57 protein-coding genes and 1 pseudogene (2 of these 58 cut by a window edge) are annotated in these 57,671 nt (G+C 37.6%); 39 read left to right on the top strand and 19 right to left on the bottom strand.

What is annotated here, in order from left to right:
- The 4 genes from I8T81_RS10365 to I8T81_RS10350 form a co-directional block, all read right to left on the bottom strand.
- Positions 1-101, bottom strand: the 5' portion of a protein-coding gene (locus I8T81_RS10365) for a DUF1634 domain-containing protein (protein ID WP_134261654.1). 181 nt of this gene lie to the left of the window's left edge; the window shows 101 of its 282 coding nt (coding positions 1-101); the start codon lies at positions 99-101; its stop codon lies beyond the left edge, outside the window.
- Positions 98-1,654: a PepSY-associated TM helix domain-containing protein gene (locus tag I8T81_RS10360; RefSeq protein WP_198071080.1), complete on the bottom strand. Its 1,557-nt coding sequence runs from the start codon at positions 1,652-1,654 to the stop codon at positions 98-100. Before I8T81_RS10360 ends, I8T81_RS10365 begins: the two co-directional genes overlap by 4 nt.
- Positions 1,647-1,946, bottom strand: coding sequence for a hypothetical protein (locus I8T81_RS10355; RefSeq protein WP_004701866.1), 300 nt, complete (start codon positions 1,944-1,946; stop codon positions 1,647-1,649). Before I8T81_RS10355 ends, I8T81_RS10360 begins: the two co-directional genes overlap by 8 nt.
- Positions 1,947-2,007: 61 nt before the next feature.
- Complete coding sequence (locus I8T81_RS10350; RefSeq protein ID WP_198072764.1) at positions 2,008-4,143, bottom strand: TonB-dependent siderophore receptor; 2,136 nt, start codon at positions 4,141-4,143, stop codon at positions 2,008-2,010.
- A gap of 221 nt (positions 4,144-4,364) precedes the next feature.
- On the opposite strand from I8T81_RS10350, the gene lpxB reads away from it, so the two are divergent.
- Entirely contained in the window at positions 4,365-5,540 is a 1,176-nt protein-coding gene (lpxB, locus tag I8T81_RS10345; protein ID WP_198071078.1) for a lipid-A-disaccharide synthase, read from the top strand.
- Here lpxB and I8T81_RS10340 read toward each other — a convergent pair.
- Entirely contained in the window at positions 5,537-6,184 is a 648-nt protein-coding gene (locus I8T81_RS10340; protein ID WP_134261656.1) for a CerR family C-terminal domain-containing protein, read from the bottom strand. The two genes, lpxB and I8T81_RS10340, sit on opposite strands and share 4 nt — an antisense overlap.
- Before the next feature lie 118 nt (positions 6,185-6,302).
- Here I8T81_RS10340 and I8T81_RS10335 point away from each other — a divergent pair, with 118 nt between their 5' ends.
- Genes I8T81_RS10335 through I8T81_RS10320 form a run of 4 tightly spaced genes read left to right on the top strand, consistent with a single transcriptional unit; the run spans position 6,303 to position 11,336 of the window.
- Positions 6,303-7,322, top strand: coding sequence for an HlyD family efflux transporter periplasmic adaptor subunit (locus I8T81_RS10335; protein WP_198071077.1), 1,020 nt, complete (start codon positions 6,303-6,305; stop codon positions 7,320-7,322).
- The gene (locus I8T81_RS10330; protein WP_198071075.1) at positions 7,315-9,078 is read left to right on the top strand and encodes an ATP-binding cassette domain-containing protein; all 1,764 of its coding nucleotides are present in this window, start codon (positions 7,315-7,317) and stop codon (positions 9,076-9,078) included. Before I8T81_RS10335 ends, I8T81_RS10330 begins: the two co-directional genes overlap by 8 nt.
- Positions 9,079-9,088: 10 nt before the next feature.
- Positions 9,089-10,213 (top strand): ABC transporter permease, encoded by a 1,125-nt coding sequence (locus I8T81_RS10325; protein WP_198071074.1) that lies wholly within the window; start codon positions 9,089-9,091, stop codon positions 10,211-10,213.
- 4 nt (positions 10,214-10,217) lie between these two features.
- Entirely contained in the window at positions 10,218-11,336 is a 1,119-nt protein-coding gene (locus tag I8T81_RS10320) for an ABC transporter permease (RefSeq protein WP_198071072.1), read from the top strand.
- Positions 11,337-11,371: 35 nt separating this feature from the next.
- On the opposite strand, the gene I8T81_RS10315 is transcribed toward I8T81_RS10320, so the two are convergent.
- A complete protein-coding gene (locus I8T81_RS10315; protein ID WP_198072763.1) occupies positions 11,372-12,241 on the bottom strand; it encodes a DUF2797 domain-containing protein in 870 nt (289 codons plus the stop codon).
- 39 nt (positions 12,242-12,280) lie between these two features.
- On the opposite strand from I8T81_RS10315, the gene I8T81_RS10310 reads away from it, so the two are divergent.
- Both I8T81_RS10310 and I8T81_RS10305 read left to right on the top strand, forming a co-directional pair.
- Positions 12,281-12,742 (top strand): DUF6231 family protein, encoded by a 462-nt coding sequence (locus I8T81_RS10310; RefSeq protein WP_198071070.1) that lies wholly within the window; start codon positions 12,281-12,283, stop codon positions 12,740-12,742.
- A gap of 99 nt (positions 12,743-12,841) precedes the next feature.
- The gene (locus tag I8T81_RS10305) at positions 12,842-13,432 is read left to right on the top strand and encodes a YidB family protein (protein ID WP_198071069.1); all 591 of its coding nucleotides are present in this window, start codon (positions 12,842-12,844) and stop codon (positions 13,430-13,432) included.
- A 107-nt stretch (positions 13,433-13,539) separates the two neighbouring features.
- Here I8T81_RS10305 and I8T81_RS10300 read toward each other — a convergent pair whose 3' ends face one another.
- The 3 genes from I8T81_RS10300 to I8T81_RS10290 form a co-directional block, all read right to left on the bottom strand.
- The gene (locus I8T81_RS10300; RefSeq protein ID WP_004701846.1) at positions 13,540-14,601 is read right to left on the bottom strand and encodes a porin; all 1,062 of its coding nucleotides are present in this window, start codon (positions 14,599-14,601) and stop codon (positions 13,540-13,542) included.
- A gap of 254 nt (positions 14,602-14,855) precedes the next feature.
- Complete coding sequence (locus tag I8T81_RS10295; protein ID WP_000312749.1) at positions 14,856-15,269, bottom strand: HIT family protein; 414 nt, start codon at positions 15,267-15,269, stop codon at positions 14,856-14,858.
- An 18-nt stretch (positions 15,270-15,287) separates the two neighbouring features.
- Complete coding sequence (locus I8T81_RS10290) at positions 15,288-15,557, bottom strand: YARHG domain-containing protein (RefSeq protein WP_004701840.1); 270 nt, start codon at positions 15,555-15,557, stop codon at positions 15,288-15,290.
- Between the two features lie 263 nt (positions 15,558-15,820).
- Between I8T81_RS10290 and I8T81_RS19050 the strand changes: the two are divergent.
- The 5 genes and pseudogenes from I8T81_RS19050 to I8T81_RS10270 all read left to right on the top strand — a co-directional run bounded on the left by I8T81_RS19050 (position 15,821) and on the right by I8T81_RS10270 (position 18,619).
- Positions 15,821-16,064 (top strand): annotated as a pseudogene (locus I8T81_RS19050) (hypothetical protein).
- Between the two features lie 128 nt (positions 16,065-16,192).
- Complete coding sequence (locus I8T81_RS10285; RefSeq protein WP_019459061.1) at positions 16,193-16,393, top strand: hypothetical protein; 201 nt, start codon at positions 16,193-16,195, stop codon at positions 16,391-16,393.
- A 501-nt stretch (positions 16,394-16,894) separates the two neighbouring features.
- Entirely contained in the window at positions 16,895-17,119 is a 225-nt protein-coding gene (locus I8T81_RS10280) for a hypothetical protein (RefSeq protein WP_198071068.1), read from the top strand.
- A 178-nt stretch (positions 17,120-17,297) separates the two neighbouring features.
- On the top strand, positions 17,298-17,672 hold the full coding sequence (locus I8T81_RS10275) for a cell envelope integrity protein TolA (protein ID WP_004701833.1): 375 nt from the start codon (positions 17,298-17,300) through the stop codon (positions 17,670-17,672).
- Between the two features lie 179 nt (positions 17,673-17,851).
- Complete coding sequence (locus I8T81_RS10270; protein ID WP_077165368.1) at positions 17,852-18,619, top strand: class I SAM-dependent methyltransferase; 768 nt, start codon at positions 17,852-17,854, stop codon at positions 18,617-18,619.
- A gap of 118 nt (positions 18,620-18,737) precedes the next feature.
- Here I8T81_RS10270 and I8T81_RS10265 read toward each other — a convergent pair whose 3' ends face one another.
- Positions 18,738-19,823 carry an alpha/beta fold hydrolase gene (locus tag I8T81_RS10265; protein ID WP_198071066.1) on the bottom strand — a complete coding sequence of 362 codons (1,086 nt, stop codon included), beginning with the start codon at positions 19,821-19,823 and terminating at the stop codon, positions 18,738-18,740.
- Positions 19,824-19,956: 133 nt separating this feature from the next.
- Between I8T81_RS10265 and I8T81_RS10260 the strand changes: the two genes are divergently transcribed.
- From I8T81_RS10260 to I8T81_RS10230, 7 genes are all read left to right on the top strand, one after another.
- The gene (locus tag I8T81_RS10260) at positions 19,957-21,144 is read left to right on the top strand and encodes an O-succinylhomoserine sulfhydrylase (RefSeq protein ID WP_025465269.1); all 1,188 of its coding nucleotides are present in this window, start codon (positions 19,957-19,959) and stop codon (positions 21,142-21,144) included.
- A gap of 177 nt (positions 21,145-21,321) precedes the next feature.
- Positions 21,322-21,558, top strand: coding sequence for a hypothetical protein (locus I8T81_RS10255; RefSeq protein WP_198071065.1), 237 nt, complete (start codon positions 21,322-21,324; stop codon positions 21,556-21,558).
- 257 nt (positions 21,559-21,815) lie between these two features.
- Entirely contained in the window at positions 21,816-22,145 is a 330-nt protein-coding gene (locus tag I8T81_RS10250) for a YbaB/EbfC family nucleoid-associated protein (protein ID WP_198071064.1), read from the top strand.
- 9 nt (positions 22,146-22,154) lie between these two features.
- Positions 22,155-22,751 carry a recombination mediator RecR gene (recR, locus tag I8T81_RS10245; RefSeq protein WP_004701819.1) on the top strand — a complete coding sequence of 199 codons (597 nt, stop codon included), beginning with the start codon at positions 22,155-22,157 and terminating at the stop codon, positions 22,749-22,751.
- A gap of 303 nt (positions 22,752-23,054) precedes the next feature.
- Complete coding sequence (locus I8T81_RS10240) at positions 23,055-24,179, top strand: ribonuclease D (RefSeq protein ID WP_198071062.1); 1,125 nt, start codon at positions 23,055-23,057, stop codon at positions 24,177-24,179.
- Between the two features lie 498 nt (positions 24,180-24,677).
- Positions 24,678-24,944 (top strand): hypothetical protein, encoded by a 267-nt coding sequence (locus I8T81_RS10235; protein ID WP_004701816.1) that lies wholly within the window; start codon positions 24,678-24,680, stop codon positions 24,942-24,944.
- A gap of 131 nt (positions 24,945-25,075) precedes the next feature.
- On the top strand, positions 25,076-25,411 hold the full coding sequence (locus tag I8T81_RS10230; RefSeq protein WP_077165423.1) for a hypothetical protein: 336 nt from the start codon (positions 25,076-25,078) through the stop codon (positions 25,409-25,411).
- A gap of 73 nt (positions 25,412-25,484) precedes the next feature.
- Here the strand turns inward: I8T81_RS10230 and I8T81_RS10225 are convergent, their stop codons facing one another.
- A complete protein-coding gene (locus I8T81_RS10225; protein WP_000086293.1) occupies positions 25,485-25,649 on the bottom strand; it encodes a hypothetical protein in 165 nt (54 codons plus the stop codon).
- Between the two features lie 480 nt (positions 25,650-26,129).
- Between I8T81_RS10225 and I8T81_RS10220 the strand changes: the two genes are divergently transcribed.
- From I8T81_RS10220 to aroC, 7 genes are all read left to right on the top strand, one after another.
- Complete coding sequence (locus tag I8T81_RS10220) at positions 26,130-26,390, top strand: YcgL domain-containing protein (protein ID WP_240061235.1); 261 nt, start codon at positions 26,130-26,132, stop codon at positions 26,388-26,390.
- A complete protein-coding gene (locus I8T81_RS10215; RefSeq protein WP_019459071.1) occupies positions 26,383-26,769 on the top strand; it encodes a hypothetical protein in 387 nt (128 codons plus the stop codon). Before I8T81_RS10220 ends, I8T81_RS10215 begins: the two co-directional genes overlap by 8 nt.
- 29 nt (positions 26,770-26,798) lie before the next feature.
- A complete protein-coding gene (locus I8T81_RS10210) occupies positions 26,799-27,650 on the top strand; it encodes an AAA family ATPase (protein ID WP_004701808.1) in 852 nt (283 codons plus the stop codon).
- Between the two features lie 15 nt (positions 27,651-27,665).
- Positions 27,666-28,853, top strand: coding sequence for a vWA domain-containing protein (locus I8T81_RS10205; protein ID WP_000498059.1), 1,188 nt, complete (start codon positions 27,666-27,668; stop codon positions 28,851-28,853).
- A gap of 37 nt (positions 28,854-28,890) precedes the next feature.
- The gene (trpB, locus tag I8T81_RS10200) at positions 28,891-30,096 is read left to right on the top strand and encodes a tryptophan synthase subunit beta (protein ID WP_198071061.1); all 1,206 of its coding nucleotides are present in this window, start codon (positions 28,891-28,893) and stop codon (positions 30,094-30,096) included.
- 237 nt (positions 30,097-30,333) lie between these two features.
- Positions 30,334-31,338, top strand: a complete 1,005-nt coding sequence (prmB, locus tag I8T81_RS10195; protein WP_019459074.1) for a 50S ribosomal protein L3 N(5)-glutamine methyltransferase — start codon at positions 30,334-30,336, stop codon at positions 31,336-31,338.
- 12 nt (positions 31,339-31,350) lie between these two features.
- Positions 31,351-32,442, top strand: a complete 1,092-nt coding sequence (gene aroC, locus I8T81_RS10190) for a chorismate synthase (protein WP_198071059.1) — start codon at positions 31,351-31,353, stop codon at positions 32,440-32,442.
- Positions 32,443-32,542: 100 nt separating this feature from the next.
- Here the strand turns inward: aroC and I8T81_RS10185 are convergent, their stop codons facing one another.
- Positions 32,543-33,772 carry a GGDEF domain-containing protein gene (locus I8T81_RS10185; RefSeq protein ID WP_019459075.1) on the bottom strand — a complete coding sequence of 410 codons (1,230 nt, stop codon included), beginning with the start codon at positions 33,770-33,772 and terminating at the stop codon, positions 32,543-32,545.
- 321 nt (positions 33,773-34,093) lie between these two features.
- Here I8T81_RS10185 and I8T81_RS10180 point away from each other — a divergent pair, with 321 nt between their 5' ends.
- A complete protein-coding gene (locus I8T81_RS10180) occupies positions 34,094-34,846 on the top strand; it encodes a TenA family transcriptional regulator (protein WP_019459076.1) in 753 nt (250 codons plus the stop codon).
- 48 nt (positions 34,847-34,894) lie between these two features.
- Here the strand turns inward: I8T81_RS10180 and I8T81_RS10175 are convergent, their stop codons facing one another.
- Together I8T81_RS10175 and lipA are read right to left on the bottom strand one after the other, a co-directional pair.
- Entirely contained in the window at positions 34,895-36,034 is a 1,140-nt protein-coding gene (locus I8T81_RS10175) for a helix-turn-helix domain-containing protein (protein WP_198071058.1), read from the bottom strand.
- Positions 36,035-36,190: 156 nt separating this feature from the next.
- Positions 36,191-37,177, bottom strand: coding sequence for a lipoyl synthase (lipA, locus tag I8T81_RS10170; RefSeq protein WP_198071057.1), 987 nt, complete (start codon positions 37,175-37,177; stop codon positions 36,191-36,193).
- A gap of 364 nt (positions 37,178-37,541) precedes the next feature.
- Between lipA and I8T81_RS10165 the strand changes: the two genes are divergently transcribed.
- Genes I8T81_RS10165 through I8T81_RS10140 form a run of 6 tightly spaced genes read left to right on the top strand, consistent with a single transcriptional unit; the run spans position 37,542 to position 44,388 of the window.
- Positions 37,542-38,504 carry a thiamine pyrophosphate-dependent dehydrogenase E1 component subunit alpha gene (locus tag I8T81_RS10165; RefSeq protein ID WP_001177519.1) on the top strand — a complete coding sequence of 321 codons (963 nt, stop codon included), beginning with the start codon at positions 37,542-37,544 and terminating at the stop codon, positions 38,502-38,504.
- A 13-nt stretch (positions 38,505-38,517) separates the two neighbouring features.
- The gene (locus I8T81_RS10160; RefSeq protein ID WP_191106449.1) at positions 38,518-39,537 is read left to right on the top strand and encodes an alpha-ketoacid dehydrogenase subunit beta; all 1,020 of its coding nucleotides are present in this window, start codon (positions 38,518-38,520) and stop codon (positions 39,535-39,537) included.
- A 1-nt stretch (position 39,538) separates the two neighbouring features.
- Positions 39,539-41,074, top strand: a complete 1,536-nt coding sequence (locus tag I8T81_RS10155) for a 2-oxo acid dehydrogenase subunit E2 (RefSeq protein ID WP_198071055.1) — start codon at positions 39,539-39,541, stop codon at positions 41,072-41,074.
- Positions 41,075-41,084: 10 nt separating this feature from the next.
- Positions 41,085-42,488 (top strand): dihydrolipoyl dehydrogenase, encoded by a 1,404-nt coding sequence (gene lpdA / locus I8T81_RS10150; RefSeq protein WP_198071054.1) that lies wholly within the window; start codon positions 41,085-41,087, stop codon positions 42,486-42,488.
- Between the two features lie 26 nt (positions 42,489-42,514).
- The gene (locus tag I8T81_RS10145; RefSeq protein ID WP_198071053.1) at positions 42,515-43,300 is read left to right on the top strand and encodes an acetoin reductase; all 786 of its coding nucleotides are present in this window, start codon (positions 42,515-42,517) and stop codon (positions 43,298-43,300) included.
- Between the two features lie 29 nt (positions 43,301-43,329).
- Positions 43,330-44,388, top strand: a complete 1,059-nt coding sequence (locus tag I8T81_RS10140) for a 2,3-butanediol dehydrogenase (protein ID WP_198071051.1) — start codon at positions 43,330-43,332, stop codon at positions 44,386-44,388.
- Between the two features lie 47 nt (positions 44,389-44,435).
- On the opposite strand, the gene I8T81_RS10135 is transcribed toward I8T81_RS10140, so the two are convergent.
- Together I8T81_RS10135 and I8T81_RS10130 are read right to left on the bottom strand one after the other, a co-directional pair.
- Positions 44,436-45,347 carry a bestrophin family protein gene (locus I8T81_RS10135; protein ID WP_019459084.1) on the bottom strand — a complete coding sequence of 304 codons (912 nt, stop codon included), beginning with the start codon at positions 45,345-45,347 and terminating at the stop codon, positions 44,436-44,438.
- Positions 45,348-45,417: 70 nt separating this feature from the next.
- Complete coding sequence (locus I8T81_RS10130) at positions 45,418-46,689, bottom strand: sigma-54 interaction domain-containing protein (RefSeq protein WP_198071050.1); 1,272 nt, start codon at positions 46,687-46,689, stop codon at positions 45,418-45,420.
- Positions 46,690-46,880: 191 nt separating this feature from the next.
- Here I8T81_RS10130 and I8T81_RS10125 point away from each other — a divergent pair, with 191 nt between their 5' ends.
- From I8T81_RS10125 to I8T81_RS10110, 4 genes are all read left to right on the top strand, one after another.
- On the top strand, positions 46,881-47,576 hold the full coding sequence (locus tag I8T81_RS10125) for an MBL fold metallo-hydrolase (protein WP_198071049.1): 696 nt from the start codon (positions 46,881-46,883) through the stop codon (positions 47,574-47,576).
- 9 nt (positions 47,577-47,585) lie between these two features.
- Positions 47,586-49,241: a bifunctional protein tyrosine phosphatase family protein/NAD(P)/FAD-dependent oxidoreductase gene (locus I8T81_RS10120; RefSeq protein ID WP_198071048.1), complete on the top strand. Its 1,656-nt coding sequence runs from the start codon at positions 47,586-47,588 to the stop codon at positions 49,239-49,241.
- Positions 49,242-49,421: 180 nt separating this feature from the next.
- Positions 49,422-50,213, top strand: coding sequence for a sulfite exporter TauE/SafE family protein (locus I8T81_RS10115; RefSeq protein WP_198071047.1), 792 nt, complete (start codon positions 49,422-49,424; stop codon positions 50,211-50,213).
- Positions 50,214-50,322: 109 nt separating this feature from the next.
- A complete protein-coding gene (locus tag I8T81_RS10110; RefSeq protein WP_198071046.1) occupies positions 50,323-51,327 on the top strand; it encodes a homoserine dehydrogenase in 1,005 nt (334 codons plus the stop codon).
- 29 nt (positions 51,328-51,356) lie between these two features.
- On the opposite strand, the gene I8T81_RS10105 is transcribed toward I8T81_RS10110, so the two are convergent.
- Positions 51,357-52,274, bottom strand: coding sequence for a DMT family transporter (locus I8T81_RS10105; protein ID WP_019459090.1), 918 nt, complete (start codon positions 52,272-52,274; stop codon positions 51,357-51,359).
- 166 nt (positions 52,275-52,440) lie between these two features.
- Here I8T81_RS10105 and I8T81_RS10100 point away from each other — a divergent pair, with 166 nt between their 5' ends.
- Complete coding sequence (locus tag I8T81_RS10100) at positions 52,441-53,295, top strand: helix-turn-helix domain-containing protein (RefSeq protein WP_198071045.1); 855 nt, start codon at positions 52,441-52,443, stop codon at positions 53,293-53,295.
- 18 nt (positions 53,296-53,313) lie between these two features.
- Here I8T81_RS10100 and chrA read toward each other — a convergent pair whose 3' ends face one another.
- Both chrA and I8T81_RS10090 read right to left on the bottom strand, forming a co-directional pair.
- A complete protein-coding gene (gene chrA, locus I8T81_RS10095; RefSeq protein ID WP_151761378.1) occupies positions 53,314-54,660 on the bottom strand; it encodes a chromate efflux transporter in 1,347 nt (448 codons plus the stop codon).
- 181 nt (positions 54,661-54,841) lie between these two features.
- On the bottom strand, positions 54,842-56,128 hold the full coding sequence (locus I8T81_RS10090) for an MFS transporter (protein ID WP_198071044.1): 1,287 nt from the start codon (positions 56,126-56,128) through the stop codon (positions 54,842-54,844).
- Between the two features lie 523 nt (positions 56,129-56,651).
- On the opposite strand from I8T81_RS10090, the gene I8T81_RS10085 reads away from it, so the two are divergent.
- Positions 56,652-57,671 carry the start of a TonB-dependent siderophore receptor gene (locus I8T81_RS10085; protein WP_198071043.1) on the top strand. It continues 1,185 nt past the right edge of the window, so only the first 1,020 of its 2,205 coding nucleotides appear in the window; the start codon lies at positions 56,652-56,654; its stop codon lies off the right edge, out of view.

Genomic DNA, 57,671 nt, shown 5'->3' with positions numbered 1-57,671 from the left:
GATTTGAAATAACCAGTTGATTTCGGTGATCGATATTTCTCGCTCGATATGAATAGTAAATACATACCTAGCACAGTCAGGGTAAAAACAAAGATCATCATGAATTCACCTCAATATTTAACTTATTCAGTTTCTTTTGAATTTTTTGTGTAGCTTTATGCTGAATAGGTCTAATTTTGCAGAATATGAAAAGTGCTAAAGCTGCAAATATCCATAAAAATACGTCTATACGGGCAAACATCCAATAATCACCTAGGCTTTGAATATAATCATATTTGATTAAATAACTTAGATTTAAGATTGGAAGTACAATACAAAGCAGAATAAAAATACTCAATTGAGTTCGCCACAAATACTGCTTTTTAGTAGTTAATGCAATAATTAGGCTCATGAGCCAGACTAAAAAGAAGCTATAAATTTCATAATTGATTGTAGTTATGGTGGCGGTAAACAATCGATTCGCATATAAATAAGCAAGTGTTGCACAAGGCAAGCCTACAAATGTGGCAACATTTAAACGGTCAACTAAATAGTGCCCGAAATGAAACTTAGTATTTTTATTTTGAAGTTGGCGTTTAAGGCTCCAAAGTAACAAGCCAGACGCAATCATCACACAACCTAAAATGCCTGAGAAAAATAATCCTAAGCGAAGTAAAGGTTGAGCAAAAGTTGCCATGTGTAAACCATATACTCCCGCATAAAGTGTGGCAACGGCACTATGATTACGTGTATCACTTAAGACTTTGCCAGTTGTAGCATCTAGGATGATTTGCGCTTGATTACGAGTAATGGAGCGGTCTTCTTGCTGAATAAACGTAATTTGAGCCTGATTCGTATTTGGGTTTTTAACACTCATAGTTGCTAAAGTTTGATTTCCCCAGCATTGTTCAAGTTGAGCTAATAGTTTTTCGATGGGTAGATTTTGCGCAGGATGCGGAGCATTACTTTCTGAGACTGTTTTGCTACGTATATCATTGAAATATTGATATGGATTATCTGGATAGAGTTTTTGCATTCCCCAAGGTAGATATAAATAGAAGAAAATAGCTAAGCCTGTAAAAGTAATAGTCAAAAAGAAGGGTAATGCAAGTACAGATGATACATTATGAAAATCTAGCCATGACCGCTGAGACTTAAAGGTGCGTAAGGTAAAAAAGTCGGTAAAGATTTTTTTATGGGTAATAATGCCTGAGACTAAGGCGATCAACATAATAAAAGCTGCTAAAGATACAATTAGCCGTCCAATGAATATCGGAACACCAAAAAGTTGATAGTGGAAACGATAAAAGAAGTCACCACCTTCGGTTGCCGAAAGTTTTAGTTCTTGACCTGTGTTTGCATCGAGTGTGGCATTGCCATAACCACCGTCAGGTTTTTCCCAATACATGGTGTTAACGGGGCTTTCTGCGGTAGCAACGGTTAAATACCAAGACTTGGCATCTGGAGCGTGTTTTTGTAAATATTGATATGCTGTTTTAACTGCTACATCTTGTTTTATTTCGTATTGTGCAAGTGCTGGTTGCATCCATAAATTAATTTCATGGCGGTAATATGACAAACTTCCCATTAAAAAAATAGCAAATACGAGCCATCCAAAAATTAATCCAGTCCATGAATGTAGCCATGCCATAGATTGGCGTATACCTTTATGCATAACTCACCATCCGTGTCACAAAAAAGAAAAGAAGACATAACGCGATTGATAGCCCAGTGAGTTTCAAAAGTGATTGAATGCAGAAACCTATAATCACGAAAAGTACATAAAACAAAATAGAGATAAATGCTGCCAAATAAATGGCTTCAGGTTTGTCTAGGGTCAAATGAAAAATGCCAGTAAGACCAAGACTTAAATAAGCCATACAGGCATAACCCATACCGAAAACGACTAAGAATCGATAGAAAACTTTTATGCGATATGACATAGGGAGATTTAAAGTTTTGGACATCTTTACTGGCACATAAAAAATAAAAAGAAAGCCAACACCTAAACTGGAGTTGGCTACACGATTAATATTTAAACTTTACAGCAACTGTATAGTTAGCTGAGGGTCCATAAAAACCTTGACCATTAGGGAAACTATACAAATATTTCTTATCGAAAATATTATTACCGTTGGCTTGAAGCGTAATGTGGTTATTCACCTCATAGCTCGCCATTAAATTCACTAAAGCATAGGAATCTTGTTTAATGGTGCTGTTTGCTGTCGAGTCATATAGTTTCACGGCGTCTTGCCATTGTAGCCCTGCGCCAACTTTCAGCTTAGGTAAAACTGAGGGTGTATAGGTCGTCAGCAAGTTAAGGGTTTGGTTCGGATTATACGTTCTCGCTTCACCACCATTTTTAATATCTTTAATACTAAATTGAGCATAGCCAAAAGTAAGATTGACGTTATCAGTGATTTGACCTGATAAGCCAACTTCAACACCTTGTGATTCTAAATCACTAGTTAGTACTTTTCGGTTAAATGGATTTCCGTCTGAATTACGTAGTGGATAATTATTTTGCTCGGTTTTAAATACTGAAAAAGTACCTGTTAAACGGTCGTCTAGCCATGAGCTTTTAACCCCCATTTCATAACTTTTACCCTCAACAGGTTTCAAAGCTTGATTAGTATTTTGGTCGATACCAGTTTGCGGACGGAAAATAGAGGTATAGCTCATATAACCTGTATATTCAGGCGTAAAGTTATAGGTTAGGCCTGCATAAGGTGAAACTTTACTTTCACTATATTCCATGGGTGAACCATAGCTTTCGCCTTTACTCTCAGCTCGCACATAGTTTGCGCCAAGCAAAAGTTTTAAATCTTCATTGAGATGTAAACGTGTAGCTGCATAAATTGAATCTATATTTTGCGTATAGTTCGCTGCTTCCGTGAAATCTGACCATGTTATAGATTGAGGGGTCCAGCTTGCCCAATTTGTAGTGGTAGAATTGATAACATTGGTGTCGTTAATTGTTCCCGTAGATTGATTATCATGCTGACGACTACGTACATAGTTATAGCCTAAAGTTGCTTCATGCTCTCGATTAAAAAGTTTATAAGTTCCTTCAAGATTAAAATCTACAGCATGTTGTTCTTGATGCTCTTGACCACCCCATGGTGTCAAAGACACTCCTGAACCATCAGCTTTTGGATAACCATAATAATAAAGAAGGCGACTATTGTGTTTACTATCAAGATAGTTATAAGTCAGCTTAGCTGCCCATTGATCATTAATTTTCTGTTTTAATTCAACAAAAGCATTTTGCGTTTCATTATCCCAATGCGCCCAGTCAGGGTTTGGGTTATATGAGCGATCATAAGAAATTTGTTTACCATTGGCATCCAATAAAGGTAGAGCACCCCAGTTGTTTGCATTCGGTTTATTTTTTTCTTGGCTATAACCTACGGTAAGTAACGTGGTATCTGTTAAATTAGCTTCAACAATACCAGCGAAACCATTTTTTTCTGAAGAATATCGGTCAAGGTATGAGTCACCAGTTTGTTCATAGCCCATAATGCGACCACGGACTTTTCCACTCGGTAGAATTGAGCCAGAGACGTCAGCCTCATAACGCTGAGTGTTCCAAGACCCATAACTTACACCGCCGCTTGCTTGAAATTCTTGAGTTGGGCGTTTTCGAATATTGTTGATGGTTGCACTTGGGTCACCAAATGCATTCGTTAAAGAGTCAGCACCTTTAACGACTTCTACACGATCATAAAAATAAGTATCAGGATTGGTGTTGTTGTAGTTATAACCTGAGAGGGGAAAACCTACGCCGTCAGTCAATATATTTGAAATCTCGAAACCACGAGCCATATAAGTAGTTCGCTCGGTTTCCTGATTGGTAACTGTGACTCCGGGTGTGTTGTTTAGAACATCTCGGGTGCTGGTAAGGCCAAAGTCCTCAATTTGTTGACGAGTAACGACATTGATAGTTTGAGGCGTTTCTTTTGCTTCTATATTAAGCTTGGTTGCACTACTAGAGTTTTTAACATTATATGCTTTTGTTTGTTCAGAAGACTGCTCAGCATTGGATGCTTTAACTTGAATCGTCTGCAAAGATTGTACATCTGTATCTTGAGCATAAGTGAGATTTGCATAACAAATCGCGCAAGCGATTACAGAAAGTTTAAATGGTCGAGGTGGGAAGGTCATAATAGTAAAGATAATGTAAATAATTCTCATTTATTTTATTGTTTGTAAATGTAAGCTACAATTCAAATAACATTGTTAATTTAGATTAAAAAATAGTGAATGAGTGTAATTTTAGATTAGGGCAGGTGGTGATCTGTTGTTGTGAGTATGCATCTAGCAAGTTCAAGATTAATAAACCTCTATGCTAGAATGCATTATTTCAAATTCTTGGATAAACCGACTTGGCAAATCGAAAACTTAAAATAGGCATTGTAGTTGGGGAAGTTTCTGGAGATACGCTAGGTGTCAAACTTATGCGTAATTTCCGTGAGCAAGGAATTGATGCTGAGTTTGAGGGAATCGGTGGACCCCAAATGATTGCTGAAGGTTTTAACAGTTATTACCCGATGGAAACTCTATCTGTGATGGGGATTGTTGAGGTATTAAAAGACTTAAAAAAATTGTTCGCCGTACGAGATGGTTTAATTAATCAATGGACTCAGCATCCGGTTGATATTTTTATTGGTATTGATGCACCTGATTTTAACCTCAGACTTTCAAAAAGTATTAAAGAAAAGAATCTTCCAATAAAAACAGTTCACTATGTCAGTCCATCTGTTTGGGCGTGGCGCCAAGGACGTGTTCACGGCATTAAACAAAGTATCGATTTAGTACTTTGCTTATTTCCGTTTGAAAAAGTTTTTTATGAACAATATGAAGTTCCAGCGGCATTTGTGGGTCATCCATTAGCTAGACAATTACCACTTGAAAATCCAATTCAAATTGCCAAACAGCAATTAGGCCTTAATGAAAATCAAAAGCATATTGCTTTGTTACCAGGTAGCCGTAAAGGTGAAGTAGAGCGGCTTCTTCCTATGTTGCTGGGTGCTGCTAATATTTTGCATACCAAATATCCAGACATCCAGTTTTTAATTCCGGCAATTAATGATGCCCGTAAGCAACAGATTGAGCAGGGTGTTCAACAACTAGCACCTCATTTAAAGGCTTCTATTCATATTTTAGAAAATACTGATAGTGAATCTAAAATTGGCCGTATGGTCATGAATGCAAGTGATATTATTGCGTTAGCTTCTGGAACGGCGACTTTAGAAGCAATGTTAATGCATAGACCGATGGTCACTTTCTATAAGTTGCATTGGTTGACCTATATAATTGCTAAGCTTTTGGTCAAAATTCCTTATTATTCTTTACCGAATATTATTGCGGGTAAGAAAGTTATTGAAGAGCTGATTCAGGCCGATGCAACACCGGAAAATTTAGCCGCTGAAATAGAAAAACTAATGAACGTTGAGACGGCTCAAATTCAAGTGATGCAACATTTAACTATGCATAAACAGCTTATTTCTGGAGATACAGAAGATCCAGTACAGGCCATTTTGCAATGTTTAAATCGCTAATTTTTAAGATTTGATTGGCTAATTGCTTTTAATCCTGCCAATGAAAATTTTTTAAAATGTTCAACTAAATCATGTAATGGCATCTGAGCAATATTTTTAAGTGGCTCAGGTGCTTGAGCATTAGGTCCTGCAATAATGAGCATCATGCAAGGGGTCATCACACTTAAAATACAAGGCAAAACAGCTGGATCATTTTCATTTAAACCTGCAACTTGACTAATGAGCTTACGAATAAGAAAAAATTTCCTCATACCTGCAAGTTCAATAAAACTTAATAAATGCTCAGAAGGTGAGAACAACTCACGAATAAAGACCTTGCCATGCCAAACATCTTTTTCAGTCAACTTATGCAGTAAAGTTTCAAGTAATAAGCTCAGCTTTTCTTCTGATGAGTGAGTGCTCTCGACAAGTTCTAGTAAGTATTGCTCATCTAGATAGTGGGCATGCGCTTCCACCAAAACTGCTTTATATAAACCATCTCGACCATCAAAATGATAATTAATTGCAGCTAAATCGACATTGGCAGCGCTAGCAATTGTTTTGTTCGCTGTCTTTGCAAAACCATATTGGGCAATTAGTGGTCCTGCTGCCTCAATAATTTTAGACTTGGTTAAGTCACCATCACTTCGTCTAGATCTGGACATGTTTAAACCTAATTTTCATTCACCATAAAAGTATATCTTTTATTCAAAGATTGGAGTAATTTAAATTTAAATTGAATTTAAACTAAGAAAATTTGAATTTAATAAGAAGGATAATAAGATGAATAAAAAAGTGATTGCCATAGTCCTAGTTATTTTAGCTCTGGTTATCATCAGCTTCTGGGTATGGAAATATAATAATAAGAATCAAAAAGATAATGATTTGACTCTATATGGAAACGTGGATATTCGCCAAGTTTCCCTCGCATTTGAACAGTCTGGCCGTATAGAGAAACTCTTAGTTCAAGAAGGCGATAAAGTTAAAGCAGGTCAAGTACTGGCGACCCTGAATACCAATTCTTTAGAAATTCAGGCTAAGCAAGCTCAAGCACAACTTAAAGCTCAGCAAGAGGCAATTGTTAAACAACAAGTCGGAGCTCGGCCAGAAGAAATTAGTCAAGCAAAAGCACAACTCGCTTCTACTCAAGCTGACTTAGATAAAGCCAGCAAAAACTTGCAAAGGTTACAAATATTGGTGAACAGTACCGATGGTCGGGCAATAAGCCAACAAGAGCTCGACTATGCCAAAAGTAATAAAAATAGTGCTGAGGCAGCAGTCCGTGAAAGACAAGCTAATTTAGAATTGATCATTAAAGGTGCCAGAAAAGAGGATCGGGAAGCGACTAAGGCACAATATGAAGTGACGAAGGCTAATTTAGATTTAATTAATTATAACCTTACCCAAGCTGAACTAAAGTCTCCTGTAAATGCAGTGGTACGGGCACGGTTACAAGAAGTTGGAGATATGACCACTGCGCAAAAGGCAGTTTATACATTGGCCTTGACCGATCCCAAATGGGTTCGTGTATATGTAAATGAAAAAGATTTAAGTTCCATTCATATGGGTGGTACGGCACAGGTCATTCGAGATGCTTATCCGGATCAACCTATCAATGGAAAAATTGGCTATATATCTTCTGTGGCTGAGTTCACTCCTAAAACTGTACAGACTGATGAGATAAGAACAACTCTAGTTTATGAAGTTCGGGTTTATGTAAATGACCCGAATGATCAATTGAAAATGGGTCAACCAGTGACTGTAAAAGTACCACTTGTTTCAGGTGAGAAAGCTCATGACTGATAATAATGTAGTGCTTCAAGCTCATAATTTATCTATAGCTTTTAAAGCTGAGAATAAAAAATCAGCAGAAATTAAGGCAATTAATGATTTGAATATGCAAATCAAAAAAGGTGAGCTTACTGCTTTAGTTGGCCCAGATGGTGCAGGAAAAACAACTTTATTAAGATTAATAGCTGGACTATATAAAGCAACTTCTGGTTTTTTGCATGTGCTTGGATTTGATATCGATAAACACTCGCAAGCTGTGCAAGACCGTATTAGTTATATGCCACAACGCTTTGGGCTCTATGAAGACTTAAGTGTACAAGAAAATTTAGATTTATATGCTGACTTACACGGCGTTCCAAGGGAAGTACGTAGTCAAAGATTTAAACGTTTATTGGAAATAACGGATCTTACTCAATTCACTGAACGTCTAGCTGGGAAACTTTCTGGTGGTATGAAGCAAAAACTAGGTCTGGCATGTACTCTAGTTCGTTCACCAGAGTTATTGTTACTTGATGAGCCTAGTGTTGGCGTAGACCCCTTATCAAGACGGGATTTGTGGATCATTATTGAACAACTTGTTCAAGAGGAAAGCTTAAGCGTTATTATAAGTACTGCTTATATGGATGAAGCAGAAAAGTGTGACTACGTGTATATCATGTATGAGGGCAAAATTTTAAAGCAAGGTTCACCTGAGCAATTAAAAGAAATAGCGCATGGACAAACATGGCAAGTAAAACTTTCAGAGCAAATTAAGGCACGGACTTTACAAGCCCAATTGCTTGGAAATTCTGTTGACATTATTGATGCTGTTCCAAAGGGTGAACAAGTAAACTTTATCAGTCGCCAAAAAGAATTATCAACAGATATTTTACCTCAGGGGCTAGTCGCTCATAGGCGATCAGCCGGACTTGAAGATGCGTTTATGATGTTGTTGCAGCAGACTCAAAAGCAACGAAAACTAGTATCTGTTCCTGAGCAGAATTTTCAATTAGAACAAAACAATCATTTGAAATCAGAACAACCCGTCATTGTTGTTAAAGATTTAGTTAGAACCTTTGGTGATTTTACTGCCGTTGCCAATACATCATTTGATGTTCAACGTGGTGAAATATTTGGATTACTTGGGCCGAATGGAGCTGGTAAAACCACAACATTTCGGATGTTATGTGGATTGTTACCAGCAAGCAGTGGGTATCTAGAAGTTGCTGGTAAAAACTTACGTACAGCTCGTGCTGAGGCCAGAGCCAAAGTAGGGTATGTTTCTCAAAAATTTGCGCTTTATAGTAATTTAACAGTTTTGGAAAACTTAAAATTTTTTGGTGGGGCCTATGGATTAGCTGGCAAAAAACTAAATCAACAAATTGATAAAGCCTTACAGCAATACGATTTAAAGCCACATATTAAAAGCGGTGATTTACCTGGGGGTTATAAACAACGATTATCTATGGCTGCGGCACTGTTGCATGAACCAGAGATTTTATTTTTAGATGAACCTACGAGCGGGATAGATCCGCTTGCACGACGCTCATTTTGGTACAGCATTGGTGAGCTGGCAAATCAAGGGATTACTATCATTATTACCACTCATTTTATGGAGGAAGCAGAATATTGTGACCGCATTGCAATACAGGATGCTGGAAAGTTATTGGCCTTAGGTTCACCACAACAAGTACGCAATTTAGCCAGTCAAGATAAGCATATTGCTGACATGAATGAGGCTTTTATAGCGATTGTAGAACAAGCACGTGCATTAAGGCACTCTGTTTAGGAGGTCTGCAATGAGCTTAGGATTTTGGAATCGATTGATCGCATTAGTTCGTAAAGAAACTAAGCAGCTCATTCGTGATAAAAGCAGTCTTGGAATTGGACTTGTTTTGCCTGTTATTTTAATTCTACTGTTTGGTTATGGACTTTCTTTTGACTTAAATCAGGCCCGGGTCGGAGTTGTAGTTGATCAGTCTTCACCACAAATCCATCAGGCTTTAGCGGGTTTGAATGGCTCACGATATTTAACAAGTCAAGAGTTTCATAATTTGCCTGAAGCAGAGCAGGCCATTCGAGATGGCGAAATTGATGCCATTTTGCATTTTCCTTCAGATTTCGCCACTCAGGCACAGCAAGGTAATGCAAAGGTTCAACTATTATTAAATGGTACATCCACCACCATAGCAACAGCCTTAGAAGGTTATGTTGCAGGTGCTTTAGCTACTGCGCCGTCTATACAAGTTGACCGTGGGCAAATATTAGCAACGTCAAGCGCCGTTAATATTGAACAACGAATATGGTTTAACGAGTCTGCTAACAGTACTTGGTTTTTAGTCCCTGGCTTAATGGTACTTATTTTGACATTAATCGGTGCATTTTTAACTGGTTTACTTATCGCCCGTGAAAGGGAGCGAGGAACACTAGAGGCCTTATTTGTCACACCTGTAAGACCATTTGAAATTGTATTAGCAAAGCTCTTTCCTTATGTTGTTCTGGGCATGATTGATATTGTGATTTGTATTATTGCTGCCTATTTTATTTTTGAAGTGCCCATGCGCGGTTCATTATTCTCAATTTTATCGGCTTCATTTCTCTATTTAGTTGTTTCTTTATTACTTGGTTTAACTATATCCGGTTTTGCTCAAAGTCAGTTTCAGGCAAGTCAAATTGCTTTATTGGCAAGTTTTATGCCCGCACTTATGCTGTCAGGATTTGTTTTTGATACCCGCAACTTACCTTTAGTCGTGCAAATTATTAGCCAATTGCTTCCAGCTACACATTTTATGATTTTAATTAAAACCTTATTTATGGGAGGTGATGATTGGAAGCTATGGTTTAAAGAGTGCGGTTTTCTGGCGGGATATATCGTTGTTTTGATATGTGCCGTGAACTTTTCACTAAAAAAACGGTTGAGATAAAGTTATGGGGCAGCAACTAATCGCTTGGCTAAAACACTTAAGTTTTTTAGTTAAAAAAGAATTCTTAACCATTTTTAGTGACCCTGCAAATAGAGTCATTCTATTTGTACCAGCCCTCATGCAGGCACTTTTATTCGGTTATGCTGCAACTTATGATGTTAACCGTGTGGACTATGCAATTTTAGATCAGAGTAATGGGCAAGTTTCGCATGAACTGATCTCAAAGCTCGATGGCTCTGGTATTTTTAAACGTGTTGCAACACTTGAATATACCGAACAAATCAAACAAGTAATTGATAGTCGTCAGGCATTGGTCGTGATTACGATTCCATCAGACTTTGAGAACAAATTAAATGATAACCAAAGTTCACCTATACAGGTCATTGTTGATGGCAGGAATTCATCAACCGCAGTCGTAGCCGGTTCATATCTAAATAAAATTATTGGTCAGTTTAATCAGCAAAAATTTAACTCAGCTTTGCCGATTAGTCTTGAAACAAGAACATGGTACAACCCAAATCAAGAGTCTCGTTGGAGTTTAATGCCATCATTAATTGCAGCTTTAAGTATGATGCAGACATTACTTTTATCTGCTTTATCAGTTGCTCGTGAACGTGAGCAGGGCACATTTGATCAGTTACTAGTGACACCGTATACGCCATTACACATTATGATTGGTAAGGCCTTACCGCCAATTTTTGTAGGGCTGATGCAGTCAACCATTATTTTATTGATTATTTTGTTCTGGTTTAAAATTCCTATGAATGGCTCTATTGGGCTGCTTTATTTTGGTTTATTGAGTTTTAATGTAGCTGTAGTTGGTGTGGGTTTATCTATTTCAGCGTTATCTTTAAATATGCAACAAGCCATGCTATTTACGTTTTTACTCATTATGCCTTTAATGTTACTTTCAGGCTTACTGACTCCTGTAGAAAATATGCCGAAAGTATTACAAATAGCAACGTACGCAAATCCATTAAGATTTGGAATTAACTTGGTACAACGAGTTTATTTGGAAGGTGCAGGCTTTGCACAAGTCAAATACAACTTTATCCCAATGATTATACTGGGAGTAGTTACTTTACCTTTAGCAGCTTGGCTATTCAGAAACAGATTATCTTAATTAAAAAGCCCCATTTCAGGGGCTTTAAAACTTATCTAGGCACGTATAATAAGCTCGTAACCCGTATATTTACGAATGTTGATAACACCAATATCAAAGATTAAATATTGGCCTTTAATACCTTGTAATACACCACGAATTTTTGGTGTTTTATCTAGGTTTAGAGATTTAATTTTTTCAGGATATTGTTCTACTGGGTAGACAAATTCGCGCGGTAACTCATCTTCTAATAATTCAACAGTTTCGTTAAATTCAAGATTTTGGCTGAATTCCTCACGAATCGTTTGAATTTTTGGTGCAAACTCCTCGATTAATTGATCACGCTGTTCTGTCAGTTTAAGAGGTTCAGCTTCACCCTTAAGGAGTTTACGCCAATCAGTTTTGTCAGCAATTAAAGAACCAAACATCGTTTCAAGCTGACCAGATAAACGGCGTGATCCAACTTTCATAATTGGTAAAGCCTGAGTTGCTCCTTGATCTAACCAACGACCTGGCATATGACTAACACGAGTAATACCTACTTTTAAAGCACTCGAATTTGCCAAGTACACAATATGGGGTTGGAAACAAACATTATGGGCAAAGTCATCTTCACGACATGTACCTAAATGGTAGTGGCATGTTTCTGGTTTCATAATGCATAGGTCACATTCAGCTTTTGTTTTAAAACATTTAAAGCAGTGACCTTGAGAATAAGACTTCGGTGTTTTAGTGCCACATGAAGTGCAATAGATATTACCTGTCCATTCGATTTCTAGTTCTTGTCCTAAATTAAAAGGAAGATCAATTTCTGAACGGTCTAATACAAATTTGTATTCAACATTTGCCTTGGTTGTCTGTTGATCAGTTACACTAGCATCTTTTAGGTCTGCATGCATTTTATGGCAAATGCCTTGTAGTTCCATAAAGTTTAAACTCACATCTTTCAATTAAGGGTTGCAGTTATGGCTGAACAAAATGTCATCACTTCTATGCTAGACGATTTATCAAACGAACAGCCCATTCATACTGCACTTTGTATTGGCCAGAAAATTGACCAGAATAACGCAATTCAATGGCACTATTTTACCGTAACTGAGCTTTTAAGTCTGCCTTTTACTCAGCGTTATGACTTGGGTTTTGTATTGTTTGATACAGATGAAATGCAAAACATTGGCGATGTTCAAAAGTTACAATTATTAGTGAAGCTAAGAGATTTGTTGGCAAAACGGATTGTTGTGGTAAGCAAACGCAGTGATGAACAGCTATTACGTTCTTTAGGCTTCACGCAACTCATCGATAAAACATCACATGATAGTGATTTTGCTTTATGGCAATTTAACATTTTGACCTATAAACATGTGCCAGACTGGTTTAATTCAAAATTTTGGGCGAACCCAGAGAACTGGAATAAATTTCGCTGGTAAAAGGCAAGCAAATCTCTTTCAAAATTTAACAATTTGGCTTTTGCTGTGTTCATAAGAATCCGCGTATGCTCATGTATAAATCATGCATAAGAGATACACATGACAAATTTAAGCAGTATTGTAGAAGTTTTGGCTCAGCAAGCTTTAGGTGGGAACCAGCAAGCATCAGGTCAAGGTGGTTTGGGTGGAATTTTAGGTTCGGTATTGGGACAAATGGGCGGTAATACTTCTTCTGGTGCTCAAGGGGGTCTAGGTGGTGTATTAGGTTCGGTATTGGGACAAGTGACAGGCAACAACAATGCACCTCAAACAGGTGGTGGCGTACAAAGTTTATTAATTGCGGTTGTACCTTTAATTTTAGGTTGGGTTCAACAACAAGGTGGATTACAAGCAGCTTTAGAAAAGTTAAAAGGCGCTGGCTTAGGTAGCCAAGTTCAAAGTTGGGTTGACCCAAATCAAACTAATAGTGAAGTTCCTACCCAGCAATTACAAAGCCTATTTAACCCAGCAGATATTGAGCAAGTTGCCCAGCAGGCTCAAGCGCCAAAAGAACAAGTTTATGGTGCGATCGCATCTGTGTTACCTCAGGTTATTGACTCTTTAACACCTCAGGGTGACAGTACAGATCATCAAGAAGCGAATCAAGACATTCAACATGTGATGAATCTGGTAAGTGGTTTCTTAAAATAAGAGATATACTTTAAAAAAAGCCGATCATTTTTATATCGGCTTTTTTAGTACCTACTAAAAAATAAAAGGGCGTAAGCCCTTTTATTTTATGCAAGATGGTTAATAACTTAGAAGTTATATTCCATACCAGCACCTACAACAGTACGTTTGTCGTCTTGAGCAAGCCAGTCACGTTTTTGTTGAGCAACAATACCGTAGAAACGTGCTTGTTTATTGATTTTGTAGTCTAAGCCTACGCCATATTGATCAATTTTACGGTCTTGTTGACCATCTACAGAAGCTTTAGATGATTGGTATTGTCCTTTTACAACAAAAGGTGTTTCACCAATTTTGTAAGTTATAGCACCAACCCATGCATCTTCTTGTAAGCCTTTATATTTAGTCAACTCATCAGTTGGTTCAGCATGTTGCCATAAACCACCCAACACAAGACCAGTTGCACCAAGCTTGCTAAAATCGTAAGAACCAGTTACACGGTAAGCATCAGAGAAAATATTGCTAAGGCCATAAGCATTGTATTTACCTTGTACGCTGTAGTTAGCAGCAGCAGCCAATGCTAAACCAATGTCTTTATTTTCGTAGCCGAGAGAGCCTGAAACTGAGTCACCAAAACCATTACGTTTGTCATCGTTACCAGATGCGCCTGGAGTTGGATCAGCAGGCGTTTCACCTTGTTGGAACATTACGTTGAATGTTACACCAGCAAGAAGTTTAGGATCAGATTCAAAACCAATAACGTTATTTAGACGTTCTTCACCATACATTGTGTTGGTAATATCTAAAATAGTGTGGTCGTTATAGATGTCTTGGTAGTTACCAGCGGCATTTTTGAAGTAAGAGTCAAATTTACCAACTTTCAATGTACCAACATTATTTGATTTAATACCGATATAACGGTTACGTTGACCAAGATCTGTACCATCACCATCAGCATTAATTTGCCATTCAGCTAAATAAACTGCTGACAAGTTATCAGTCAATTTCTCTTCGCCTTTTACCCCAATACGAGACGCGTTAGAGTTAACTTCGGTAACGTCACTTTTACCATCGAAATTTTTGTTGTCAACTTGGTCAATGGTAACATTGAGTTTACCGTACAAAGTTGGCGCTGCTTGCACCGCGTTTACGCTTAGAGTTGCAACTGCGGCAGCGAGAAGCAATTTCTTCATTGAGATTTCTCCAAAAGGTATTTTTAAATGGCGTATGCCTAGCTAACTTTTATTTTGTAGTTGGCTTATGTACAAAAAGTTACAGAAGCTCACCAACTTGCTAAGAAGTATCTGTAAACTTTGTGACAGTGGAGTGAAGAAGAAATGACAGTTTTATGACAAATAAGAATTAGAAATACTTTATTTTATTTTGATTTTATTACACTTTTTAAATAAAAAAAGCGGAGCCTAAGCTCCGCTTTTAACTCTTTAAATCAAAGAGCTGCTTTAATTTTTTCGGCTAAAGCCTTGATTTTATCTTGATCTCCTAATTGCGCAGCATGTTTACCAAGCTGGTGAACATTTGTTGGAATTAGGTGAAAGTGAACGTGAGGGACAGTTTGTCCAGCAGCGGCGCCAGATAATTGCATGAGAACAATACCATCTAGGTTTAGTGCTGTTTCCATTGCTTTCGCAATCTTTTGCACAATCTGGATGGTGTAAGCTGCTGCCTCAGGGGGTAAATCAAGTAAAGTTACTGCAGGAGTTTTTGGAATAACTAATGCATGACCATCGGCTTGGGGCATAATATCCATAAAAGCTAGAACTTGATCATCTTCATAGAGTTTTATCGCTGGAAGTTCACCACGTAAAATTTTTGCGAAGATATTTTGATCATCATATGCCATGAATTATTCCTTTAAGTACTATTTACACTTCAATTCTTTTTGACGTTCTTTAATTGCGTCTAGACGTTGCTGCTCTTTATCAGAGAATTTTGGCTTAGTCGTATGACAGTTTTCATTACCATATTTTTCTTTAGCATCTTGGTCTTTAAAGCAAAAGCCTTTTGATGCATAAATCAAATTGTAATCATCTTGCAATTTTTGACATTCTTGCTCAGGTGTTGCAGCTTGAGCACTGAAGCCGGCAAGAGATACCATTCCAGTGAATACTGCAACCAATAATTTATTCATGAGCTTTTCCTCAGTTAAGGTATGAACCTGTACTCAATATAAGGTTTATTCCCAATATTTCAATGACTATTAATTACTCAAGTGTTATTAAAAATCATGTTTTATCTTATAATACAAAAAAGCTTTACATATCAATATCTTTTTTAAAATTTAAATTAAATCAATTGGTTATATTTTATTTTGGATTAAATAATAAAAATATATACATAATAAATATTTAAAACGATTATTAAAATTTCATAGTGATGAATTAAATACGCTATATGAGTAACATCGGTTCTTGTTTATGTAATCAAGAAAATTTCTATATTTCTTTAAATGAAAACTATTTATTACTATCATTGCAGTTTATGGCTAAAACAAACGGGTACAGGAGCGAATGCGGGACTTTGGTCGAAGAAAGCTTTCTGTATAAAGTCAAAACATGAATGGGTCGTATTAACGAAGGCTCATAAAAGTTTCGGCCCTTTGCCTGTTATTGAGGAATTCTTAAAGTACTTCGAATAACATCTTTTTAGTTTTATATCTTTTAATATTTCTTAAGTGTTTGTTACATAAATGATGTGTGTTCACTGTTGAATATATCCGGTATTTAATTGAGCATGAGATGACATAACTTAAAAAGGATGAATCACATGATAGATGAAGAAAAGCCTTTAAACTTTGAAGATGATGAAGAGCCTCTTGATTTTGAAGATGAAGAATTTATAGACGATAAAAAAGAGGATGAAATGTATAACTCGATCACTAAGGATGGATCTAGTGTTGATCCTGCCGATGACGGAACAAGACATATTCGCCCTGAAGATGGTGATCCGATAGAACTTGATGAGTAAAAACATCAATTTAAATAATATTATTCTTTTTAATATTTAAGTATAAGTGTAATATCCGATCGCTGTTACAAACAGCAAAAGTCCTGAATGATCAGCGCAAAAAATCAAAAGGGTAGAGCCTGCTTACAAAGCGGGCTTTTTATTTTTTGTATAACTTTAAACTGAAAAGTTGGCTGAATGAGAAGAAAATATTCTTGTTTTTAAATTAATGAAATATGCATAAAAATAACAGCTTACAGCTAAATACTCCACTTATTTATAGTGAGCATTTAAAAGGAGCACGAACGTAAATAATAAAAATAAAAAAAGTAGAAAAGCCATAAGTTAAAGCATATCATTAAATTATTTAGGTATTTTACACAATTTAACATTTTATGCAAATTGGTTTGCATTTTATTAAGATTTGTTAAAATTCGATCAAAGTATGATCGTTTTAAATATATGACAATTTTTGTTTAATTTGATAGATTGTTTTGTTTTTTACAACAATGGGTAAGCTGTATGGAAAAATTGTTATTCGCTTTTGCTGTGGTACTGACGCTGAATGGTTGTGCATCACTCACCCATAAAGCTGATGAAAATTATGTTAGCAAGTCACCAGTTACTCCGGTGAATACCGCATTTAATGGAACGAAAGTACCTGAGCATGGAATTTTTACTGAGCAAGATATTGCTAACATGCCTGAACATTCAAATATCAATTCATGTTATGAGGTAGCATTTTAATAAGTGAACAAAATTTGAAATTGAATAGTTAAACTAAATAAACTGTTCAATTAGCTGAAATATTAAATTTACTAGCATTACTATTTAGTAAAAGCTGCTAAGTATAAAACCACCAGTTTTGTGGTTTTTAAAAAGATAAAATGTTAAATTTTAATCATTGAAAAAATTGGTTTTATAAATGAAAAGTATCATTATTTTTACTTCTATATTTTTATTATGCGGGTGCGCAATTAATACTAAGTCATTATCATCACCAAAAAGTAATGATGATAAAACGATATTAGAAGCTGAAAAATATAAGCAACAATATCAGAAAAAAATCTTTCGAACTTGGGATGTCCCGTCATCTTCATCTGGTATGAGTGCTAGTGTTAAAGTTTTTTTAACTGACACAGGTCAAATTGAGCAAATTATTTTTCTTGATAAAGAAGATCCAAAGTTTAAATCAAGTATTGAAAAAGCTATATGGCGTTCAAGTCCATTTAATTTACCTAATAATCCTGAGGTTCGTAAGCAAGCTAGAAAATTCAATATAAAATTTATATCTAAGTAAATTTTTCAATATGAACTTGTTCTTTACTTCAAGAAACTACCAGCAGGTGGTTTCTTTGTTTTTATAGGGAATTTTACGATTTATTGATAACTTTAGGTTATTAATTATTTAAAAACTAATCATTATTTTTTATCAGCTTTTTCTTCTATGTTTAGTTTATCGAAAAAGAGGAATAAGCCATGTTGAATCAACATGAGATTAATTTAAAGCAGTACCACAATAAATCTTTAAGTTATTTGAATAGCACCGCTCATTCTGAAGGGGTTGAATTTGATAAATTTATTAAAGAAATTGAGAAATACCCAAATGCGGTTGTTTTAGATTTAGGTTGTGGTGGTGGTCATGTGGCTTATAACGTTGCTCATCATGCTGATCTGGTTTTTGCTTATGATTTATCTCATGAAATGCTCGATACTGTTTCAAAAGCTGCCAATGACCGAAAAATAAAGAATATCTTTGTACAACAAGGTATAGCTGAAGATATGCCTTTTACAGATGAACAGTTTGATGTAGTCATTAGTCGATATTCTGCTCATCACTGGCAACATGTACCAACGGCCATGAAAGAAATAAACCGGGTTTTAAAACCTAATGGTACCGTTATTTTTGTTGATATTGTTAGTTCAAGTTTTCCCATATTAGATACCTTTTTGCAAACTATAGAAGTGATTCGAGACCCGAGTCATGTAAGAAATTACAGTATTAAAGAATGGGTTTACTTCATTGAGGACGCTGGCTTTGAGTTAACTGCTTTAGACAAACAATCGCTCATGCTAGATTTTGATAGTTGGGTACAGCGTATGAAAACACCTGAAGATCAGATAAAAACGCTTAAGTATCTACAAGAAAATGCATCAGATATTGTCAGAAAATATTTCAACCTTCAAAAAGACGGAAGTTTCGAAAGTAAGGTAGGGTATTTTGTATTTAAAAAGATATCTTTTTAACTCGGTTGTATGTTGAAGATTTCTAATATTAGCAATCTTCAAAACTGATCAAATATATAGTTATGGTTTATAAAAAATGAAAAAGCCCTTTATATCAGGGCTTTTTCGTAGTTGTTTTTTAAATTATAGTCGAACGTTCCGTCAACCAATCTGCCAGTTTAGGCCAAAATTCTTGTGCACTTGCTTGGCTAGACATCAGTCCTAAATGACCTCCGGGAATAAGGGTAAATGTCACATCTTGGCTACTGGTTAATTGACTTAATGGCTGAGCAGCATCTGCTGTGACTAATTGATCGCTACGACCTGCACCGACTAAAAGAGAACAAGCAATATTTTTTAATTCAATTTTTTTATCTTTTAATTGAATAGAGCCTTGATTCAACGGATTTTGTAGCCATACGTTGAATAACATGTCCTGATTAATACCACCAGGATAATCAATCATATTATTTAAAAAACTACTTAATGTGGCGTGCTCTTGTACAAATTGAAGGTCATGAAGGTTTTTGAGTAATTGAATATGACCGTCGAACCAGCCTTTAGGGTCAAGAATTTTAAATCCCAAAGAATTTAAAATACCTGGAGTATGAATCAACCGCTTTGGTAAACCAGAATAAATACGTTGCTGAAGTTTTTTATTATGACTAATAGCATTATTTATGGTTCTGTAGAGTTTCCCAATATAACCAGATGCATAACTATTGATAGGGCTGCCTAACACTATAAGGTTTTTGACATAATTAGGTTGGTTATGCGCTGTATATAAAGTAACGAATATGCCTGCCATACTCCATCCATGTAGTGAAATTTGATTGCTACTTGAATGCGTTCGTATTACCTCGATGGCTTTAGGAATAAAATCTTCAATAAATGATAAAAAGTTTAGATGTCTATCTTTAAATCCTAAACGTCCCCAATCGACAAGGTATACGTCGAAACCTGCATTCTGGAAATGTTTAATAAGAGAACGATAAGGATATAAATCATAGATCGCCATATTAATCGCTAAAGGTGCAACAAAAACTAAAGGTTCTTTAAAGCGCTTTTGAGCAGCAGCATAGTAACGAATGCGAGTTTCATTAAATTGACCAATAACTTCGTAATGCGTGCTTTGAGACAACACCAGTGTTTTGGGGTGGAATAGTCGGGTAGAGAGGTGCTTGATTTGACTTTGTTCAGAGACAAGGGACTTTAAGCGTTTCATCTTGTTTTACCAACTATACTAAAGATTGATTGAAGTCTAAGCGATAATTTTCAGGTTTACCTTGACCTTAAATACCCTAGGCACTCAAAATGATGATAGTTTTTAGTACATGACCAGTAAAGGCGAACATTTAATGAACCAGTCTGATGATTTAGAATACCAACTTGATACTTTAGCCATTCGTACCGGACATACTCGTAGTTTTGAAGGTGAGCATGGCGAACCGATTTTTTTGACTTCATCTTTTGTATATGAAAATGCTGCTGAAGCGGCTGCAAAATTTTCTGGTCAAGTTCAAGGAAATATCTATTCTCGTTTTACCAATCCGACTGTATCGATGTTCGAAAAACGCTTAGCAGCTTTAGACGGTGCTGAACGTGCTGTTGCGACAAGTTCTGGAATGGGCGCGATTTTGTCAGTTGCTATGGCATATTTAAAAGCGGGTGATCATGTTATTTGCTCAAGAGCAGTTTTTGGTTCAGTTGTTGCCTTGTTTGAAAAATATATTGCCAAGTTTGGTGTAGATATTACATTTGTCGATTTATGTGATTTGGACGATTGGAAAAACGCAGTACGTCCAGAAACTAAACTTTTATTTGTTGAGTCACCATCGAATCCTTTAGCTGAGATTGCAGATATTCAAGCACTTGCAGATATTGCACATGCGAATGGTGCATTACTTGCAGTTGATAATAGTTTCTGTACGCCTGTTTTACAGCAACCATTAAAATTTGGTGCAGACCTTGTGATTTACTCGGCAACTAAATATTTAGATGGACAAGGGCGAGCATTAGGCGGTGCTGTTGTCGGTAATCATCAGTTGTTAGAAGAAGTTTTTGGTGTCGTCCGTACACTTGGGCCATCAATGAGCCCGTTTAATGCATGGGTTTTCTTAAAAGGTCTAGAAACTTTACGCTTACGTATGAAAGCACACTGTGAGAGCGCTCAAATTCTTGCCGAATGGTTATCTACCCATGACAAAGTAGAAAAAGTTTACTACGCAGGCCTTCCAACTCACGAAGGACACGAACTTGCAGCAAAACAGCAAAATGGTTTTGGTGGTATTGTTTCTTTCGTTGTTAAAGGCGAACGTGAAGGTGCTTGGAAGGTCATTGATAACACCAAATTTATTTCAATTACTGGTAATTTAGGTGATGTGAAGTCAACAATTACCCATCCTGCGACAACAACACACGGCAAACTTTCTGCTGAAGCCAAACAAGCAGCAGGAATTCAAGAAGGTTTAATCCGTGTTTCAGTTGGTTTAGAAGATATTAACGATATTATTGGTGATATCTCACGCGGATTAGATTTAATCTAATTAATTTATATATTTAAGACTGAGCCATACTGGTTTTAGTGTGGCTTCTCTTTAAATTCACTTTTACTTTTAACCAACGATTGAAATAAAAAAACTACATTTTGTTATAAATGACTTTAAAATCGAAACGTAAAAAAGTTCTAAAGTTAATAAAAATAACAAAGCGAGTTTTTAACCATGCTTAAACCTATAATTTTTTTAGTCGCTATAGGGGCAATTGGTTTAATTGGATATAGAGTATTTGCCCAAAAAGATGAACCAACTCAAATCAGCGAAACTGTATTGTTGATTAATGATGCGAACAAATCAGTTGAAGATGCCGATCATTCAATTAAAAAAGCAAATGCCTCTTTTCAGAAAATGCCTTTAAATGAATACAAACCTGACAATAAAAATCTTCAAGCTTCACAGTAGTGTCAGTTAAATTAGAGAACCAGTTCCTAAGTCTCAAAACTTTTGTATAGAAAACTTTAAATGGATGAGTTAACGAAAATAGTTTCATAGATACCAATAGAAAACATTAATTTATTGTGTCAGAATTGCGGATTAATTTTGATTTAAACGTAATGACCTCAATGATCTTGATGATCGGTCGGGGTAATAAAAGAGTTTAAGTTCCGAAGTGTTATGTGACTATCAATCATATTTGATAGAGATACGGAGTTAGGTTTATGAATATCAATATGCTCATGCAGCAAGCGCAGCGCATGCAAAAAGATATGGAATCAAATATAAAAAAGGCCAAAGAAGAGCTTGCTCAAACTGAAGTACATACCGAAGCTGGCGGTGGTTTAGTTAAAGTAACCATGACTGGTCGTTATATCGTAAAACGTATCGAAATTAATCCAGAATTACTTCAAGATGAACCAGACATGATTGAAGATTTGATTGCTGCTGCGGTTAATGACGCTGTGCGTCAAGCAGAAGTAATTTCTGAAGAGAAAATGCAAAAAGCTAACTCAGGTATGGGTTTACCTCCTGGTTTAGCAGGCATGTTCTAAGGAAATTCAGTGTTTAGTGATAGATTTGAACAACTCGTTCAAGCTTTACGTATTTTGCCAAGCGTTGGACCGAAGTCGGCCCAACGTATGGCTTTACATCTGTTGATGAAAAATCGTGAAGGTGCCTTTGCTTTAGCGCATGCTCTACATGAAGCATCAAGTTATATTCATGAATGTAGTGTTTGCCACTCTTTAACAGAGCACGAAATTTGTGACATTTGCGCCTCAACAGAAAGAGAAGATCAACTGCTTTGTGTAGTTGAGTCTCCGGCAGATGTGATGGCAATTGAGCAAAGTGGTAGTTTCCGTGGCAAATACCATGTATTAGGTGGTCATCTTTCTCCTTTAGATGGGATCGGGCCAGAGGAAATAGGTATTCCTTACCTAATTCAACGCTTAAGCCAAGGAACTATTGAAGAAGTTATTTTGGCAACTAATGCTACAGTAGAAGGTCAGGCGACAGCACACTATTTGGTCGAAGCCACGAAACATTTACCTATTCATATGACACGTATTGCTCAGGGTGTACCACAAGGTGGTGAACTTGAATATGTTGATAGTCATACATTAAGTCAGGCTGTTCATAACCGCATGCGTATGAAATAAGTACTTCGGTGCTTATTTCAAAGTTTTTAAAATCAATCCTATTATTAAAAATAGTTTTAAAAGACAAAAGTATATTTTTAAAAATTACTTAGTGAATATATAAATTAAAAAGAAGCAGTTGTGGAAAAATAAATTTTATAAGGGTGTTAAATTGAAAAACTTTAAAATAATGATCAAAAAATTATCTCTTTTTAGGGAAATTGTTCAAAAATAGATTATTCATCCGAGATTCAGTAGCATTTTTCTATTGCTATGTTATATATACCAGAGTTTAAAGCACTCTTTGCATTTACTTGAGAAAGCATGTTTCAGTTTATCCAACAGCAAACCGAATTGGTTGATGTTCTTCAACAAATGGATCAATGTTCAACATATGGACTTGATACAGAATTTATTAAGGTTGACACCCTTTGGCCTAAACTTGGAGTATGTCAGGTCAATGTCAACGAAAACGTATATTTGTTGGATGGGGTATCTTTAGATTTAACTGAGTTTTGGAAAAAAATCTTTGTTGCTCAACAAAATATTTTTCACGCATGTAGTGAAGATATCGATTTAATTTACCACTATGCCGATGAACAAAACCTGTTAAATGTTTTTGATACGCAAGTTGGACTTTCTTTTCTCGGACATGGTTTACAAGTCAGCTATCAAGGTGCTTTAAAGCTTTGTTTAGACATTGACATTGAAAAAGATCAAACACGTTCAGACTGGTTGGCGAGACCTTTATCTCCTCAACAGCTATGTTACGCTGCAAATGATGTTTTATATCTTATGCAATTGGCTACCCATATTCAGGAGCAGCTTAAGCAAAAAGGGCTTTACGACTATGTTGTTGAAGATTGCAGTAGTCTCACCAAAGAAATTATTAGTGAAACACCAACTTCATTGCTTTATACAGATGTAGGGAATTATAGACATTCGCGTCGTCAATTAATGCAGTTGCAGAATTTGAGTGAATGGCGCGAACATATAGTTAAAGCAACTAACCAGCCACGTAGTTTTGTTCTTAGAAACTCGACAATGATTGATTTAGTCGAAAAGAATCCGCGTAATAATTTCCAATTATCTCAAGTCAGAGATATTCGTCCAAATGTTGTTCGTGAATATGGCAAGATTATTCTGGATCTTTTAAAAGACTTACCAGTAGAAGGGCAATGGCCAGCTAAAATTGCGAAACCTTTTAAAATTACTTCGAAAGAAACTTTAGATAAAATGGATGCGTTAATTGCTAATGCTATAGAGCGGACCTCCATTCCAAAAGAAGTTTTGCTTCGTAAGAAATGGTTAAATGCGATTCATCAGCATGTGCTTTCTAAAGGTGACGAACAAGATTTACCTGATTACTTGTTGGGATGGCGTTACGAATTACTCACCAAACCACTTATTGAGCTATTTACAGAAGAGAAGGCAAGTCTCTTATTATAAATTTATAAAGGTGTTTTTAGTTCAAATAAACTCTTTGTATTTAAGAAATAGTTTGTTTGGTTAATATTTATTCAAATAATGCTTGTTAATATTACTTTAAAATAAGACTCTTTTATAAGCACAGCTTTATGAACTTAATTTTTTATTTAGCTTTGCTTTATATTAGTGGACTTTTTTAAAGTTTAATTACTATAAATATGAGTTAATCTTAATTATATATACCTATGCTGAATTAAATTAACTTTATTCATGAGAAAAATTCAATTGTGTATATATACAGGTCTGTATATTCTTGGCAGCAAGAAAAACAATTTTAAAATAAATAATATATAACTATAAGTTTGTTTCGGTGCAGAAATATAGAGGCCTTCTCGGGGAGAGGAGGCCTCTAATTTTATTTATGCAATCTTAAAAAGTTTTTAAAATCAATAATAAGTTAATATTGAAATTAATTTTTTATGCTATAAATAAAGCTTACTAATAACTAGAGAGATAAACATGACTAATAATTTTAATGCTGAACAGGCAAGAAAAAATGCTAAAGATGTAAAAATTGATCAAACAATATTGTTAGAAAAAATCTTATCTGGAACCGAGGAAATTTCCAAAGAAGGTAAACGCCGAGCAGTGTTTCAATTTCCAATAGATGCCTTACATCCTGAACATATTACCCAAGTAGAAGAAGAGCTAAAAGCTCGGGGTTTTAATGTTTCAACCAATATTGAACAGTCTGGTACAACGGTCAATATTGAAGTTAGTTTCTAAATTTTTTATCAGACGCCCATACTTTAGGGCGTTTCTTATATTTTTTTACAATCTAAATTTATAAAAATCAATATATTGTTTGACAGGCTTGTACTTCTTCTGTAGCTTTACTTTTTGAGTGGAATATGGATATGAACTTCCAAACAATACTTTCATCTTTCAAAAATCAATCTACTGGTACAGATGCATTTAAAAACTTAAAAAATGCGTGTGAGCAGTATCTAAAACAATCTCCAGATCTAAACCAAAAATCAGCGACTTATCTTATTTATGGGTTTGCTCGTAGTTATGTAATCTTATATGAAGATGAAGCAGTGACTACCGAGTTTGCGCAAGCTTCAAAAGAAACATTAATGGATTACATGAGTCATTTAAATGAGGCCTTACTTACTCAAGATGACAGCTTAATTTTGAGTGCGTTAAATCAGGTGAGTAATGATTATATGCAAGGCTCAAGAGTCTTTTAAAATCTTTGTTTAGCTTATTAGTAGGATACTTCTTTAGTCATCAAGTTAACCAAAGAAGTATCTAGTGGTAATTTTAATGTGATTTTTTCTTACCACCGCCATCTTGTTTATTGACGGTAGACCATGCAATACGTTCAGCTTCCTCTTGAGAATGACCTCTATCTACCTCACTCTCAACAATATGTTTAGCCTGACGCTTTTGCTTTGCTGTATAAGATGATTTATCGCCACGAGACATAGCATAGACCTCCTATTTATAGATCTATAGTTATTGAAACACATCCGAATTTATGATCGGTTAAATAATGTCTTATCCTGTATGCATAAGTTAAAGCTTATCAATGTTTAATTTAAAGCAGAATTTAAATTAAATTTATAATTTTCAATAAATTAAACTGGTTTAACTTCAGTTAAATTAAAGTTTGATTGTTTTCAAAATGTAATTTTTTCATTTTATAAAAGTAGTTCAAAGGATTTTTTATGTAAAATTAATAGGTTATTAAAGGTAGAAAATTTAAAACTTTAGAAAATTAAAAGTTATTTGTCGACCTTAATGATTGTTGTGGGTTAATATTTCGCAAGAAAAGAAAAAACGACTGATGCGTAAACAAACCTGCGTGTGTCTGTTGTTTTTTTTCATGTATGCTGTCCTTAGTTCAAGAGTTGATTTGAAATGCACTGTGATATTTATAGATCGAGCAAAAAAGATGAAATGTACATTTATATTGCTCGTCCAAACTATCCTGATGATACGGAGCAAACCGATCCGTTTGAAAAAGTTCCAGAAGCTGTTTTACAAGCATTTGGTCGTGCAACATTTGTCATGCATTTAGAATTGGCTCCAACACGTAAATTAGCGCGTGTAAATGTTTTACATGTTCTAGACTCATTACAAACAAAAGGTTTCTTTATTCAGATGCCGCCAGAAGGGTTAATTAACCCAAATGCAGTTGAACCAGAGGGCTTACGTGGTGCGTGAAGATCAAGCTGGAGTTTTAAATCAATTACTTTCTTCTCTCGATGCAATTCCTGAGGAAATCATTGCTTTAACAGCTTATGGCGTTGGCGCTCTTATTGCTTTGTGGTGTTGGTGGCGTTTAATGCGTCGCTTACCTACTACTTTTGGCGCAATAAGCTGGTTAGTTGTGTTTGCTATTTTATTGACGCCAACCGTTTCGGAAGGGCCTAATGCATCTGTAGCACCAGCTATTTTTGGTTTACTGTTTGGTGTGTTAACTAAAGACAGTCCTTTAATCTGGTCAAATTTATCCTTAATTCTGTTTGTGGTTGGTCTAGGTTTGGTTATTGGCTATTGTTGGTCAAAATATTCAACAAACAAGAGCATGCGTTCCATCTAACCATTGAAATAGAAAAATAAGGTCTCTACATGTCTGCTGATACCCAACATTTTACCGGTACAGATCAATATATCGCGACTGATAGTCTTAAACTTGCTGTAAAAGCAGCTCGTGCTTTGCAAAAGCCTTTATTGGTTAAAGGTGAGCCAGGTACAGGTAAAACTTTACTTGCTGAGCAAGTTGCAGAAAGTCTAGGTTTAAAACTCATCACTTGGCACATCAAGTCAACGACTAAAGCACAGCAAGGCTTATATGAATACGATGCTGTGTCCCGCTTGCGTGATAGCCAACTCGGTGATGATCGTGTTTACGATATTAAGAACTATATTAAGCCCGGTAAACTGTGGGAAGCTTTCACCAGTGAAGAGCGTTGTGTGCTTTTAATTGATGAAATTGATAAAGCAGACATCGAGTTTCCAAATGACTTGTTACATGAACTTGATAAGATGTCTTTTTATGTTTATGAAACAGGCGAAACGATTACGGCTACTCAACGTCCAATCGTAATTATTACTTCAAATAATGAAAAAGAATTACCAGATGCGTTCCTGCGTCGTTGCTTCTTCCACTACATTGAGTTTCCAGATGAAGCAACTATGCGTGAAATTATCTCGGTACATTTCCCAAGTATCTCTGCAACCTTAGTAAATGAAGCACTTCAAGTTTTCTTCAAACTCCGTGAAATTCCTAATTTGAAGAAACCACCATCTACTTCAGAATTAATCGATTGGTTAAGTCTGCTTATGGCAGATGATATGCCTGAAGATGTATTACGTAATCGAGATACATCAAAAGCGATTCCACCTTTGTATGGCGCACTCATTAAAAACGAGCAAGATGTGCAACTGCTTGAACGTTTGGCTTTCATGTCACGACGTTAAAGGAGGGAATAACCCATGTTTGTGCGGTTATTTTACACCTTACGTAAATACGGTGTTCCAGTTACTACACGTGAGCTCATTGACTTAAACCGTGCAGTAAGTGAAGGTTTAGTTTTTGCCGATCAAGAAGAGTTCTATCAGCTTGCTAAAACCATTTTAGTTAAAGATGAACGCTTTTTTGATAAGTTTGACCGTGCCATGAAAGATTACTTTGATGGCATAGAAACCTTTGATATCGATGAGTTACTCAAGCAAGTCCATAAACTACCAAAAGACTGGTTCGATTTAGAACTTCTCGAAAAGCATTTAACACCAGAGCAAAGAGCTGAGCTTCAAAAAGCAGGTTCTTTAGAAGAACTGATGAAAATGCTAGAAGAGCGCTTACGCGAACAGCATAAAAAACACCAAGGTGGTAACCGTATGGTGGGCACTGGTGGAACATCACCTTTTGGCGCTTTTGGTGACCATCCAGAAGGCGTCAGAATTGGTGGGCCAGGGCGTAAACGTTCGGCGGTTAAAGTCTGGGAACAGCGTAAATACCAAAACCTAGATGACGACCAAGTCCTTGGAACTCGTCAGATGCAAATTGCGTTACGACGTTTACGCAAATTTGCTCGTCAAGGTGCTGCTGAAGAGCTAGATGTTGACGGAACAATTCGAGAAACAGCCAAGCAAGGTATCTTGGATGTTCAAATGGTGCCAGAGCGTCGTAATCGAATCAAAGTACTCATGTTGTTTGATGTGGGCGGTTCAATGGATGCTCATATTGCCCAATGTGAAAAGTTATTCAGCGCAGCTAAAACAGAATTCAAAACACTGGAATACTTTTATTTCCATAATTGTCTTTATGACTATGTTTGGAAAGATAACTACCGAAGAACAGCTACGCGTATGAATACATGGGATTTGTTTCATACTTACGGACGCGACTATCGGGTAATTGTAGTCGGTGATGCCAGTATGGCACCGTATGAGCTGAAATCGGTAGGTGGCTCGGTTGAATATATGAATGATGAAGCTGGTGAAGTTTGGTTACGTCGCCTACGTCAACATTTTGATAAAACAGCATGGTTAAACCCTGAAACAGAAGGGTATTGGCATTACACACAAACAATTGGTTGGATTAAAGAGATTTTTGAAAACCATATGTATCCAATGACGCTAAAAGGCATTGAGGATTTAACGCGCTACCTTTCTCGATAAACTTGATAACTTTAATAATTTAAAATAGAGGGATGATATGCAACATCAAATTAATGGTATTGCTTTACCGAATGAACAAGGATTTTTTGGTGAGTATGGAGGGCAATTTATTCCTCCACATTTAAAAGAAGCAATGGATGAAATTAATGTTGCTTATGAAGAAATTCGCCATACAGCTGAATTTCAAAATGAATTATCGGATCTCTTTGCAAATTATGTAGGTCGTCCTAGTCCTTTATTTCATGCAAAGCGTCTATCTGAACAGTTAGGTGGCGCACAAATTTACTTAAAGCGTGAAGACTTAAATCATACGGGTGCCCACAAAATTAATCACTGCTTAGGTGAAGCTTTACTTGCTAAATATATGGGCAAAAAGAAAGTCATTGCTGAAACTGGAGCAGGCCAACATGGAGTTGCTTTGGCAACAGCGTGTGCTTTAGTGGGTATTCCGTGTGAAATTCACATGGGTCAAGTTGATATTGAAAAAGAACATCCAAATGTCGTCAAAATGAAAATTTTGGGTGCACATTTGGTGGCAGTTACACGTGGTACAGCAACCTTAAAAGATGCGGTAGATAGCGCATTTGAAGAATATTTAAAAGACCCTAAAAACTTTATTTATGCCATTGGTTCTGTGGTTGGACCACATCCATTTCCTAAAATGGTTCGAGATTTTCAATCTATTATTGGTAATGAAATTAAAGATCAAACGCACCAGCGCTTTGGTAAAAATCCAGATTATGTGGTGGCATGTGTTGGTGGCGGTTCAAATGCTATAGGTGCGTTTACGGCATTTTTAAATGACTCAGATGTAAAACTCGTTGGGGTTGAACCAGCTGGACATGGGTTAGACACCAATATGCACTCGGCAACCTTAACTTTAGGTAAACCAAGCCAAATTCATGGGATGGCGTGTTATGTGCTTGAAAATGAGGCTGGTGAACCTTTACCAGTGCATTCTATTGCTTCAGGACTAGACTATCCGGGTGTTGGGCCACAACATAGTTTCTTAAAAGATTTAGGTCGTGTTGAATATAGCACTGCAACCGACCAAGAATGTTTAGATGCTTTTATGACACTTTCTCGTGTAGAAGGAATTGTTCCAGCGCTTGAAAGCTCACACGCTGTTGCATGGGCAATTCGTGAAGCGCCAAAGCTGCCGAAAGAAACCATGATTGTGGTGAATCTTTCTGGACGAGGAGATAAAGACTCCGATTATGTTGCAGAAAAGCTTAAGCTTTAAGCCAACTAGAGTTCATAAGCGGTCAGTATTTAAAGGCCGCTTTTTTGTTTCAGAGACTACATATTGCGCTACTTATAAAGTTCATTATTTCTTAATTAAAACAAAGTATTCTAATTTAAAGCCGTGATTTCTATAGATTGAGATGTAAAACACTGGTTCACAAGGCAAAGCGTTGCGTTGCTTTGTCTCACTCAGTAGAATAGTCACTTTGCAAAATTTGCCTTTGGAGACGCCTAAGTGGAGCGACCGACGATTAGCCCTGAACATTTACAGGAAGCTGCTGAAAATTTATCAACAATTCGAGACTTTATTCGTTTTGGGGTATCAGCATTACGTCAACATGATGCACATTTAGGACAAGGTACTGAAGATTATTTTGCAGAAAGCTCTGCATTAGTTTTACAAACCTTATCTCTTGAATGGTCAGCAGATGCAGAAATTCTAGATGCTAAACTTTTACCAAGTGAAAAAGCAGAATTCTTAAGCTTGCTGGAGCGTCGTATTAATGACCGTATTCCAACTTCTTATTTATTAAATTTAGCTTACTTCTTCAATAAGCCATTTTATGTTGATGAACGCGTACTTATTCCTCGGTCACCAATTGCAGAGTTAATTGAGCAACGTTTTGCACCATATTGCTTAGATGAAAATGGTCAAATGCGTGAAGCGCTCAACAACTTACCAGAAAATACCAAACCTAAAACTCCGCAACGTATTTTAGACATGTGTACAGGTTCTGGTTGTATTGCTGTGGCTTTAGCTTATGCTTATCCAGATGCTGAAGTGGATGCAACAGATATTTCTAAAGAAGCTTTAGAAGTAGCCTCAATTAATGTTGAACACCACAATAAGCAATATCAAGTTGCGTTACTTGAATCTGATTTATTCGCCAAGATTCCAGCTGAAAATCAGTACGATTTAATTGTAAGTAACCCGCCATATGTTGATGCCGAAGATATGGCTGACCTACCAGAAGAGTTTTTACATGAGCCTGAACTTGCATTGGCAGCAGGTCAAGATGGTTTAGACTTAGTTCGTAAAATGCTTGCTCAAGCAGCAGATTATTTGACAGAAGATGGTTTAATTGTCATTGAAGTGGGTAACTCTGAATGGGCAATGCGTCAGAACTTTAATACAATTGACTTCAACTGGCTTACTTTCCAAAAAGGCGGTTCAGGTATTTTTGCTTTGACTGCTGAGCAATGTCGTCGTTATAGAAAATTATTTGCAGAACAATCTTAAGGAGTTGTACGTATGGCAGGGAACACTATTGGACAACTCTTTCGTGTAACTACATGTGGTGAATCACATGGTGTTGGCTTAATGGCAATTGTTGATGGCGTGCCACCGGGCCTTGCATTGACCGAAGAAGATCTGCAAATAGACTTGGATCGCCGTAAACCTGGTACATCGAAATTTGCAACTCAACGCAAAGAACCTGATCAGGTTGAAATTATTTCAGGTGTATTTGAAGGGAAAACTACAGGTACCCCAATTGGTTTACTCATTCGTAATACTGACCAAAAATCGAAAGATTATGGAAATATTGCGCAAACCTTTAGACCGGGCCATGCGGATTATACCTATACACAAAAGTATGGTTTCCGTGATTATCGTGGTGGCGGTCGTTCAAGTGCTCGTGAAACTGCTATGCGCGTTGCAGCAGGTGCTATTGCGAAGAAATATTTAGCAGAAAAATTTGGTGTCTTCATTCGTGGTCACGTCACTCAAATTGGTAATGAAGTTGCCGAAAAACTGGATTGGAATGAAGTTCCAAATAATCCATTTTTCTGTGGCGATGTAGACGCTGTTTCTCGCTTTGAAGCTTTGGTGACTTCTTTACGTGAACAAGGTACAAGCTGTGGCGCTAAGCTAGAAATTTTAGCTGAGAAAGTTCCTGTAGGTTGGGGTGAGCCTGTTTTTGACCGTTTAGATGCTGACATTGCACATGCAATGATGAGTATTAATGCGGTGAAAGGTGTGGAAATTGGTGATGGTTTTGCAGTTGCTGGACAGTTTGGTCATGAAACACGTGACGAATTGACGAGTCATGGCTTCTTAGCAAATCATGCTGGTGGAATTTTGGGTGGTATTTCAAGTGGTCAAACCATTCGTGTAGCGATTGCCCTAAAACCAACAGCAAGTATCACAACTCCGGGGAAAACGATTAATTTAAATCGTGAAGATACTGATGTATTAACTAAAGGCCGTCATGATCCGTGCGTCGGCGTTCGAGCAACTCCAATTGCGGAAGCAATGCTGGCTATTGTTTTAATGGATCATTTCCTACGCCATCGTGCTCAAAATGCAGATGTTGTTCCTCCATTTGCTCCGATTGAACCTTAGCCATAGCTCTGGTTGAATTAAGAAAAGCCACATAATTTAAAGTATGTGGCTTTTTTATTTATTGATAGCAATTTTTTTAATTATATAGACTTATGAATAATTAAGTTAAGTCTACAATTTGTTCTTCATTTACAGCAATTTGATATTGATTACGACCATTTGTTTTTGCTTGATAGAGTGCATGGTCTGCGCGGCTAACAAAGGCAGAAATTGAATCATTTAGACGCGGAACAGTAGTTGCCACACCCACACTAATGGTTACATACGGTGAAACACTGCTACATGGATGAACAATTGCAATTTTTTTAATTGCGTTCATTAATCTTTCAACTTGAATTTGAGCCTGTTGCGGGTTTGTCATAGGGAAAAGAAGTAAAAACTCTTCACCACCATAACGAGCAACCAAATCTCCACTACGAGCGGCAATAGATGAAATTGCAGTAGCAATATCTCTTAAGCACTGATCACCCTTAAGATGGCCCAAGGTGTCGTTATATGACTTAAAGAAGTCGATATCAACCATCATAATAGTAAGTGATGTCTCATGGCGTAGTGCACGTCGCCATTCATTATCTAGTGTTTCATCAAGATAACGTCGGTTAGCAAGCCCAGTTAAAGCATCTTGTTGTGAAAGCAAAGATAGCTGCTGCGCTTGTTGCATAAGTTCAATACGGTTGAGCTCAATCATACAGTTTTGTAAATAGTTTTCTCGGTGTTGACGGTCTGTTGCGTAAGCAAGGGTCATCCCTAAGAAACTACTAAACGTATATGTACGGTTTAAAAAGGTCCAGTCAATGTCACCTTTTACATAGGTACTGACTAAAATACCAACAAAACCACCAACCCATCCGGCAATAATGGCAGTATAAAAGCGCATACCTACAGCACCGTAGATAATCACAATTGCATACATCATCGCTGCATGAAAAAGAACATTATCTTGGCCATTTTCTAAAACGTTAATTAAAATAAAGGTGATAGCAACGGCGGAAGCAGAGCCAATTCCGACATAATAATCAAACCACTGATTTAATTTTTTAATAAATGATAAAATCCATGCAATTAAAACTATTATACCCACCCAAGAATAATAGTTTAACCAGGATAAAACTTGTTCAGTCGGTAAAACTTGGTATATACCAAAGCTTAAAAATAAATATAATATTAAAATAATAGGTGCTCTATAGCGAAACTCATAGGCCGCACCTTCTTGATATTGAAAACGATAAATCGTTTCAAGTTGCTTTGGAAACCTGAGGAAATTTAATCCGCGTGTGGTTAATAAATCTATTTGTTCCTGTCCCAATATATTGGAACCTTGCAACTTCATAATTAATGCTCTCTATATTGGAAGTTGGCATAAAATGAGACTTGGTTTATTAAAGTTCCATCTAAAAGTATTGGTTATATAATGTGTGAATTATTTAAAAATAATAATACAGATTTTTTAAAAAAGTAATGATTTTTATACTCTCTAATTGTGATAAAAATCACGACATTTCAATGATTAGCGTCACAATTATCTAAAGACCCCAAACCTTTGAGAAAAAATGACAAATGGTCGATTAAAGATTGTATCTTTATCATTTTCGGATAGACTTATAGCCGTGAAGTACAGATGATTGCTGTCATATAAATAGGAAAATTAGCAATGACTGCTTTAAATCAATATGGAATGAATTTAGAAATTACAGCGCATAATGAATGGTCTCAGCGATTTTGGGATGATCTTTTACCAGTTAAGGAGCGAGTCAGTAAACATCCGTTTTTTACTGAAATGGCCAATGGGGGATTGAGCCTAGAGAGTTTCCGTTATGCATTACTTAATTTCTATCCATTAGTAGCGCACTTTCCATCATATATGGCTGGTGCATTAGCTAAAGCGACTGCTTTTGCTGAACCAGGTGTAACGGAAGCACGAGACTGGTTAATTCAAAATATTAAAGTCGAAGAACGCCATTTGCGGTGGTATCGTGATTGGGCTAAAGGTTTTGGATTAACTATAGAACAGCTTGATAGCGTGCGACCACCAGCTGCAATGAATGCGGTGAACCATTTCCTATGGAATATGAGTCATCGTGGTAATTTAGCTGAATGTTTAGCTGCCACCAACTTAGCAATTGAATGGGCGACAGGTGACTGGTCTATTCAAGTCTATAAAGGTATTCATGCTTATACAGATCACCCAGAAGTCACGATTGATAAGCGCTCTTTAGCTTGGTTGCGTGCCCATGCGCATTATGATGATTTACATCCTTATGAAGCCATGGAGTTGATTAAACGTTTGTCGAATGACCGCCCCGATTGGCAGCAAAAAGCATTTCATGCTGCTGAAGAAGGATTGCGTTATTATGAGCTGGCTTTAGATGATTGCTATAGGATACAGCTTAAAGCTTCTGCTTAAACTGATCTTGAAAAGGGAGAATATTTATACAATATTCTCCCTTTTATTTTATTCAAGCAATTTTAAAAGCTTTACTCTATAAGGTGTATCCTCAGGTAATAATTCAAGTAAGCGTTCAACAGCATCAACTCGATCAGGCACACGACTGACTACACGTAACAGTTGATCTATATCATCAATTTGATAAATCACATGGCTCAATCGAGCATCAAAACAATCTCTCCAAGCACATAAGAATGGGCTTTCTGATTTGGCTAAAAAACTACCTCTGTAGAGTGTTAAAGTGGTTGCAGTAAATCCTAGGTTTAACGCCTGCTCAGCCATAAGAAAGTCACATTGAATTTCACAGTTGAGTCTATATGGCCGTGACTCGATAACATCTGGAATTAAGTTTCGAAGTTGAGAGAGTTCAGATTTTAGTGTGGTTGTACTCACTGGGCGGTCGCCATATAAAGCGTAGTGTAGTTCTTCTAAGTTTATACCTTCTGGACACAAGGCAAGAATACATAATATTTCGATTTGGCGCTGCGTGAGTGTTAAGCCTTGTTGATTGTATTGAACTTTAGGCGTGCCTAGCGCCTTAATATATAAAATGTTTTTTTGATGAAGTTGAATGGCTTGTTTTACAAGATCTGCACAGCGTTCAACTGCTAAAATTCCAAGTGAATTATGCTTTTGGTACTTCGTTGATAAGTTCATAATGCCATAAAACTGGCCTGTGTTTGCATCGGTGATTGGGGCTGCATAACAGACCCAGTCTCTAACGCTGTTCATCTGGTTTTCATGTGAGTAAACACAGCTTGCTGAATGTGTATTGAGGGCAAGACCAATTGCATTTTGACCAACCGCTTGAGTAGACCATTGCCCACCTTCAACAAAGTGGACTTGTTCAGCAGATGAACGCATAGGTGTACTACTCCATGTCCAGAGTAAGGTACCGTGAGGATCTGTCACGCCAATTGCCATATCCGCATCTTCAGCAATATGCATCAAATTTCTATGGCACTCTTGGATTGAACGACCAAATAAGGAATGTTGCCATTCCTGATCAAGATCAAATATAGGGGCCGCATCTAAATCGAGTGACGGCTTTTTCACTGAATAGGCTGTTTCAGAGGTTGTTTCCGGTCTAAAGAAAGACGGAAGGTTATCTGTAGAAGGCAATAATAGTTGTTTTGACATATCCATATCGAAATTCCTTTATTGTTGAAATGGCGTATCCGTAGCCGCTCAACAGGTTTAGCTTTCTTATTGTGACTATTTCCTCTTAATTCATTTACCTTAAATAATTTTAAAGGGTTTGACCATTAGCCAATTGGGTAAGTTTTGTTATTTACGATTGCGCTAAGACAAAACGTCCTCTCTTGAAAATGGCTTTGGTGCAGATTCACCGAAATATTGCCGATCGGCAAAATAGCTAGAACGGACCATCGGCGCACTCCAGATATTTTTAAAGCCTAAACGCTGACCATGCTGAGTGTATCTTTCAAATTCTTGTAAATTCACAAACCGGTGAATAGGGGCATGTGACTTTGAGGGCTGTAAATATTGTCCAATAGTCACTAAATCTACATCGTGATCTTTTAAATCATTGAGTAGAGCAAGCACTTCTGCCTCAATTTCACCTAATCCAACCATCAGACCACATTTGGTTTTAATGTCAGGGCAGTATTTTTTAAAACGTTTTAATAAATTTAACGAATGCTGATAGTCCGAACCGGGACGCATCGCTTTATACAAACGTGGCACTGTCTCAATATTATGATTAAACACATCGGGTGGTGATAAGCTTAATGTAGAGAGTGCTGTTTCTAAACGGCCACGAAAGTCTGGAACTAAAATTTCAATTAGCGTATCTGGACAACGGTTTCTGATTTCTTCAATACACTTCACAAAATGTGCTGCGCCACCATCGTGTAGATCATCACGGTCTACAGAGGTAATGACTACATATTTTAAGTTTAGGTTAGCGACCGTCTCAGCTAGATTTTTAGGTTCATTTTCATCTAAAGGCATTGGACGACCATGTGCTACATCGCAGAAAGGGCAACGTCTTGTACAAATATCGCCCATAATCATAAATGTTGCCGTACCACCACCAAAACATTCAGGTAGATTTGGACATGCGGCCTCTTCGCAAACACTATGTAGCTTTTGTTGGCGTAATAAATTTTTGATACGTTGAATTTCTTCGAAATCATTTATTTTTGCTCGAATCCATTCAGGCTTTTTAGGTAATTCGTCGGTAGGTAAAATTTTAATAGGAATACGAGAAACCTTATCTATTCCTCTTAACTTAATACCTGTCTCTATTTGCCTTTTTAAGTCCATATATAAAATTCCATTTTATATTAAATAAATTTGCAACTAGACTAGTTATAATAAAAAACCTTATTTCTATAAATAAGAAATAAAGAATTTATTAATGCGTATAGTGCACAGCAAATATTATAAATTAATAAAGGTTGGTTAAAGGTTTGTTTTACAAGTACATGAAATGAATTAAAATTTTTTAATTTTATTTTTGCGGTGTAAGCTTGTGATAAATAAAAATTAATAGCTAAAAAACTTATTTAAAACTTTTTAGTCTAATAGCATATTAAATTAAATTGAGCTTTATTATTTATAGCGAAATATATAAAACTCGCTGAAACTTGGTTGATTTTTAATAATCAAGATAATAAAGGAAAAGGATATGCAATTAACGGAAGAGCAATTACTCGCAGCATATAAACGCATGCGTGATATTCGTGAATTTGAAGATCGACTTCATGAAGAAAATACCAATGGTGATATTCCAGGCTTTATTCACTTATATAGCGGAGAAGAAGCTGTAGCAGTCGGGATTTGCGAAAACTTAACCGACAAAGACTATATCACTTCAACACACCGTGGACATGGACACTGTATTGCAAAAGGCTGTGACATTCACGCCATGATGCTGGAAATTTTCGGTAAAGATGACGGACTATGCCGTGGAAAAGGCGGTTCTATGCATATTGCCGATTTAGATAAAGGTATGCTCGGTGCCAACGGGATTGTGGGTGGTGGACCTCCTTTAGCAATTGGTGCAGCTTTGACAGCAAAAACCTTAAAGACTGGTGGCGTCGGACTGTCTTTTACAGGTGATGGTGGCTCAAACCAAGGCCTTACTTTTGAAGCGATGAACATGGCTGTTGTTCTTAAACTTCCAGTGATTTTCGTTTTCGAAAATAACGGCTTTGGTGAAGGAACAGGGCATGATTATGCAGTAGGAAGCAAAGATATTGCTGGCCGTGCAGCAGGTTTTGGTTTACCTGCGGTTAAAGTTGATGGTACCGATTTCTTTGCCGTCTATGAAGCTGCTCAAACTGCCATTGAACGTGCACGTCGTGGTGAAGGCCCAAGTGTGATTGAAACCATTACAAACCGTTTTTATGGCCATTTCGAAGGTGACCCTGGCTTGATTCGTTCTAAGGAAGAAGTCGAGTTTATTAAAGAAAACAAAGATCCTTTGAAAATTTTCCGCGAAAAAGTCAAAGGCAAAATTGATGAAGCCAAACTAGACGAGATTGATGCATCTTCTAAGGCAAATGTTGATGATGCCGTTGCAAAAGCTCGTGCTGCGGCATATCCGAAACCAGAACAACTCCTTACTGACGTCTATGTCTCTTACTAAAGGAATAGTAAAGATGCCAAATAAAAGTTTTCGTAATGCAATTAAAGAAGCCATTGAATCAGAAATGCGCCGCGACCCAACCGTATTTGTTGTTGGTGAAGATGTTCGCGGTGGACACGGCGGTAAAAACACTGAAGACAACCAGTTAGAAGGTTTCGGTGGGGTACTTGGCGTAACCAAAGGTTTATGGACAGAATTTGGTTCGGAACGTGTGATAGATACGCCAATTACCGAGTCTGCAATTATTGGTATGGCCGCTGGTGCTGCTGCAACAGGTTTACGTCCTGTTGCTGACTTAATGTTTATGGATTTCTATGGCGTGTGTCATGACATGCTTTATAACCAAGCCGCTAAATTCCGTTATATGTTTGGTGGAAAAGCAAAAGCACCCATGGTTGTACGTGGCATGATTGGCGCAGGTTTTTCTGCGGCAGCCCAGCATTCTCAGTCACCGTATAATGTATTTGCCGCAGTTCCGGGCTTAAAAGTTGTGGTTCCATCTAGCCCATATGATGTGAAAGGGCTGTTAATTCAAGCTATTCGTGATGATGACCCTGTAGTGTTCTGTGAACATAAAATGCTTTATGACATTAAAGGCGAAGTTCCAGATGATGCTTATACCATTCCTTTTGGGGTAGCAAATTACACCCGTGAAGGAACAGACGTGACCATTATTGCTTTAGGTTTGATGGTACATCGCGCTAATGAGGTAGCAGATAAACTAGCAAAAGATGGTATTTCAGTTGAAGTGGTAGACCCTCGCACGATTTCCCCTCTAGATGAAGAAGGAATTTTAGAGTCTGTTGCGTCGACTGGACGAGTTGTTATTGTGGATGAATCAGCAGCACGCTGTGGTTTTGGTCATGATGTTGCTGCACTAGTTGCACAAAAAGGTTTCCACTATTTGAAAGCACCTGTTGAACTCGTAACGCCACCACATACGCCTGTTCCATTCTCTCCAGTTTTAGAAAAAGAATGGATTCCAAGTGTAGAGCGTATTGAGCAAGCTGTGCGAAAAACATTGGAGGCTTAGGATGAGCGAAATTAAAACGCTGGAGATCCCGAAATGGGGATTATCCATGGAAGAAGGTACGATCGCCCAATGGTTGATTAAAGAGGGTGATAGCTTTAATAAGGGCGATGAAATTTGTGAAATTGAAACCACAAAAATCGTCAATGTGTTAGAAGCGCCTTTTGCTGGAACGCTCCGTAAAATTTTAGCAAAAGATGGTGATACTTTACCTGTTGGTGGGCTTATTGCTGTATGTGCTGAAAGTGAAATTTCTGATGCAGAAGTTGAAAAGTTTATCGCATCACTAGGTGGTTCAGCACCTAAAGCCCCGGAAGCACCTTCGGAGCAAAGTAAGGCGGAAACATCTGCACCTGTTGTTGAAAAAACAGAACAACCACAGTCTGTAGCTGCAAGTGCTTCAGCTCCAGTAAAGGCTGCTAAAGGTGACTACGCTGTACCAGAGCCATTACAAGGCTATCAAACATCTGATGATTTGTTTGCAACACCACATGCGTTAAAGCTTGCAGAAAAGCACAATGTAAACTTGGCAAAAGTCACAGGTTCTGGTCGTGAAGAACGTATTAGTGTTCAAGACATCCAGAAAGCTGTACAAGCTGCTGGTGGTCAGTGGCCTGATGTTAAGCAGCAAACTCAAGCTAAAGTAGTTAAATCTAAGGCCGATGATAGCCAAGTTTTAGCGACACCTGTAGCAGGCCGCTTAGCAAAACAATGGGGCATTAACCTAAATGACTGCCGTGTTTCAGGTACTCGTGGTCGGGTCTGTAAAGAAGATGTTGAAGCGGTTTACTATCGTAATAACCCTGCATCGGTAAATGAACAATCTACTCAATGTGCTGTTCAACAACAATCGACCGTTACTACTGTAGCGATGAATGGGATGCGTAAGGCGATTGCTTCACGGCTACAGGCTGCAAAACGTAATGCACCACATTTTCGCTTAGTGGTCGATCTAAACGTAGAAGCTTTGCAAAATTTACGTAAGCAGATTAATGAGACTGTTCCACAAGTGAAACTTTCTATTAATGACATGCTCATTAAGGCAGCAGCAGCGGCGCTGATTAAAGTACCTGAGGTGAATGTTCAATTTGATGAGGCAACTCAATCAATTTTACAGTTCTCTCAAGCGGATATTTCAGTGGCTGTAGCGATTCCAAACGGTTTAATTACACCGATTGTAAAAGCAGCAAATCAGAAGTCTTTAGCACAAATTTCCGATGATATGCGTGATTTGGCAACGCGTGCCAAGACTGGCAAGTTACAGCCTGATGAATTTCAGGGCGGTAGCTTTAGCATTTCAAATTTAGGAATGTTAGGCATTAAACAGTTCGACGCCATTATTAATCCACCGCAAGGTGCAATTATGGCATTAGGTGCTTCTGAATCACGTGCTGTTGTTGAAAATGGCAATGTAGTGGTTCGTGAGATTGTCACAGCGACATTGTCATGTGATCACCGAGTCATTGATGGCGCAGTTGGGGCGAAATTCTTGGCCAGCTTTAAGCAGTTTGTTGAAAACCCTGCTTTAATTTTGGTGTAGGAGAACCCGCATGTCAGAAACTCAATTTGATTTAATTGTGATTGGCGCGGGACCGGGTGGGTATGTGGCTGCAATTCGTGCAGCCCAGCTCGGGTTAAAAACCGCAATTGTAGAAGAGCAACATTTAGGCGGAATTTGTCTAAATTGGGGCTGTATTCCAACTAAAGCTTTGCTTGCAGGGGCTGAGCTTGCAAACCAGTTTAAACATGCCGGACAGTTTGGTTTTCAGGTATCTCAACTCGATTTTGATATTCAAAAGCTTGTGCAACATAGTCGACAAGTGTCAGCTCAGTTAGTACAAGGCATCGACTACCTGCTGAAAAAGAATCATGTGACAGTGCTTAATGGCCGTGCTCAACTTACGGCTAAAGAAAAACTTGAAGTGACAGATGCTCAAGGTAAAAGTCAGGCTTTGAGTGCACCGCATATTATTTTGGCAACTGGAGCTAAAGCTCGACATGTTCCTCAGCTTCCTGTCGATGGAACCTATGTCTGGAGCTATAAAGAGGCTCTTGTTCCAGAGCAGTTACCGAAAAGTTTACTGGTTGTAGGTTCAGGTGCAATTGGTAGTGAGTTTGCGAGCCTTTATCAAGACTTGGGTTGTCAGGTCACGCTTATTGATTTAGCCAAGCAGATTTTACCAACTGAAGATGCGGAAGTTGCTCAATTTGTTAGAAAGCAATTTGAACAAAAAGGCATGAAAGTCTTAACCGATGCTGTTGTTCAAAGTATTCAAATTGAAAATGATCAAGTCCACTGTGTAATTGAAACGGCAAATGACGTTCAAACCCTTGTTTTTGACCGTGTGCTTTCGGCAATTGGTGTACAGCCGAATACCACAGGGTTAGGACTAGAACGTTTAGGTGTAGAACTGAATCCACAAGGTTTTGTGGCAATTGATGACTATTGTAAAACCAATGTAGCAGGGCTTTATGCGATTGGTGACGTGGCTGGAGCACCGTGTCTTGCCCATAAAGCAAGCCATGAAGCCATGATATGTGTCGAGAAAATTGCTGGTGTAGCAAACGTACATTCACTCGATCGTAGCCAGATACCCGGTTGTATTTTTACACATCCACAAGTGGCGAGTATTGGTTTAACGGAAAACGTAGCAAAAGCTCAGAATTTACCTGTACGAATCGGCAAGTTTTCTTTAACTGCAAATGGTAAAGCTTTGGCAATTGGAGATGCGTCAGGTTTTGTGAAAACTATTATTCATGCAGAAACGGGCGAACTGCTTGGTGCACATATGGTAGGCCATGAAGTAACCGAACATATCCAAGGATTTGCTATTGCCAAATACCTAGAAGCAACTGATGAAAGTTTAGCTCAAGTGATTTTCCCGCATCCAACATTATCAGAAGCTATGCATGAATCCATTCTAGCTTCAATGCAACGAGCGATTCATATGTAGAAATTCTGCATTTACAGGAGTTGAACATGGTTAAGGGATTAAAAAATAAAGTCGTTTTAGTGACGGGGGCAGCTCAAGGCATTGGCCGTGGGATTGCCCTGCGCTTGGCGCAAGAAGGGGCACATATTGCATTAGTGGATATGAAACAAGATCGACTGAACGATGTGCAGCAGGAAATTCAGGCTTTAGGTGTAAATGCGAGCACATTTATTGCTGATGTAAGTGACCGAGAGCAAGTGTATGCCGCTATAAATCATGCTGAGCAGACACTTGGCGGGTTTGATGTCATGATTAATAATGCTGGAATTGCACAGGTTCAGGCGATTGCTGATATCACACCTGATGAATTTCAAAAAATTGTTGATATCAATATTGGTGGCGTACTGTGGGGTATTCAGGCGTCTGCTGCAAAATTTAAGCAACGCCAACATAAAGGTAAAATCATTAATGCCTGTTCAATTGCAGGCCATGATGGTTTTGCTTTACTTGGTATTTACTCGGCAACCAAATTTGCGGTACGAGCACTTACGCAAGCTGCGGCAAAAGAATATGCCAGTCATGGTATTACGGTAAATGGATATTGCCCCGGAATTGTCGGAACAGACATGTGGGTTGAAATTGATAAACGTTTTGCTGAAATTACTGGTGCTACTATAGGTGAAACTTATAAAAAGTATGTAGAAGGCATTGCTTTAGGTAGAGCCCAAACACCAGATGATGTGGCTGCATTAGTTGCTTTTCTGGCAAGTGAAGATTCAGACTATATTACGGGTCAATCCATTTTAACGGACGGTGGAATAGTCTATCGCTAAAACAACATCCTGATTTGAGGGAGATAATAATGAAAGCAGCGCGTTTTTATGACAGAGGCGATATTCGTATTGAAGATATCCCTGAACCAGAAGTCACTCCCGGCACTGTAGGCATTAAGGTAGCTTGGTGTGGAATCTGTGGTACAGATTTGCACGAATTTATGGAAGGGCCAATTTTTATTCCACCATGTGGACATCCACATCCTATTTCAGGTGAATCTGCACCGATTACCATGGGCCATGAGTTTTCAGGCGTTGTCTATGCTGTAGGTGAAGGTGTTGATGACATTGAAATTGGTCAGCATGTGGTGGTAGAGCCTTATATTGTGGCCGATGATGTACCGACTGGACCGGGCGATAATTATCATCTTTCCAAAAATATGAACTTTATTGGTTTAGGTGGTCGTGGTGGTGGTTTATCGGAAAAAATTGCGGTTAAACGCCGTTGGGTACACCCAATTTCCAATAAAATTCCACTGGATCAGGCAGCCTTAATTGAACCGTTATCGGTAGGTCATCATGCTTACGTACGTAGTGGTGCAAAGTCTGGTGATATTGCACTGGTTGGCGGTGCTGGGCCAATTGGTTTATTGCTTTCGGCAATTTTAAAAGCGAAAGGTCTTAAGGTCATCATTACTGAGCTCAGTGCAAAACGTAAAGAAAAGGCCAAAGAGTCGGGAGTCGCAGATTATATTTTAGACCCGTCAGAAGTTGATGTTGTTTCTGAGGTCATGAAAATCACGAATGGCGATGGCGTCGATGTCGCGTTTGAATGTAGTAGCGTTAACAAAGTTTTAGATACTTTGGTTGCAGCAGTCAAACCAACAGGCGTTATCGTTATTGTTTCCATTTGGAGCCACCCAGCATCAATTAATGTGCATAGTGTAGTAATGAAAGAGCTTGATGTACTAGGCACTATTGCCTATGTAAATGACCATCAAGAAACGATTAAACTGGTTGAAGAAGGTAAAATAAATCTTGAACCTTTTATTACGCAGCGTATTCAACTGGATGATTTGATTTCACAAGGTTTTGAAACCTTAATTCATAATAATGAGTCGGCAGTTAAGATTATTGTACAACCCTAAATAGAAACTTAAACATGTAAAAAAGAGCGAATCATCGCTCTTTTTTATTAAAGTAAATTGTTGTTTTTGGCTTCAATAATAGGAGGTAATGGCTGTCCTAAAGAGCTTAGAGACTCACGTTCAATCAAACGTACAATAGAATCGAGCGGTAAATCATTTTCTTGCAAACCAAAAGGTTCTTCAATTTGAGCACTTAAAGCATCTAGCCCTAAAAACATATAAGCGATTAAGCCAACAATAAGCGGTGTCCAAATACCTAAAGCTGCTTCAAGGCTAAACGGTAATATGAAACAGAAACAATAAACAGCGCGATGTAAAAGTACAGAATAAGAGTAGGGTAAAGGTGTACCAGCAATACGGTCACAACCCGCTTGAATATTGCCTAACTCAATAATATGTCGATTTAGCGTGCTATAGATAATGTCACTAATTTCGCCGTCTTTTAGTATTTTAACTAAATCTTTTTGAATGTTTTCGAGTACAAACTGCGGTGCATTAATATGATCATTTAAATAATCGAGTGAAGAGTTATTTAAATAAGCATGTTCAAGAAATTTGGTCGGCTCAGCGGTTTGCTGGCGCAGTCGATCACGTAGTAAATTACTAAAAATTAAGACCTGATGAATTAAATGTTCACGTTGTTCATTGTTAAGAACGTGACTATCTCTAACAATATGTCTGGCATTAGCAATTAATGCACCCCAAAGTTTGCGGCCTTCCCACCAACGGTCATAACAGGCGTTATTTCTAAAACCCGTACAAATGGAAAGAATCACACCAAAGATTGTAAATCCAATTGCGGGTACAGTAGGAATTTGAATCCAATGATAATAAGAAAGCCAAACTACACATGCTGAAATAAATACAACAAAACTCAATGCTGGCAAGACCTTGGGTAGAACAGTTCCTTTCCATGCAAATAAGAGTTTAAAAACGTTGCTTTTATCGCGAACAATCATAGAAAGCCTTTGAATTTAATGGATCTAACCAACTGCAATATGATACGCCTTAGATTCAACAAATACCTAGCTAAAGCTTATGTTTTTGTCTATAACGCCAAAGCGTTGTACGGCTAATACCAAAAATATTAGCAACCATATTTAGGTTATGGTCATATTTTTCTAAAGCAGCTTGTACATTTTCAGGGGTAAGTTCATTATTTGTCTCAGGCAATTTAACGTAATCTTCGGCATTTAAGAGTTCATTTGGTAAGTCTTCGACTTCAATTTCATCCTTACCATTTGCCATGGTTAATGCATAAAGCAATGTATTTTTAAGCTCACGAACATTTCCAGGCCAGTCATAGTTTAGCAAAATCTGCATAGCTTTTTGATTGACGAGATGAGGCATTGTGTCTAGTTGAGTTGAGCTTTCTTTTAAAATTTGATCAACAATAAGAGGAATATCGACTTTCCGCTCTCTGAGTGGCGGTATAAAAATTGGAATTACGCGTAAACGGTAGAGCAAATCATGACGGAAACGCCCAGCTTTGGCTTCTTCGCGTAAAGCTTTATGTGTTGCGGTAATAATTCGGACATTGGCTTGAATCGGTTTTTCACCACCTACAGGAGTAAATTCACCTGTTTCTAACACCCGTAATAATTTAGCTTGAAGCTCTAAAGGAATCTCGGCAATTTCATCCAAAAACAGTGTTCCGCCTGCGGCACGTTCAAATACACCTTTATGGTCGCGAATTGCTCCCGTAAAAGCACCTTTCACATGCCCAAATAGTTCACTTTCTAAAATATTAGAATTTAAAGCTGCACAGTTAATCGCTACAAAAATCTTATTTTTACGCTGGCTATAATCATGAATTGCTTTTGCCACTAGCTCTTTACCACTACCAGATTCGCCGCGAACGAGCACAGGAAACTCAGTAATTGCTACTCTTTGAATGATTGAAAACATACGGGTCATTTCAGGCGAACAGCTATTAAAAACTTTAGCCAAGTCTTGCAATTGTTCTGTGAGCTCTACTTCATCAGCAATATCATTCTCTATGCTAACGGGCTGTAGGATATGCAACTTCCCGATAATTCGATGCTCTGCAATGTAAATATCATTTTCCTGATAGATAAATCGCTTTCTCATTTTAGGAGTATTAACTTCGAGATATTGATTGTGATGGTCTTGAGTAAGCGCTGCCATGCTTTCAACAGAAATGTCATCTGTATTAAATTTATAGTGAATTGCTTGAGTCGTTGTGTCTGCTAAAAACAGACTCGCATTTGGGAATAAAGCTTTTAATTGCTCAAATAAAATAAAAAAATCTTGTTCTGACTCAAAATTTAACTTTGCCATTGTCTATGTTTCATAATTGTTTCATTGAAACATACTTGAGTTTCAAAGGAACATCAAGCTGAGTTTATTTTCTAACTTTAATTTTACCTATTATTTTAAATATTTGATTTTTATATTTATTATTTAATTTTAAATAATTGGCACCTTATTTGCAAAATATAGGAAAGAAATAAATTATTGGGGTATAAATCATGTTCTTTAAGCAGTTTTTTGAGCAGGAAAGTTCGACTTATACATATATGCTTGGGTGTGAAGAAACACGAGAGGTTGTTTTAATTGACCCAGTCGCATCAGATATAGAGATTTATACAAAAGAATTAGAGCAGCATCAATTTACGCTCATCTATACCTTAGATACCCATGTTCATGCAGACCATATTACTGCTGCGAATTTGCTTCGTGAACGTTTTCATTGCAAATCAGTTTTACATCGAAACTCAGATGTGAGTTGCGGAGATATTTTAATTACAGATGGTTGCATGCTTAAAGTCGGCAACCTCAGTATTGAAGCACGTTATACACCAGGTCATACCAATGCTTGTACGAGTTATTTGGTTGAAAACATGGTTTTCACTGGTGATGCATTATTAATTGATGGATGTGGTCGAACTGACTTCCAACAAGGTAATGCAGGCACACTTTATGACAGTATTCATAAGCAACTTTTCAGCCTACCTGACGACACTATTGTGTATCCGGGACATGACTATAAGGGTCGTTTGTCTTCAACGATTGGTTATGAACGTTTAAAAAATTCACGTTTAGGTCAGAATCGCTCACGAGAAGATTTTATTAAATTGATGAATAATTTAAATCTGCCATATCCAAAACAAATCGATAAAGCGCTACCTGCCAATCAGGCCTGTGGCTCAACTTCACAATCATAAGGTGGCGATATGGAACTTAAACGAGTTAATCAAGAATTTTATGTTGCTCCTCAAATCACCGCTGATGATGTCGCAAAAATTGCAGATCAGGGGGTAAAAACACTCATATGTAACCGCCCAGATGGAGAAGGTGCAGACCAACCTAATGTGATTGAAATTGAAGAAGCAGCTCAGCGACATAGCCTAAACGTAATCTATCAGCCTGTTACCAGTGGTAAAATTACCGATCAACAAGTTACCGAGTTTAAGCAGCTTTATCAGAATGCTCAGAAGCCCGTTTTAGCATATTGTCGCTCTGGTATGCGTGCAATCAGTTTGTGGGCTTTGGCTGAAGTTGAACCAAAAGATACAGCGCTGTTAGTAGAATCGGGTAACAAACTTGGTTTTAACTTAAAAGGCTTAGTGCCACGTATTTTAAAACGTGATCATGAACCAGCGACAATTCCTTGTTATAGCGTTGTTATTGTAGGAGCTGGAGCAGCAGGAATTTCTGTAGCATCTAGTCTTTTATGTCGTGAACCTAATTTAGATATTGTCATTATTGATCCGGCAGATACACATTATTATCAACCGGGCTGGACCATGGTTGGTGGTGGTATTTTTAAACCACAAATCACTGCACGCTCAATGGCAAGTGTGATTCCTTCAAAAGTAAAATGGATGAAAGCAGCAGTTGCCGGATTCGACCCTGAGCATAATCAGATTATTTTGGAAGGATGCCAACCGATTCAATATAAAGCGTTGATCGTCTGTCCTGGTTTAAAACTCAATTGGCATGGCATTGAAGGTTTAGTCGAAACCTTAGGAAAAAATGGGGTGACGTCTAACTATCGCTATGACTTAGCGCCCTATACATGGGAATTGGTACAACAGCTAAACAGTGGAAAGGCAATCTTTACCCAGCCGCCTATGCCGATTAAATGTGCCGGTGCTCCTCAAAAAGCGATGTACCTTTCTGCTGATTACTGGTTAAAGCAAGGCAAACTTAAAGATATCTCTATTCATTTTTATAACACTGGCGCTGTTTTATTTGGTGTGAAGGAATATGTTCCTGCACTAATGCAATATGTCGAAAAATATGGCTCTGAACTGCACTTTAACCATCAACTTGTCAAAGTAGATGGACCTGCAAAAAAAGCATGGTTTAAGGTAGTGAATGATGAAAATGCAGCATTGGTCGAGACTGATTTCGATATGTTGCATGTTGTTCCACCACAACAAGCGCCTGATTTTATTCGTGCCAGTACACTCACTGATGAATCAGGCTGGGTGAGTGCGAATCCTCAAACCTTACAACACACACAGCATGCCAATATTTTTGCTTTAGGCGATGTGATGAATGCACCTAATGCCAAAACGGCTGCGGCGGCACGGGCACAAGCTCCGATCGTTGCGGTAAATGTACTAGCACAATTGAAAGGTGAGCAAAACTTCTGCGAGTACAACGGCTATGGTTCATGTCCACTCACTGTCGAGCGTGGAAAAATCGTTCTGGCTGAGTTTGGTTACGGCGGTAAGCTTCTTCCAAGTTTTCCAAAATGGGTAATTGATGGGCAAAAACCATCTCGTTTGGCATGGCTGCTTAAAGAGCAGATTTTACCTCCGATTTACTGGCAAGGCATGCTCAAAGGCCGCGAATGGATGGTCAAACCTGAGCGAGGTTAAGCAAAGCAAAGCTTTGTACGAGCGCAAGGCGAAAGCTGTGCTTGAGCGAAAGAGGATAAGTAAAGATTAATAATCTTTACCGCTGAGAAGCGGTTAAAGCTTCGCAAGAAGACGAGATCTATTCACTCATTAACCAGCAGTCTACTGCAAATAATGTATATGCAATTTTAGGCTTTTGATATGTTATTACTTGTCGTTGAAGGCATCGTGATTGGCTTTTTACTCGGTCTGACTGGTGCAGGTGGTGGCATTCTTGCTGTACCTGCGCTCATGACTAGTCAAGGCTGGAGTGTGGCGCAAGCTGCGCCGATTGGGTTATTGGCAGTTGCGCTATCTACTCTCATTGGAACCATTGAAGGCTTATTTAAAAAGATTGTGCGTTATCGCGCTGCTATTTGGATTGCCTTAATTGGTGCCCCTATGGCACATATCGGAATTTTAATAGCCAACGCGATTTCACCTGTTTGGCTCATGTTAGTGTTTAGCTTAGTCATGTTTACAGTAGGTTATCGACTTATTAGTAACCGAGTATCAGACTTTCATAACCCGCCGTGTCAGGTCAACCCAAGTACGGGACGCTTTATCTGGAATTTTAAAACGGGAAGCGTTCTTGCCAGCATCGGAATTATTGCGGGGCTTTTAACTGGTATGTTAGGGGTTGGTGGCGGCTTTATAATTGTGCCAGCGCTTAGAAAAGTCACAAATTTGGATATGCATAGCATTGTTGCAACTTCACTTATGATTATTTTTCTCATTAGTGGAATGAGTATTGTGATGCATATTGCAGAGGGTTTTCACTATCCAGTAGTAATCACTAGTGCGTTTGCGCTCGCATGTGCATTCGGTATGTTATTAGGGCGCAGAGCTATTCGTTTTATTCCGTCTGCAATTGTGCAAAAAGTCTTTGCTTTAATGGTTTTTGCTGTCGCAATTTATATGGTCATTAAGATAGTTAATCTAACAAGTATCTAAGTGATATAGTATTTTAACTATCTCTATAGTTAGCAATTTCCCAAAGACGAGATGTTAAAATTCTCTTTGGAAATTTGATTTAAACCATATAAATTTTTGAGAAAGCGATATGAAGCAAGTTAACGTGGCAATTTGTGGTTTTGGACGGATTGGGCAACAAATTGCAGAGCTTCTTTTAAATCGATCGACATACTATAAACAAAAATATCAAATTGATGCTCGCTTAGTAGGAGTATGCAACTCATCATCAGGTTTAATTGATCAAGATGGTTTACAAGTTGCAAAGTGGTTAGATAAAACACAATATCAAGCAGGCTTAACTGAGCAAAGGTTTTTAGAACAGGTTCAGGCGGATGTCATTATTGAGACAGGGCCAAGTGACTATGTGACAGGTGGAAAGGGCCTATTTTATTTAAATTATGCTTTAACACATAGCATGAATGCGATAGCAGTATCTAAAGGTGCTTTAGTCGTAGAGGGTAAAAAATTAATTAACTTGGCACATCAACATAATAAAAAATTATTTTTTAGCGGTGCGACGGCTGCGGCTTTACCGACTGTTGATTTGTTTGAATATAACTTAGCAGGCTGTCAGATTTTAGAGATAGAAGGTGTTTTTACTGGCACTACAAATTTTATTCTAAATGATATGTTGCAACATGAATGTGCATTTGCAGAATCTCTTGAAAAAGCTCGAGCAAAAGGTATTGCAGAGCCTGACAGTTCTTTCGATGTAGATGGATGGGATACCGCTGCAAAAATTACAATACTAGCCAATACTGTTTTGGGAGCTGATATAAAAATTAAAGATATTCCAAGACAAGGAATCAGTCATGTAACTGCCGATCATATACGTGATTGGAAAAATGAAAATCTAACTCCTCGTTTGGTTGGTTTTATTCATATTAAAAATCAGCAAATTCAAACGGGTGTTGAATTAAGACTAGTTGCAGCAAATCATCCTTTTGCTCATTTGCAAGGTTCTAATAAATGCATACGAGTGTTAACGCAAGAGATGGGTGAGTTTGTGGTCAGTGGAGGGGCATCTGCGCCTTTAGCTACAGCAGCTGCAGCTTTAAAAGATTTCGAGTTATTGCTAAAAACGGGCTGTTAAAATTAATTATGATTTATAAAAAAGCAGGCTTAGGCCTGCTTCTCACAACTTTTTTGACTATTAAATAACTTTTTTCCAATTTCTAACTTACTAAACATTAAGTAATTGCCAAGTAAAATTAATAAAATTCCAAGTACAGCATTTAAAGTCCACTCATATCCTTCAAAGAAAGTAGAAACTGTTAAAGCAACTAAAGGGAAGAGCAACGTGCTATAAGCTGCTTTGGCTGCGCCAATTCGTCCAACCAGAGAAAAATAAGCAGAGAACCCAATAACTGTACCAAATACAGCCAAGTAAAGTACCGAACTTAAAAATGGGAAATTCATCGGTGGCATTAAATCTTGTCCTGTAAATAAAGCTAGACTTAACATCACCAATGCACCATAAGTCATGGCATAACAGTTTGTTGAAAAGATATTTAGACCACGTTTTTGGTGTCTAACACTAATCATATTTCCTAAAGAAAAACCGTAAGTGCCTATTGCACATAGCCCAATACCCATTAATAACTGCGCATTAAACTGACTATTAATGAGGTCATGCCAAAACAGTAGAACAATACCACTTAGACCCAAAAGTGCAGCTGGCGCAAAGTTTGGAGAAGGTTTCTGTTTAAAAAAGATAAGCGCATTAATGGCATTAAAGAAAACTGCCATTGAAAAAATGACAGACTCTAAACCGCTATTTACATATTTAACTGCAGTATAAAAACAAATAAAGTTTAGGCCGAAAACACAGAGTCCTTGTAGCATACAAAACAAGTGATCTTTTAAAGCAATTCGCTGTAATTTTCCTGAAAATAGTAAAACAACCCACAGTAATAAGGCTGAAATGGCAAAACGCCATAAAATTGCGACAACGGGTGTTGCATAGTGGCTTTGAACGGCAATTCCAATCCATGTTGTTCCCCAAATCAACACCACCGCAACATAGAGTAAAATATTCATAACTTCATCCTCGATTACCAAGCTTAAGTATCTAGGAATGCTTCATTTTTCACGTATATATTCTTGTGTTATACATGCAAGATCTTGCGTTTTTTATAGATCTAAACTAGCTGAATTTTGCTGAATATGGTTAACTTAAGATCAATGATATTCGTTTTAATTTTGCATGGCCTATCAAACTTTAGAACAGCTACAGCAATCTAAAGCCAAGCTTCACGAAACTGTGGTGCTTGATGAAAATATGCAACTTGCATTTTGGTCTAATCAGCAAGATCGTGTAAGTGTCTGTAGCGACCACCATACTTTAAGTCTCTATATTCAAGATGGCTATGAAAGCTATCAAAAAACCCCTGCGGGCTGGAAAAACGGCGGTGGGCCGGGGCGTTTTTGTTTGTTGCCTGAACATCAGGAATCAACTTGGGACATACGTGGTGGGCTTAAATTCGTTCACTTGTATTATACCGACCAACATTTACGTGATGTTGCCGAAAAAATATGGGACAAAGAGCCGAATCAAATTCAACTAAACGAAGTTGCATTTAGTGATGATGAACGGATTCGAGCACTTTATCAGTTCTTCTTACTAGATTGTGATTGGCAAGATTCTTCAAACCATTTACAAATGAGTACAACAGCAAGTTTGTTGTTGAATCATTTAATTCGAAGATACAGTAGTGTTCAATGGCAACAGCCTGCCATTAAAGGCGGACTGGCACCTCATAAACTCAAATATATTCAAGAATGGATTGAAGATCATCTAGGTCAGGCGCTCGCTTTGTCAGACTTGGCAAATGTTGTGAATTTAAGCGAATACCATTTTGCTCATATGTTTAAACAGTCCATGAATATGGCGCCTCACCAATATGTCATGCAAAGACGTTTAACTAAGGCAAAAGGGCTAATTCAGTCATCTAAGCTTTCTTTACAAGATATTGCCCTAGTTTGTGGGTTTAGTTCAGCGAGTCATTTAAGCCATCGCTTTAAACAGTTTTATGGCATGAGTCCTTCACAATTACGTTAAAAGACCCATGACTCATTTTTATAAAAGATAAATACCTAAACCAATTAGTGCTGATGCAAAAATGACATAGAGTACATTAATGTTAAAGCGGAATAAGGCAATAAATGCAGCCACAGTAATGATCGCCGAGATAACATCAAAGTGACCGGAAAAACCGTGTGGCCATAGCACGTGATAACTAAAAAATAATGCTAGATTTAAAATGACACCGACCACAGCCGCGGTAATCGCAGTGAGTGGTGCCGTAAACTTTATTTCATTATGAGTAGATTCAATAAAAGGGCCACCTGCAAAAATAAATACAAATGAAAAGAGAAAGGTAAACCAAGTCACAATGACAGCGCCGAGTGCTCCAGCAAAAAATAGATGTTCAGGCCCAAGTAATGAATGATTAACGCCTCCTAAAAAACCAACAAAGGCAACGACCATAATCAGTGGACCGGGGGTAGTTTCACCTAAAGCTAAACCATCAATCATTTGCGTAGGTGAAAGCCAGCCAAAATGATTTACAGCTCCTTGATAGACGTAAGGTAAAACTGCGTAAGCACCCCCAAACGTGAGCAAAGCAGCTTTAGTGAAAAACCACGCCATTTGCGTATAAGAATGATGCCATCCAAAATATGCGCCTAAAGCTAAAATTGGCAATAACCATAAAGCGATTGCCACAAAAATAAGTTTAGCTAATCGTGACCAATGGAATTTAGCATGCTCTGGTGTCGGGGTATCATCATCAATAAATGCCGTGCCATAATCTTTCTGACTAGTTTTATGTCCAGCTGCTGAGGAAAGTAGCTCAGGGTACTTTTTACTTACTAAATAACCTGCAATGCCTGCAGATAAAACAATAAGTGGGAAAGGAAGCTTTAAGACAAAAATGGCAAGAAACGCAGCAATTGCGACGAACCATAAAAATTTATTTTTAAGCGAACGGCTACCTATACGGTATGTTGCATGAAAGACAATTGCGGTGACGGCAGGCTTTATCCCGTAAAAAATACCTGCAATAACCGGAACATCTCCAAATTTTATGTAGACCCAAGACAGCCCAATTAAAATAAATAAAGACGGTAGTACAAATAGAATGCCTGCGACTAATCCTCCCGCAGTTCTGTGCATAAGCCAACCAATGTAGGTCGCTAATTGCTGCGCTTCAGGGCCGGGTAACAGCATGCAGTAGTTAAGTGCATGGAGAAATCTTTTTTCAGATATCCAGCGCTTTTGTTCAACGAGTTCCTGATGCATCACAGCGATTTGTCCAGCTGGCCCGCCAAAGCTAATAAAGCCAAGCTTGAGCCAAAATAAAAAGGCTTGCCAGAAGGTGACTTGAATAATACTTTCAGGTAAAGGGGATTTTTCGTTTTCCATTTTTATCCCATCAAAAAATTGATTTATATTGATCAGCAGCATCAAACTTAAAATTGCTAATGAATTAAGCAGGTGCGTTGTACTATGTAGTTATAAGATACAGAACAAAAATGAATTTCTTATTATTTTAAAAAGATATTCTTCTAAAAAAAGCTCTAGAAGAATATCTAACTTTTAGTTTTTAGTGATCATGTTCTAAATAATCTGGATTTTTCGGAAGCGCAAGGCTACATAAGAAACAGATAATCAGCATGACAATCACGTAAATAAAGAAAGTATTTTCAATTCCAGCAGCTTTGAACTGTAAGGCAACTGAAGGTGCAGAACCACCAAACAGCGCATTACCTACTGCATACGAAAAACCTACGCCTAAAGCTCGTACATGAGGTGGGAACATTTCAGCTTTTACCAAACCACTAATAGAGGTATAGAAACTGAGTAACATCATCATAAAGATGAGTAGCAGGGCAATAATAATCGGAGAGTCAATATTGGCTCGCATCCCGACCACCATGACTGGATAGATAAATATGGCGGACAATAAGCTAAATGCCAACATTGAAGAGCGGCGCCCAATACGATCGGATATTGCACCAAATACAGGTTGAGCACACATATAGACAAATAGCGCGAAGGTCATGATATAACCAACGGTTTTTCCATCCATCCCTAAATTGGTCAAATAAGTTTTTGAATAAACAGTTTCTACATAAAACGTTAATGAACCAGCAGAAGTGTATCCGACCACCAATAAAAAGGTTTTCCAATGCTTTTTAAAGAGTTCTCTTAAGCTACCAGACTCTTTACGCTCACTATCTTGATGAGAAAGTGTTTCTTCTATACGACTACGAGCAAGTAAAGATAAAATTGCCGCGATACCACCAATCACAAATGGAATACGCCAACCGCCGTCATGTAATTGTTGCTCACTTAAAAATGCCAACAAAATAACGCCAAGTAAGCTTGCGAGTAACTGACCACCAGAGAGGGTGACATACTGGAAAGATGAGTAAAAACCACGCTGACCTTTTAAGCCTAGTTCACTCATGTAAGTTGCAACTGCACCATACTCGCCACCCACAGATAAGCCTTGAAGTAATCGCACTACAAGTAAAAGAAAGGGTGCAAATAAACCAACTTGGTCATAAGTTGGCAAAGCTGCAAACAAAAATGAGCTTAGGGCCATCAGACAGATTGAGATAATCATCGACTTTTTTCGACCATGTCGGTCTGCGATGCGTCCAAATACCCAACTACCGATCGGACGCATAAAGAAACTTGCAGCAAACACACCCCAAACATAAATAGACTTAGTCGTACTATCCATATCTGGTGCGGTTAGGGCTTGAGTAAAGTAGGCAGCAAATACTGCATAGATATAAAAGTCGAACCATTCAACTAAATTACCAGAGGCTGCGCCTACAATCCCACGTATCCGGCTACGTTTTTCTTCCTGAGTATATGTCATATTTATTCCATCGTTTTGTAGACAAAAACTAGGAATTTTTTAGGTATGCTATACAGAAAATAGAATGAAACATTAAAAATCACTCGACCTTGAGCACTTCCTTAAAATTCCTAACCATTCATTTTTTCTAATTTTAAAATTCGATTCTAGTAAAATTACGTCCTTTTGTTCGATTTAAAGATAAATTAACTAATGATCGAACATTTCCTTTCATTCAATTTGATAATGAATTGCATTTAAAATCATTGAGCTAATTTTAAAAATATATCTATTGTTAAATTTCTCCTGACTCCTCTAGTTTTGAGCTTAGTTTCATTTTTGCTATTTTGTAATACTTAAAAAGTTATAACCTCAATTTCAAAGAAAATAAAAGAAATTTATATATTGATAAGTAAGTGCATAAAAGTTGCATCAAATTCACTTAATCGAAAAAATACAGAATGTGTTGTTTCTCAATATGGGTGCCTGTATTCTTGCGTGGCTGAAAAATAGGGCACATAACCGTTTTTTAGCTTTATAAATTATGCTCGCTATGGCAGGTAACTATTCAATGGAAAGACGCGCGTTAAATCTTCACTTCATGACATGCTCTAAAACAGCATTGGCTTCATCTATTGCACTTATAAGCTCTGTAGTTTATGCAAATGAAGCGGAGGTTTCGCAGCTCCCAACCATTACTGTGAATGCCACACAAAATAGTGATGCGCTATACACCTCAAAGAAAGTTAATCTATCTGGTTTTCAAACTGGCGATGTAAAGAAAGTTCCTGCCTCCATTACAACCATTACTTCTGAGCGTCTAGCAGATCAACACGCAAAAACACTCACCGATGTTATTAAAAATGATTCATCGCTAGGCGATGGCTACGCTGCTATTGGCTATTATCCAAACTTTGTCGCTCGTGGTTTCGCACTCGATTTAGGTTCAAGTTATCTCATTAATGGTCATAGTATACGTGGTGAGCAAAATGTTGCTTTAGAAAATAAAGAGCAAGTTGAAATCTTAAAAGGTATTTCTGCGATTCAAAGTGGAATGTCGACACCCGGTGGTGTGGTTAACTACGTGACCAAAAGACCTGCCGATATTAAAACTATTACCGTTGATGCAAATTCAGAAGGCGGCTATACACTGGCAACGGATGTAGGCGGCTTTGTTAATGACAATTTTGGTTATCGCGTTAATTTAGCGCATGAAAGTATCCACCCAAACGTTGATCACGCAAATGGTAAACGTGAGTTTGGTTCAGTTGCTTTAGACTGGAAAATTAATGATCGCTCTAAATTACTGTTTGATATTGAAGCTCAGCGTCAAAGCCAACGCTCAGTACCAGGCTATCAACTGCTTGATGGACAAGAGGTACCAACAAATGTAGACCAAGACCGTTTATTGGGTTACCAGTCTTGGAGTAAACCTGTTGTAAATAACAGTTTAAATGCGAGTTTAAAGTATCAATACGCTTTTAATGATCAATGGAATGGTAGCTTAAGTGCATCACAAAGCCGTGTTGTGATTGATGATAATAGTGCTTTCCCATGGGGATGT

This window comes from Acinetobacter seifertii (assembly GCF_016064815.1).
Taxonomy (GTDB): domain Bacteria; phylum Pseudomonadota; class Gammaproteobacteria; order Pseudomonadales; family Moraxellaceae; genus Acinetobacter; species Acinetobacter seifertii.
This window is presented reverse-complemented; position numbering and strand designations above follow the sequence as displayed.

Bases quoted from the DNA above. Each gene is read 5' to 3' on its own strand.
- I8T81_RS10180 (WP_019459076.1), top strand. From the start codon at position 34,094: ATGACTGCTTTAAATCAATATGGAATGAATTTAGAAATTACAGCGCAT.
- I8T81_RS10285 (WP_019459061.1), top strand. From the start codon at position 16,193: ATGATAGATGAAGAAAAGCCTTTAAACTTTGAAGATGATGAAGAGCCT.
- I8T81_RS10125 (WP_198071049.1), top strand. From the start codon at position 46,881: ATGTTCTTTAAGCAGTTTTTTGAGCAGGAAAGTTCGACTTATACATAT.
- I8T81_RS10240 (WP_198071062.1), top strand. From the start codon at position 23,055: ATGTTTCAGTTTATCCAACAGCAAACCGAATTGGTTGATGTTCTTCAA.
- I8T81_RS10090 (WP_198071044.1), bottom strand. From the start codon at position 56,128: ATGACATATACTCAGGAAGAAAAACGTAGCCGGATACGTGGGATTGTA.
- I8T81_RS10165 (WP_001177519.1), top strand. From the start codon at position 37,542: ATGCAATTAACGGAAGAGCAATTACTCGCAGCATATAAACGCATGCGT.
- I8T81_RS10325 (WP_198071074.1), top strand. From the start codon at position 9,089: ATGAGCTTAGGATTTTGGAATCGATTGATCGCATTAGTTCGTAAAGAA.
- I8T81_RS10315 (WP_198072763.1), bottom strand. From the start codon at position 12,241: ATGGAACTACAAGGCATTTGCCATAAAATGCATGCAGACCTAAAAGAT.
- I8T81_RS10300 (WP_004701846.1), bottom strand. From the start codon at position 14,601: ATGAAGAAATTGCTTCTCGCTGCCGCAGTTGCAACTCTAAGCGTAAAC.
- I8T81_RS10145 (WP_198071053.1), top strand. From the start codon at position 42,515: ATGGTTAAGGGATTAAAAAATAAAGTCGTTTTAGTGACGGGGGCAGCT.
- I8T81_RS10110 (WP_198071046.1), top strand. From the start codon at position 50,323: ATGAAGCAAGTTAACGTGGCAATTTGTGGTTTTGGACGGATTGGGCAA.
- I8T81_RS10155 (WP_198071055.1), top strand. From the start codon at position 39,539: ATGAGCGAAATTAAAACGCTGGAGATCCCGAAATGGGGATTATCCATG.
- I8T81_RS10135 (WP_019459084.1), bottom strand. From the start codon at position 45,347: ATGATTGTTCGCGATAAAAGCAACGTTTTTAAACTCTTATTTGCATGG.
- I8T81_RS10100 (WP_198071045.1), top strand. From the start codon at position 52,441: ATGGCCTATCAAACTTTAGAACAGCTACAGCAATCTAAAGCCAAGCTT.
- I8T81_RS10355 (WP_004701866.1), bottom strand. From the start codon at position 1,946: ATGTCCAAAACTTTAAATCTCCCTATGTCATATCGCATAAAAGTTTTC.
- I8T81_RS10140 (WP_198071051.1), top strand. From the start codon at position 43,330: ATGAAAGCAGCGCGTTTTTATGACAGAGGCGATATTCGTATTGAAGAT.
- I8T81_RS10350 (WP_198072764.1), bottom strand. From the start codon at position 4,143: ATGACCTTCCCACCTCGACCATTTAAACTTTCTGTAATCGCTTGCGCG.
- I8T81_RS10265 (WP_198071066.1), bottom strand. From the start codon at position 19,823: ATGAAACGCTTAAAGTCCCTTGTCTCTGAACAAAGTCAAATCAAGCAC.
- I8T81_RS10225 (WP_000086293.1), bottom strand. From the start codon at position 25,649: ATGTCTCGTGGCGATAAATCATCTTATACAGCAAAGCAAAAGCGTCAG.
- chrA (WP_151761378.1), bottom strand. From the start codon at position 54,660: ATGGAAAACGAAAAATCCCCTTTACCTGAAAGTATTATTCAAGTCACC.
- I8T81_RS10270 (WP_077165368.1), top strand. From the start codon at position 17,852: ATGTTGAATCAACATGAGATTAATTTAAAGCAGTACCACAATAAATCT.
- trpB (WP_198071061.1), top strand. From the start codon at position 28,891: ATGCAACATCAAATTAATGGTATTGCTTTACCGAATGAACAAGGATTT.
- I8T81_RS10280 (WP_198071068.1), top strand. From the start codon at position 16,895: ATGGAAAAATTGTTATTCGCTTTTGCTGTGGTACTGACGCTGAATGGT.
- I8T81_RS10290 (WP_004701840.1), bottom strand. From the start codon at position 15,557: ATGAATAAATTATTGGTTGCAGTATTCACTGGAATGGTATCTCTTGCC.
- I8T81_RS10310 (WP_198071070.1), top strand. From the start codon at position 12,281: ATGGCTGAACAAAATGTCATCACTTCTATGCTAGACGATTTATCAAAC.
- I8T81_RS10210 (WP_004701808.1), top strand. From the start codon at position 26,799: ATGTCTGCTGATACCCAACATTTTACCGGTACAGATCAATATATCGCG.
- aroC (WP_198071059.1), top strand. From the start codon at position 31,351: ATGGCAGGGAACACTATTGGACAACTCTTTCGTGTAACTACATGTGGT.
- I8T81_RS10205 (WP_000498059.1), top strand. From the start codon at position 27,666: ATGTTTGTGCGGTTATTTTACACCTTACGTAAATACGGTGTTCCAGTT.
- I8T81_RS10130 (WP_198071050.1), bottom strand. From the start codon at position 46,689: ATGGCAAAGTTAAATTTTGAGTCAGAACAAGATTTTTTTATTTTATTT.
- I8T81_RS10360 (WP_198071080.1), bottom strand. From the start codon at position 1,654: ATGCATAAAGGTATACGCCAATCTATGGCATGGCTACATTCATGGACT.
- I8T81_RS10250 (WP_198071064.1), top strand. From the start codon at position 21,816: ATGAATATCAATATGCTCATGCAGCAAGCGCAGCGCATGCAAAAAGAT.
- I8T81_RS10275 (WP_004701833.1), top strand. From the start codon at position 17,298: ATGAAAAGTATCATTATTTTTACTTCTATATTTTTATTATGCGGGTGC.
- I8T81_RS10160 (WP_191106449.1), top strand. From the start codon at position 38,518: ATGCCAAATAAAAGTTTTCGTAATGCAATTAAAGAAGCCATTGAATCA.
- I8T81_RS10235 (WP_004701816.1), top strand. From the start codon at position 24,678: ATGACTAATAATTTTAATGCTGAACAGGCAAGAAAAAATGCTAAAGAT.
- I8T81_RS10105 (WP_019459090.1), bottom strand. From the start codon at position 52,274: ATGAATATTTTACTCTATGTTGCGGTGGTGTTGATTTGGGGAACAACA.
- I8T81_RS10175 (WP_198071058.1), bottom strand. From the start codon at position 36,034: ATGGATATGTCAAAACAACTATTATTGCCTTCTACAGATAACCTTCCG.
- I8T81_RS10255 (WP_198071065.1), top strand. From the start codon at position 21,322: ATGCTTAAACCTATAATTTTTTTAGTCGCTATAGGGGCAATTGGTTTA.
- I8T81_RS10305 (WP_198071069.1), top strand. From the start codon at position 12,842: ATGACAAATTTAAGCAGTATTGTAGAAGTTTTGGCTCAGCAAGCTTTA.
- I8T81_RS10120 (WP_198071048.1), top strand. From the start codon at position 47,586: ATGGAACTTAAACGAGTTAATCAAGAATTTTATGTTGCTCCTCAAATC.
- I8T81_RS10320 (WP_198071072.1), top strand. From the start codon at position 10,218: ATGGGGCAGCAACTAATCGCTTGGCTAAAACACTTAAGTTTTTTAGTT.
- lipA (WP_198071057.1), bottom strand. From the start codon at position 37,177: ATGGACTTAAAAAGGCAAATAGAGACAGGTATTAAGTTAAGAGGAATA.
- lpdA (WP_198071054.1), top strand. From the start codon at position 41,085: ATGTCAGAAACTCAATTTGATTTAATTGTGATTGGCGCGGGACCGGGT.
- I8T81_RS10260 (WP_025465269.1), top strand. From the start codon at position 19,957: ATGAACCAGTCTGATGATTTAGAATACCAACTTGATACTTTAGCCATT.
- I8T81_RS10340 (WP_134261656.1), bottom strand. From the start codon at position 6,184: ATGTCCAGATCTAGACGAAGTGATGGTGACTTAACCAAGTCTAAAATT.
- I8T81_RS10115 (WP_198071047.1), top strand. From the start codon at position 49,422: ATGTTATTACTTGTCGTTGAAGGCATCGTGATTGGCTTTTTACTCGGT.
- I8T81_RS10330 (WP_198071075.1), top strand. From the start codon at position 7,315: ATGACTGATAATAATGTAGTGCTTCAAGCTCATAATTTATCTATAGCT.
- I8T81_RS10295 (WP_000312749.1), bottom strand. From the start codon at position 15,269: ATGGCATATGATGATCAAAATATCTTCGCAAAAATTTTACGTGGTGAA.
- I8T81_RS10335 (WP_198071077.1), top strand. From the start codon at position 6,303: ATGAATAAAAAAGTGATTGCCATAGTCCTAGTTATTTTAGCTCTGGTT.
- I8T81_RS10230 (WP_077165423.1), top strand. From the start codon at position 25,076: ATGAACTTCCAAACAATACTTTCATCTTTCAAAAATCAATCTACTGGT.
- I8T81_RS10185 (WP_019459075.1), bottom strand. From the start codon at position 33,772: ATGAAGTTGCAAGGTTCCAATATATTGGGACAGGAACAAATAGATTTA.